The following is a 57072-nucleotide window of genomic DNA, read 5'->3' on the forward strand; positions in this document are numbered from 1 at the left end:
CTGGCAACGTATCGCTTGCTTTAAAACAATTAATAGTTGCTTGATCAAACGTCTGCAAGATGGACAATCATCCTTCCTGCAGGCGCCTTCACAAGATACCTGCGCATACTTTCAAAGATCCGGGGAAGTGGCCTCAGCGCCATTCCCGTGTGCTGCGAAGTTTCCTTCGTAGCGAAGCCGCCCATTATGCCAGACTTTTTCAGTCCGTCAACACCTTCGTTCGATCATCTCGTTCGGCGGTGGTGGGTGCCCTGTTGTCGCTGAAGCCCCTTGGTGGCGACCCCTGCGACGGGGGAGGAGAAGTATGTCCCCATTCCCATCATTTGTGAAGGGGGTGTGGCGATTTTTTTCACCGGATGTTGCATCTGTTCATGCGCCGCGCTGCGGCAGGAACCCGTGAAGAGCAGCCGAGCGTGGGCTTGGCCCTACAAGAGCAGAAGGAAGGGCCGGCTGGCGCCGGCCCTTCCTTCTTCTCAGCCAGCAACCAGGCGCACGCGGGCGAAGGTGCGCTTGCCGACCTGCAGCAGGCCTTCGAAGCCGGGCTGCAGCACCTGCTGGCCGTCTTCGACCACTTCACCGTCCACCTTGACCGCGCGCTCCTTGAGCTTGCGGTTGGCTTCGGAGTTGCTCGGGGTCAGGCCGGCCGCCGTCAGCAACGCGGCAATACGCAGGCCTTCGGCCGGGATCGCCACATCCTGCAGCGGCAGCTGGGTGATATCGCCCTGCCCGGTCACCGCCGCTTCCCAGCCGGCAATCGCCTGCTCTGCCACCACGGCGTCGTGGAAACGGGTCGCCAGCTCACGCGCCAGGCGCAGCTTGACCACGCGCGGGTTCAGGCCGCCATTGGCCACCTGCTCGCGCAGCTGCACGGCCTCGGCCTGGCTGATGTCGAAGGACAGCAGCTCGATCCAGCGCCACATCAGGGTGTCGTCCACCTTCATGGTCTTGGTGACGATGTCGATGGCCGGCTCGCTGATACCAATGTAGTTGCCCAGCGACTTGGACATCTTGTTGACGCCGTCCAGGCCCTCCAGCAGCGGCATGGTCAGCACCACCTGCGGCTTCTGGCCATGGTGTTCCTGCAGGCCACGGCCCATCAGCAGGTTGAACTTCTGGTCGGTACCGCCCAGCTCGACGTCGGCCTCCAGGGCCACCGAGTCGTAGCCCTGCACCAGCGGGTACAGGAACTCATGGATGGCGATGGACTGCTGGGCGGCATAACGCTTGGCGAAGTCGTCGCGCTCGAGCATGCGCGCCACGGTGTGCTGGCCGGCCAGACGGATCATGTCGGCCGCGCCCATCTTGCCGAACCACTCCGAGTTGAAGCGGACTTCGGTACGGCTGCGGTCCAGCACCTTGAACACCTGTTCCTCATAGGTACGGGCGTTGGCCAGCACGTCATCGCGGCTCAGCGGCTTGCGGGTCAGGCTCTTGCCCGAGGGATCGCCGATCATGCCGGTGAAGTCGCCGATCAGGAAGATGACCTGGTGGCCAAGGTCCTGGAACTGGCGCATCTTGTTCAGCAGCACCGTGTGGCCCAGATGCAGGTCGGGCGCGGTGGGGTCGAAGCCGGCCTTGATCCGCAGCGGGCGGCCCTCCTGCAGGCGCGCACGCAGATCCTCGAGCTTGAGGATCTCGTCGGCACCGCGGCCGATCAGGGCAAGGGCTTCTTCAATCGAGGACACGTGACTACTCCCGGCAACGCCGATTCTTGTGTGGGGTGTTAAAGCAAAGTTAACCCGATTGGCTTCACAAAAGCCAATGGGCACAAGGGTTTGACGCGGTTTTCTCAGGTGTCTATGGTAACCGCCGATCAGGCCCGCGCTCCCGGGCCGCCAGGAAAAGACCGCCGATGCACAATTCCGAACAAGGGCGCGCACGCAAGCAGCGCTTCCAGGAACGCCTTCACGTCCTGCACGACAACGCCCTGCATCGGAAGCTCAGGCAACACCTTCCCGCCGCCTTCAATGAGCGCTGGACCCGCCGCCATTGGATGCACGCCAGCCTGTTTGCGACCATCGGCGCCCTGGTGGCGACGATCGTCCCCGGTTTCTCGCACACCATTGATGCGCCTTACGCGGACAGCCACACCAGTCTGGCGCTGCCGCTGCCGCCGTTGACCATGGCCCGCCAGCAGCAGGTGCCGGGCGACAGCTGGCAGGTGCTGCGCATCCAGCGCGGCCAGACCCTGAGCGATCTGTTCGACAAGGCCGGCATTCCGGCCACCACCCTGCACCGGGTGCTGGAGCACCCCGGTGCGCGCGAGGCGCTGACCAAGCTGCGCCCGGGCGCCGAGATCGCCTTCGACATGCCACTGTCCGGCGACCTGCGCAGCATCCGCTTCGATCGCGACGCCGACAACCGGGTGGAACTGAGCCTGACCGGCGATGACATCAAGGAGAAGGTGACGCGGCGCGAGACTTCCACGCGTACCGTGGTCACCAGCGGCGAGATCACCAGTTCGCTGTATGCCGCGGCCCGCCGGGCCGGGCTGTCGCCGTCGGCGATCGCGACGATGACCGACGACATCTTCAAGTACGACATCGACTTCTCGAAGGACCTGCAGCCGGGCGACCGCTTCAGCGTGGTGATGGACGAGACCTGGCGCGAAGGCGAGAAGGTGGACACCAGCAAGATCCTGGCGGCGACCTTCACCACCGGGGGCAAGACCTATTCCGGCTTCCGCTTCGACCGCAACGGCAAGTCCGAGTACTACGACATCAACGGCCGTTCGTTGAAGAAGAGCTTCATCCGCATGCCGATCCCGTTCGCGCGGCTGAGCTCGACCTTCGGCGCACGCAAGCACCCGGTGCTGGGCAAGATGCGCATGCACAAGGGCGTGGACTACGCCGCGCGTACCGGCACGCCGATCATGGCCGCCGGCGATGCCCGCGTGCAGTTCGCCGGCGTGCAGCGCGGCTATGGCAACGTGGTGATCCTCGATCACGGCCGCGGCCACACCACCCTGTACGGGCACATGTCGCGCTTTGCGAACATCAAGACCGGCCAGCGCGTGGCCCAGGGCACGGTGATCGGCTACGTCGGCTCGACCGGCCTGGCCACAGGCCCGCACCTGCACTACGAATTCCGCGTCAACGGCGAGCACCGCAACCCGCTGACCGTGACCATGCCGCCGCCGGAGCCGCTGAAGGGCGCCGAGCTGGTCGCCTTCCGCGCGCAGACCGCGCCGGCGATGGCCCGCATCCAGGGCATGGAGAAGCTGATCTACGCCGATGCCAGCCCGGCACCGACCAGCCGCGACGAGGCCGCCACCGAGGTGGCCAGCGCCAAGGACAAGCAGTCGACCGGCCGCAAGCGCGGCTGAGCGCGCTGCGTTGACGAACGAGGACGCGGCAGCCCAAGCTTGCCGCGTCCTTTTTTTATGCCCGCCATGAACACCACTGCCGACGCTGACGCCCCCCTGTACCTTGGTCTGATGTCGGGCACCAGCGCCGACGGCATCGATGCCGCGCTGGTGCAGTTTCCCGCGGGCGGAGGCTGCCGCTTCGTGCATGGACTGACCGCCCGCTGGGAACCGGTGCTGCGCGCGCGGCTGGTGGCGCTGGGCGAAGGTGGCCCGTTGGATTCGCTGGAGGAGCTGGGCGAACTGGACGCGCGGATTGCGATCAACTTCGCCGAGGCTGCCAACCAGCTGCTGGCCGAAGCCGGCGTGGATCGCAGCCAGGTGCGCGCGATCGGCTCGCACGGCCAGACCGTGCGCCACCGCCCGCTGGCCGATCCGGCGTTCACCGTGCAGCTGGGCGACGGCAACCGCATCGCCGAACTGACCGGAATCACCACGGTGTCCGACTTCCGCCGTCGCGACGTAGCGGCCGGGGGGCATGGCGCGCCGCTGATGCCGGCTTTCCACCTGGGCATGCTGGGTGCCGCCGATGAAGACCGCGCGGTGCTCAACCTGGGCGGCATCGCCAACCTGACCCTGATCCCGCGCGAAGGCGCGGTGCGTGGCTTCGATACCGGCCCGGCCAACGCGCTGATGGATGCTTGGTGCCAGCGCCACACCGGCCGTACCTTCGATGCCGATGGCGCGTATGCCGCCAGTGGCGCGGTGGACGAGGGCCTGCTGGCCGGCTGGCGTTCGGACCCGTGGTTCGCGCTGCCGCCGCCGAAGAGCACCGGGCGCGAGCAGTTCCATCTGGCCTGGGCCGAGGCCCACATGGAGGAAGGCGAATATGCCGCTGCCGATGTGCAGGCCACCCTGCTGGAGCTGACCGTGGCAACCGTGGCCGATGCGCTGCTGGCGCAGCAGCCGCAGACCCGGCGCCTGCTGGTCTGTGGCGGCGGCGTACGCAACCGGCAGCTGATGAAGCGCCTGGCGGCGCGGCTGCCGGAGGTGCAGGTGGAGTCCAGCGCGGTGCACGGGCTGGACCCGGAGTACGTGGAGGCGATGGGCTTTGCCTGGCTGGCGCAGCGGACGATGGACGGGCTGGCCGGCAACCTGCCGAGCGTGACCGGAGCCAAGGGGCCGCGGATCCTGGGGGCAATCCACCTGGCGTGAGGTGGCGCCATCCACGCATGACGTGGATTCACCGGGCAGCCGAGCGTGGGCTCGGCTCTACAAAGCCGCTAATCGAAGCCCTGCCCTGCAGGCAAGGCCTGCAGGGCGGCGATCGCATCGGAGAGGGCGTCCACTTCGGGATCGCCGAAACCGGAGCGGACCTCCAGTTCACTGCTGAACAGGCCCTGCTCCAACAACGCGGCGCAGGTCTGTTCTTGGGTCCAGCCGCGGGCGACCGCGACACGTCGGATACGTTCCAGCAGCAGCGGGTCCAGGTCCCGCAGCACAACGTCGGCCATGCTCACTTCCCCGTTCGCAAGGCACCGCCCCCTCGGCGCGTGGGGGCGATGATCCCGCAGACTGGACGGGCAGGCAATCAGGTCGAGCTGGAGGCCTGGCGACGGCGCTGCTGCAGGATCAGCAGGGCGCAGAGGATCACCACCGGGATCGCCACCAGCGCGGTACCGACGAAGAACAGCGCGTAGCCTTCCAGCAGCGTCCGACCCTGTGCGAGCGTCTGTACCGACCACCCCGAGAGCCCCTTGAGCGCCTTGCCGGGCATCGCGTAGAACGAACTCAGCAGCGCGTACTGGGTTGCGGTGTATCCGATGCTGGTCAGGCTGGACATATAGGCGATCAGCGCCGTACCGGCGAAACCGCTGGCGAAGTTGTCGATGGCCATGGCCACAGCAAAATGGGTCGTGTCTGGGCCCGAATAGGCCAGCCAGGCAAATGCCAGGTTGGAGGCAGGCCCCAGCACGGCACCCACCATCAGCGCCGCCAGCACCCCCCAGCGAACCGAGACCAGGCCCGCCGCAGCAATGCCAACGAAGGTCGCGACCAGACCCACCGAGCCACGCACGGCGCCCACGGTGTCCTCGTCCAGGCCGAGATCGACATAGAAGGGGTTGGCCATCGGCCCCATGACGAAGTCGGCCATGCGATAGACGCTGATGGCCACCAGGATCAGGATCGCGCCGCTGCGATGCTCGCGGACGAAGGCGATGAACGGCCCCGCCACGGCGTCGAACAGGCCGCGCGGCGTCCACAGGGAGGTCGCCTGTGCCTGCACGGCAGCCACTTCCCGCGCGGGTTCACGGGCCATGACCACGGCTACCACGCCAAGCGCCATCAGCACGGCCATGATCTCGTAGGAGACCTGCCAGCCAACACGGGCCGCGATGATCAGGATCAGTGCATCGGTGACCAGCAAGGCAGTGCGGTAGCCCAATGCCGAGGATGAGGTCAGCAGGCCAAGCTGCTCGCTGTTGTCAGCACTTTCAATGCGCCAGGCATCGATGACGATGTCCTGGGTGGCCGAAGCAAACGCCACGATCACGGCCATTACGCCGAACACGACGATGTGCTGCCAGGCGATGCCCAGGAACTGGATCTGGCCGCCCTTGGGCTGGACCAGCGCCATGCCGACAAGGCCCACCACTACGACCAGCTGCGACAGCAGCATCCAGCCGCGGCGGCGGCCAAAACGACCGAACAGAGGCACGTCGGTCTTGTCGACGATCGGCGCCCACAGGAACTTCATGGTGTAGGCCAGCCCGACCCATGACAGGAAACCGATCGTGCTCAGCTCGATGCCTTCCTTGCGCATCCAGAAGCCGAGCGTGTTGCCCACCAGATAGATGGGCAGGCCCGAACTGAAACCGAGCAGCAGCATCGCCAGCACCTTGCGCTGGCTCAGGTTGGACAACACCTGCTGCCACGGTCGGCGCGGCTTGGCGGCCTCAGTCACAGGTCGTAGTCCACGGTGAACGGGGCGTGGTCGGAGAAGCGCTCGTCGCGGTAGATCGAACAGCTACGCAGTTTGTCGCGCAAGCCCGGCGTGATGAACTGGTAGTCGATGCGCCAACCGACGTTGTTGGCACGGGCGGCGCCGCGGTTGCTCCACCAGGTGTAGTCCTCGCCGGCGGGGTTGAGCAGGCGGTAGGCATCGGCCCAACCGCGGCCGGCGGCGACATCGGTGGCCTGGCCGTGGTCGGCGCAGAGGGCGTTGAGCCAGTCGCGCTCCTCCGGCAGGCAGCCGGAATTCTTCTGGTTGGACTTCCAGTTCTTGATGTCCAGCGCCGAACGCACGATGTTCCAGTCGCCGCACAGCACGTAGTCGCGGCCGCTGCGCGCCCACTCCTCCAGGATCGGGCGCAGCCATTCCATCACTTCGAACTTGAAGCCCTGGCGCAGGTCACCCGAGCTGCCGGAGGGAATATAGAAGGAGACCACGCTGAGATTGCCGTAGCGCGCCTCGATGTAGCGGCCTTCGTCGTCGAACGGGGCCCAGCCCAGCGAGGTGATGACCTGGTCCGGCTCGCGCCTGCTGTAGATCGCCACGCCGCTGTAGCCCTTCTTGGTGATGGCGTCGCGATAGAAGCAGTGGTGCCCGTCTGGACGGAACATCGGGTCGGTCAGCTGGTCTTCCTGGGCCTTGGTCTCCTGGATGCACAGGACGTCGGCGTCCTGGGCACGGAACCAGTCGAGGAAGCCCTTGGTCGCGGCGGAACGGATGCCATTGGCGTTGAAACTGATGATGCGCATGCGGGGACCTGCGGCGGGAAACCGGGCAAGCATACCGGTTGCCCGTGGGGCTGCGCAGTCCGCCAGGCAGCGCCGCGACACCGTTCACGCGGGGCCGGACGAGCGCGAAACGCCCAGCTGGATTAGGATTTGTGCTCCAAATGAAGATGAATCGAGTTTTGATGAGCGACCACCGCCACCGTTTCCTGCAGCTGGCCCTGACCGCCGACGCCCTGCGCTTCGGCCAGTTCACCCTCAAGTCCGGCCGGCTGAGCCCCTATTTCTTCAACGCCGGCCGTTTCGACTCCGGTTCGCTGCTGTCCCAGCTCGGCGCCTGCTATGCCGATGCCATCGATGCCAGCGGGATCAAGTACGACGTGGTGTTCGGCCCGGCCTACAAGGGCATCCCGCTGGCCACCGCGATGGCCTGCGAGCTCGCCCAGCGCGGCCGCGACCTGCCGCTGTCATTCAACCGCAAGGAAGCCAAGGACCACGGCGAAGGTGGCCAGCTGATCGGCGCCGACATGAATGGCAAGCGCGTGCTGATCGTCGACGACGTGATCACCGCCGGTACCGCGATCCGCGAAGCGCTGGGCATCATCCGCGCTGCCGGCGGCACCCCAGCCGGCATCGTGGTAGCCCTGGACCGCCAGGAGATCGCCTCGGAAACCGACCGCCGCTCGGCGGCGCAGTCGGTGGCCGAAGAGGCCGGGATTCCGGTGATCGCCGTGGCGTCGCTGGCCGATCTGCTTGATTTCGCCTCCGGCAACCCGGAACTTGTGGGTTACCGCCAGCCGCTGGAAGCCTACCGGGCCCAGTACGGCGTCCGTTCGATCCGCTGACCGACCCAGGGGAAAGGTCATGTCCCGAGTTCCTGCCGTTCTCTTTGCCGGCCTGCTGCTGGCCGTGCCGTCCACCGTGCCGGCGCAGTCGCGCGACGGCGGCAAAGTGGAAAAGAAGCTGTATTGCTGGAACGAGGGCAAGGAGCGGATCTGCAGCGATTCGCTGCCAGCCGATGCGGTCAATCACGCCCGCGAGGAGTTCAACGCGAAGAGCGGCCTGCGCAATGCGCAGGTCCAGCGCGCGTTGACCGACGAAGAGCGCGCCGCGGCCAGCACCCAGGCGCAGCAGCAGCAGCTGGACCTGATGGCCGAGCAGACCCGCCAGCGTACCGAGCAGGCGATGCTGTCCACCTATGGCAGCGAGGAGGACCTGCGCCGGGTGTTCGCCGAGCGCCAGGAAGTGCTGGACAACAACCTCAAGACCGCCGAGTACAACGTCACCAGCCTGCGCGAATCACTGGTGGCGCTGCTGTCGGCCGCCGGTGACCGAGAACTGGCCGGTGGCAAGGTCGCCGACAAGCAGGCCGAGGCGATCCGTCAGCGGCACGTGCAGTTGCAGGCGCAGCAGCGCCTGCAGGCCGGGTTCCTGCAGCAGCAGCAGGCGCTGAAGGCGGAAATTGAAAGCACCCTGCAGCGCTATCGCGAGCTGAAGGGCGTGGCACCGACGAGCCAGGCGCCGTGATTCGCTTGTAGAGCCGAGCCCATGCTCGGCTCCGCGTGACCTTGGGAAAGAGCAGCCCAGCATGGGCCCGGCTGTACAGTAGGCGGCGCCTGGTTACGGCTTGGCCCACGGAATTTATGCACTCTTTACGCGTCGGCACGGTCCGGCGCGTAGTGCGTTTATGGGCGGCAGGACGACGATGACGGCCTGAGGTGGAGGGGTTCCACCAGGACGCTATTGCAATGTCCCCCTGGCTGTCGTTGTTGTGTGGCGTGCTGGTGCTGGTCGCCGCCGCCTATCTCCTTTATGTCGTGCTGCGGCCCGAGTCATTCTGAGCGGAGCCTGCCATGACCGAGATGCTTGTGATTATTGCCGCCAGCCTGTTGCTGGCGTGGCCGCTGGGCCTGTACCTGGCGCGCGTGATGCGCGGCACGCCGATGAAGGCCGACGTGCTGTTCAACTGGATCGAAAAGCCGTTGTACAAGGTGTTCGGCGTCGATCCCTCGCGCGCGATGTCCTGGCGCGGCTATGTGCTGGCCTTCGTGCTGAGCAACGTGGTGGTCGCCGTACTGACCCAGGCGGTGTTCATGACCCAGGCCTGGTTGCCGTTGAATCCGGACCAGATCCCGAACATGCGCTGGGACACCGCGCTGCACACGATGATCTCGTTCCTGACCAACACCAACCAGCAGCACTATTCGGGCCAGGCGCAGCTGTCCTACCTCTCGCAGATGACCGGCATCACCGGCCTGCAGGTGGTGACACCGATGATGGGCCTGGCGCTGGCGGTGGCCACGCTGCGCGCGTTGTTCTCGCGTGCGCCGCAGGCTGCGGCGGCCACCAGTACCGGCGATGACCGCCAGGTGGCGGTGGGCAACTACTACGTGGACGTGGTGCGCCTGTGCGTGCGCTTCCTGTTGCCGCTGTGCCTGGTGTGGACCCTGCTGCTGACCAGCCAGGGCGTGCCGTCGACGATGGCCGGTGGCCCGCAGGCCACGCCGATCGATGCCAGCGCCGGCATGGCCGGACAGAAGCTGCCGCTGGGCCCGGTGGCGGCGATGGTCGCGGCCAAGCAGCTGGGCGCCAACGGTGGCGGCTGGTACGGCCCGAACAGCAGCTTCCCGCTGGAGAACCCGACCCCGCTGTCGAACGCGCTGGAGATCGTCGGCATCCTGCTGGTGCCGATGGCGGTGATCTTCATGATCGGTGCGTTCACCGGCCGGCGCCGGTTCGGCGCCCTGGTGTTCAGCTGCATGCTGGGCATGTCGCTGCTGTCCACCGGCGCGATGGTGTGGAGCGAAGGGCACAGTGCCAGCGCCGCCACGCCGCTGCTGATGGAAGGCAAGGAGGTGCGCTTCGGCGCCGACGGCACGGCGCTGTGGGCGGCGGTGACCACCCAGGTCTCCAACGGCTCGGTCAACGGCATGCATGACTCGCTGGCGCCGCTGAGTGGCGGCATCGCGATGGTCAACATGCTGGTCAGCGCGATCTGGGGCGGCATCGGCTGTGGCCTGCAGCAGTTCATCGTGTACCTGCTGCTGGGCGTGTTCCTGGCCGGGTTGATGACCGGACGTACGCCGGAACTGTTCGGCCGCAAGCTGGAGACGCCACAGGTACGCCTGCTGGCCCTGCTGGTGCTGCTGCAGCCGATCACCCTGCTGGTGTTCACCGCGATCACCCTGGCCGTGCCCGGGCTGGCCGCTACCTCCAACCCGGGCTTCCATGGCATCAGCCAGGTGTTCTACGAGTACGTCTCGGCCTACGCCAACAACGGCTCGGGCTTCGAGGGGCTGGGCGACGCCACGCTGTGGTGGAACCTGAGCTGCTCGCTGGTGCTGCTGCTGGGCCGCTTCCCGCTGCTGATCATCCCGCTGGTGGTGGCCGCGCAACTGGCCGCCAAGCGCCAGGCGCCGGAGTCTGCCGGCAGCCTGCAGATCGAAACCCCGACCTTCGCCCTGACCCTGGTCTCGGTGATCGTCATCCTGACCGTGCTGCAGTTCATGCCAGCGCTGGTACTCGGCCCGATCGCCGACCACCTCAGCCTGGGACTGCACTAAGGACACCCCGATGAGTACCCACGCAAGTTCCACCCGTAGTTCCCTTGCCCCGCGCCCTGCGCTGCTTGATGGCGCCGGCCTGCGCCGTGCGCTGGTCGACGCAGTACGCAAGCTATCGCCGATGCACCTGGTGCGCAGCCCGGTGATGGCGGTGGTGATGGCCGGCACGATCGTCGCCGCCATCGTCACACTGACCGGCAATGCGCCGCTGGGCTTCGGCCTGGCGGTGACCGCGATCCTGCTGGTGACCGTGTTGTTCGGCAATTTCGCCGAAGCAGTGGCCGAGGCGCGTGGCCGTGGCCAGGCCGCATCGCTGCGCCGCGCTCGCCAGGATCTGGTGGCGCGCCGCCTGGCCGCGCCGCAGCCGGGGGCTGCGGAAACCCAGGTACCTGCCGCCGAGCTGCGCCCGGGCGACCATGTGATCGTCAGTGCCGGTGAGCTGGTGCCGGCCGATGGCGAGATCGTGCAGGGCCTGGCCACCATCAACGAGGCGGCGGTGACCGGCGAATCCGCCCCGGTGCTGCGCGAGGCCGGTACCGACCGTTCCGGCGTGATCGGCGGCACCAAGGTGCTGTCCGACCAGATCATCGTGCGGGTGACCGCCGAGCCGGGGCACAGCTTCCTGGACCGGATGATCGCGCTGGTGGAAGGTGCCAACCGTCAGAAGACGCCGAACGAGATCGCGCTGACCCTGTTGCTGGCAGCGATGACGCTGACCTTCCTGGTGGTGGTGGCGACGCTGCCGGCGATCGGCGCGGCGGTAGGCGTGCAGGTCGATCCGCTGCTGCTGATCGCGCTGCTGGTATGCCTGATCCCGACCACCATCGGCGGCCTGCTGCCGGCCATCGGCATCGCCGGCATGAACCGTGCGCTGGCTGCCAACGTGCTGGCCAAGTCGGGCAAGGCGGTGGAAGTGGCCGGCGACGTCGACGTGCTGCTGCTGGACAAGACCGGCACCATCACCTACGGCGACCGCCAGGCCAGCCACTTCCATCCGTTGGCCGGCATCGACGCCAGCCAGCTGCGTGAAGCGGCGCTGCTGTCCTCGCTGGCCGACCCGACCCCGGAAGGCAAGTCGATCGTACGCCTGGCGCGCGAGCAGGGTTGCGCCACCGCCGAGCCGGACCATGCCGAGTACCTGGCGTTCAGTGCACAGACCCGCATGTCCGGCGTGGACCTGGAACATGGCCGGCAGATCCGCAAGGGTGCCGCCGATGCGATCCGCGCCCACGTACAGGCGCTGGGCGGCAACGCGCCGGCGGAACTGGCCGGTCGCGTCGAGCAGGTGGCGCGCGATGGCGCCACCCCGCTGGTGGTGGCCGAGGGTCGCCACGTGCTGGGCGTGATCGAGCTGTCGGACGTGGTCAAGCACGGCATGCGCGAGAAGTTCGCGCAGCTGCGCGCGATGGGCATCCGCACGGTGATGATCACCGGCGACAACCCGCTGACCGCCGCTGCCATCGCTGCCGAAGCCGGCGTCGATGACTACATCGCCGAGGCCCGCCCGGAGGACAAGCTGGCGCGCATCCGCCAGGAGCAGGCCGGTGGCCGGCTGGTGGCAATGGTCGGTGACGGCACCAACGACGCCCCGGCACTGGCCCAGGCCGACATCGGCCTGGCGATGAACTCCGGCACGCAGGCGGCGAAGGAGGCCGGCAACATGGTCGACCTCGATTCGGACCCGGCCAAGCTGCTGGCGGTGGTGGAAGTGGGCAAGCAGCAGCTGATCACCCGCGGCGCGCTGACCACCTTCTCGCTGGCCAACGACGTCTCCAAGTACTTCGCGATCCTGCCGGCGCTGTTCGCCGCGGCCGTGCCGACCATGGCCGCACTGAACGTGATGCAGCTGTCGAGCCCGCGCAACGCAGTGCTGGCGGCACTGATCTTCAACGCCCTGGTGATTCCCGCCCTGATTCCGCTCGCCCTGCGTGGCGTGCGCTTCCGCCCGGCCACCGCAACGGCGCTGCTGCGCCGGAACATGCTGGTGTACGGCCTCGGCGGCGTGCTGCTGCCGTTCGCGGCGATCAAGGCGATCGACCTCCTTCTTGTCCTGGTATTCGGCGCATGAACCGTACTGTTTCCACTTCGTCTTCCCTTCCCCGCGGACAGAAAGCCGAGGCCCGCGTGGCGAGCCTGCAGGATGGCGCAAGCTGGCGCCCGGCGATCGGCCTGGGCCTGGCCACCCTGCTGCTGGCCGGCGCGGTCTACGCCGGCATCGCCACCGGCTTCGCCGGCCTGGCCTACCCGACCCAGGCCGAGGGCAGCCTGCTGCGCGACGGCAACGGCCAGGTGCGCGGCTCGGCGTGGCTGGCGCAGCCGTTCACCGGTGATGGCTACTTCCAGGCGCGTCCGTCGGCGGCCAACTACGACCCGATGGCCGCGGCCGGTTCCAACATGGCGCGCAGCAATCCCGCGCTGGCCGAGCGCGTCGCTGCCAGCACCGCTGCGGTGGCTGCACGGGAAGGTGTCGCGCCAGCGCAGGTTCCGGCCGATCTGGTAACCCAGTCCGGCGGCGGTCTCGATCCGCAGTTGTCGCCGGCCGCCGCACAGCTGCAGGTGGCGCGCGTAGCGCGTGCCCGTGGCCTGCCGGTGGAGCGCGTGCAGGCACTGGTGCAGGCCCATACCGAAGGGCGCCAGTGGGGCCTGTTCGGCCAGCCACGGGTGAACGTGGTGACGCTGAACTTCGCGCTGGACCATGCAGCCAAGGCACCGTGATGCCGGTCTGCACCGGCTGCGCGCACAATGGCAGCCATGACAGCGGCCCCCATGACTGATGCACGTACCCGCCAGGCCGATGCCCTGGTTGAAGGCCTGCAACGCGAAGCCGGCGGCAAGCTGACCGTGTTCCTCGGTGCGGCGCCGGGCGTGGGCAAGACCTACACCATGCTGACCCGCGCGCAGGAACAGCTGCGCCGCGGCGTCGACCTGGTGGTGGGCCTGGTGGAAACCCATGGACGCACCGATACCCAGGCCCTGTTGGAGGGCCTGCCGCAGCTGCCGCTGAAGGACGTGGCCTATCACGGCCATGCCCTGCAGGAGATGGACCTGGACGCCGTGCTGGCACGGCATCCGGCGCTGGTGCTGGTGGATGAACTGGCCCATCGCAACGCGCCGGGCAGCCGCCATGAGCGGCGCTGGCAGGATGTGATGGAGCTGCTGGACGCCGGCATCGACGTCTGGACCACGGTCAACATCCAGCATCTGGAAAGCCTCAACGACGTGGTGATGCGGATCACCGGCGTGCGCGTCAGCGAGACCGTGCCCGACGGCGTGCTCGACCGCCTGCACGACATCGTGCTGGTCGATCTGCCGCCGCGCGAACTGATCGCTCGCCTGCAGCAGGGCAAGGTCTATGTGCCCGAACAGGCCGCTCAGGCACTGCAGGCGTTCTTCTCACCGGCCAACCTGACCGCGCTGCGCGAACTGGCGATGCAGGAAGCCGCCGACCGCGTCGACAGCAGTCTGCGCGAAACCCGCGCCGCGCGTGGCGAAGGCAATCTGCCCCTGCGTCGCGGCGTTCTGGTGGCCATCGACGGGGGCGGCCAGAGCGAATACCTGGTGCGCGTGGCGCGGCGCATCGCAGAGCGCCGCGACGCACCGTGGACGGTAGTGACCGTGCAGGGCCGGCGCCAGGACGAGGCGACCCGGCGCGAGATCGATGCGGCCTTCGCGCTGGCACGGCGGCTGGGCGGCGACGCCGAACTGCTGCATGGATCGAGCATCGCCGATGCCCTGCTCGATCATGCCGCACACAACGGCGTGTCGACCCTGGTGCTGGGCCGGACCCGCGAACGTCCACTGGCACGGATGTTCAACCGCACCCTGACCCAGCAGCTGATCCAGCGTGGCGCGCATTACGAGATCACCATCATCAGCACGCCGCAGGCACGCGCACGCTCGCGCCGCGAGAGCCTGCTGCCGCCAATGCGCGGTATCAGTCATGAACCGGCACAAGCCCTGATCGCTACCGCGCTGGCCTGTGCGGTGGCGTGGCTTGCCGAACACTGGGTGGGCATGGCCGACCTGTCGATGGTGTTCATCGTCGCGGTGGTGCTGGTGGCTGCACGCACGCGCGCCAGCGTGGCGGTGATGGCCGCGATCCTGTGCTTCCTGGCCTACAACTTCCTGTTCATCGCGCCGCGCTTCACCTTCGCCATCGGTGCACGCCAGGGCGTGATCACCGTGTTCCTGTTCCTGGCCGCCGCACTGGTGGCCGGGCGCCTGGCCTCGCGCCTGCGCATGCAGGTGATTGCGCTGCGTGCGGCCAACCGCCATGCGCGTGCGCGCCAGCAGCTGGGCCGTCAGCTGGCCAGCGCGGCCGGCAACGGCGAGGTGGCACAGGCAGGCCGGCATGCGCTGGAGCAGGCCCTGGACGTGCCGGCGTGGCTGCGGATCGGCACCGATACCGCCGCCGGTGGCCGCAACCAGCCTGGCGATACCGACCTGGCTGCCGCCGACTGGGCACTGCGCCACGGCCAGCCCAGTGGGCGCTTCACCGATACCCTGGCCGGTGCGCAATGGTGGTTCCTGCCGTTGCTGGACGGCGAAGACCGTGCGATCGGCGTGGCCGGCCTGTACCTGCCCGGCGCACAGGCGCGCCTGCTGCCCGAACAACGGCAGCTGGCCGAAGCGATGGTCGACGACATCGCACAGGCCGCGCTGCGTACCCGGCTGGTGGCGGAACTGGAGCAGGCACACGTCAGCAACGAGACCGAGCGGTTGCGCTCGGCGCTGCTCTCCTCGGTGTCGCACGACCTGCGCTCGCCATTGGCGGCGATGATCGGGTCGGCCGACAGCCTGGCCAGCTACGGTGCGGCCATGGATACAGCCGATCGCCGTGCTTTGCTGGACACCATCCTGGTCGAGGGCGAACGGCTGGACCGCTACATCCAGAATCTGCTGGACATGACCCGGCTGGGTCATGAAGGGCTGAAGATCAACCGCGACTGGATCGGCGTGGACGAGCTGATCGGCTCGGCGGCACGACGCCTGCAGCGCTACCAGCCAAAGGTGCGGCTGGAGCTGGACATCCCAGCCACGCTGGCACCGATCTGGGTGCACCCGGCGCTGGTCGAACAGGCCGTGTTCAACGTGATGGAGAACGCGGCCAAGTTCTCGCCGCCCGACGCCGCGGTGCAGGTACAGGCGCGCGAGCTGGACGGCCAGCTGCGCATCGACGTGATCGATGCCGGCCCCGGCATTCCCGATGACGAGCGCGCGCGCATCTTCGACATGTTCTACAGCGTCGAGCGTGGCGACCGAGGCCGCCACGGCACCGGCCTGGGCCTGACCATCTGCCAGGGCATGATCGGCGCACATGGCGGCAGCGTGCAGGCGCTGCCCGGACGCGACGGTCGCGGTACCCTGATCCGCATCACCCTGCCCCTGCTCAAGCCAGCCTCCCACGATGAGCCCGACCCCGATTGATGCCAGCGTGCCGGCCGCACGCGTGCTGGTGATCGACGATGAAACCCAGATCCGCCGGTTCCTGGACATCAGCCTGCGCGCGCAGGGCTACCAGGTGCGGCAGGCCGCCACCGGCCAGGAAGGCCTGCAGCTGGCCGCCAGCGAAGACATGGACCTGGTGATCCTGGACATTGGCCTGCCGGACATGGAAGGCCATGAGGTCCTGGAACAGCTGCGCCAGTGGAGCCAGGTGCCGGTGATCATGCTGACCGTGCGCGCCGGCGAAGCCGAGAAGGTGCGCGCACTGGATACCGGCGCCAACGACTATGTGACCAAGCCGTTCGGCACGCAGGAACTGATGGCGCGCGTGCGGGCGCTGCTGCGCACGCGCAGCGTGCCGACCGATGGCACGCCGCCGGTGTTCGACGATGGCCACCTGCACGTGGACCTGGTGCGTCGCGAAGTCGCCCTGCAGGGTGAACCGGTGGCGTTGACCCGCAAGGAATACGCGCTGCTGTCGCTGCTGCTGCGCAATGCCGGGCGGGTGGTGACCCAGCCGCAGATCCTGCAGGAGATCTGGGGGCCGACCCACCAGCACGACACCCACTACCTGCGCATCCTGGTCGGCAAGCTGCGGCACAAGCTGGGCGATTCGGCGCTGGATTCGCGCTACCTGTTCACCGAGCCGGGCGTGGGGTTGCGGTTCAAGGGGTGAGGGTGTGTCGACCAGGGTCGACACCTACCAAGAGCGGGCAAGGCGTGCCGACCAACGGTCGGCCCCCACCAGGATCGTTCAGAACCCCAGCGGGGTGTCGCCCAGCACTGGTTGCAGCTGGCTGCGGAACAGGGCCTGGATGCGTTCCAGTGCGGCCTCGTCGTTGCCTTCGAAGCGCAGCACCAGCACCGGCGTGGTATTGGAGGCACGCACCAGGCCCCAGCCATCGGCGAAGTCCACGCGCAGCCCATCGATGGTCGACAGGCGGCCACCCACATACGGGTTGTCCGGCGACTGCGCCGCCGCCACCAGCATCGCCACCAGGGCATGCGGCGTCCCGTCGGCCACCGGTACCTTCAGCTCCGGCGTGGCGACCATTTCCGGCAGTTCGCCCAGCACCTCGTCCGGGGTTTCCTCGCGCTGGGCCAGGATCTCCAGCAATCGCGCAGCGGCGTACAGACCGTCGTCGAAACCGAACCAGCGTTCCTTGAAGAAGAAGTGGCCGCTCATCTCGCCGGCCAGCTCGGCATCGGTCTCGCGCATCTTCGCCTTCATCAGCGAATGCCCGGTCTTCCACATCAGCGGGCTGCCACCGTTGCGCAGCACATGGTCGGACAGCTTGCCGGTGCACTTCACGTCGTAGATCACCATCGCGCCCGGATTGCGCATCAACACATCGGCAGCGAACAGCATCAGCAGGCGATCGGCGTAGATGATCCGGCCTTCGCCGGTCACCACGCCCAGCCGGTCGCCGTCGCCATCGAAGGCCACGCCGAGATCGGCGCCAAAGCGCTTGACCGTCTGCACCAGGTCTTCCAGGTTGGCCGGTTCGCTCGGGTCGGGATGATGGTTGGGGAAGGTGCCGTCGACATCGCAGTACAGCGGAATGACGTCGGCGCCGATCGCTTCCAGCAGCTGCGGCGCCAGTGCGCCGGCCACGCCATTGCCGGCATCGGCCACGACCTTCAGTGGGCGGTCCAGCTGCACGTCATCGGCGATGCGCTGGATGTAGTCGGCACTGACATCGCGCTGCTGGTAGTCACCGGGCTCGGCGGCCTGCACCAGGCGGCCCTCGACGATGCGCTGGTAGAGATCGGTGATGGCATCGCCGGACAGCGTCTCGCCGCCAATGACCACCTTGAAGCCGTTGTACTCGGGCGGATTGTGGCTGCCGGTGACTGCCACGCAGGTGCCGGTACGCAGATGGAAGGCGGCGTAGTACACCAGCGGTGTCGGCGCCAGGCCGATGTCGATCACCGCGCAGCCGGCACGGCGCAGGCCCTCGGCCAGCCCGGCCGTCAGCTCGGGTCCGGACAGGCGGCCATCGCGACCGATCACCACCTCGCGCAGGCCCTGCTCCAGTGCCACGGTGCCGATGGCCTGGCCGATCAGCGCCGCGGTCTTCGGTGTCAGTTCACTGCCCACCACGCCGCGGATGTCATAAGCGCGGAAGATGCCGGCGGCCAGCTCCTCGGCCGGCACCGGCGGTGGCGGCGGTGGTGTGACATCGCCACTGCCGGTCACAGCGGCCACGGGTGGCGGCGCCTGCTGCAGGCTCTCGCTCAGGGTCGGGCCATGGTCGGCCTCGGACGCTGCGGCGCGGCGCGGCAAGGGCAGCGACTTCGGCAGTCGGTCACGTCCCACCACCAGCAACACGGCAATGAACGCCAGCAGCAACGCCACAATGGCGCTGGCCAGCGCGCCCAGGCCCAGCGGACCGGCGTCGACATTCGGTACCGACGCGACTAGTCGCAGCGGCGTGCCAGCAACCGGGCGCGCCAGCGCTTCGGCGCTTTCGGACAGGCCCGCGTTGCCCTGGGTGACCAGATCGAAGCCACCCTGGCGCAGGCCAAGGAAGCCTGCGGACGGCGCACGCACCTGGTCCAGCGGCGAGGTCAGCCGCAGCAGCGGCTGGCGGACATAGATCACGGCCGGCCCCAGGCTGCCCAGCTGCACTGGCGCAGCCAGGCCCAGGCGATTGCCGCCACCATCGCGGACGACGCGCAGGCTGGGTTTGCCCTCAGCCACCGCCGCTTCCAGCAGGGCCAGGCGTGCATACCCGAAGGTGGCCGGATCGGCATAGGCGTTGGCCAGATCGGCCGTCAGCACCTCGACCTGCTCAACCCCGGTCCAGCTCTCGCGCACGGCCAGCGCCGCTGCAGCGGCATCGCCGGCCTGCAGCGCCTGCTGCACGCGATCGTTCTTCAACTGCTGCTGCAGCTGCTGCAACTGGCCTGCAGCGGCCTGCTGCAGGCCCTGCACGGCCTGGTCGCGCGCTTCTTCCAGCGCCTGGCCGTTGGCCTCCTGCCGCCATTGCTGCACCGCGCTCCATCCGAACCAGCCGGCCAGCAGGATCAGCAGCACCCCCAGTAGTGGTGCACTGCGACCCAACGACCGTCCCCGCTGTCCTTCCCCGATGCCGCTCATCGATGTCCCCTGTCAACGCACCCCGGTATGGCCGAATCCACCCGTGCCCCGCACGCTGTCGGTGAAAGTATCCACCACCTGCAGGCTGACGCGGGCAATCGGAACCACCACCAGCTGCGCGATGCGATCGCCGGGCTCGATGGTGAAGGCCTCGCGGCCACGGTTCCAGACGCTGATCAGCAGCGGCCCCTGGTAGTCGGCATCGATCAGGCCGGTGCCATTGCCCAGCACGATGCCGTGCCGATGGCCCAGCCCCGAACGCGGCAGGATCACCGCGCACAGGTTCGGGTCGGCAATGTGGATGGCCAGGCCGCTGGGCACCAGCGCGGTGTCGCCCGGCTGCAGGGTCAGTGCGGTATCCAGCGCCGCGCGCAGGTCCATGCCGGCGCTGGCTTCGGTGGCGTAGGCCGGCAGCGGCCAGCTGTCGCCGAAGCGCGGATCGAGCAGCTTGACCTGCAGCGGTCGGGAAAGGGATGCCTGGGTCATGCCTGGAGTCTCCGCGCGATCAGCGCCAGCAGTTGTTCGGCCAGTTCGCGCTTGGAGGTGGCCGGGAATACCTGTTCACCGTCCTGCCAGAAGGCCGTGGCGGCATTGTTGTCGCTCTCGAAACCACCGCCACTGATGCCGACCTGGTTGGCGATCACCAGGTCCAGGCGCTTGTCGATCAGCTTGCCGCGTGCATATTTCTCCACGTCGTGGGTCTCGGCGGCAAAGCCGACCACCAGCTTCAGCGACTGCGTCTGCGCGGCGACTTCGGCCAGGATGTCCGGCGTGCGCACCAGCTCGATCACCAGCGACTGGCTGTCGGCGGTCTTCTTCAGCTTCTGCGCGGCGACCTGGCGCGGGGTGTAGTCGGACACTGCGGCGGCACCGATATAGATGTCGGCGGGCAGCGACTTCAGTACGGCATCGCGCATCTGCGCGGCCGAGCGCACGTCGATGCGCTGCACGCCCGGTGGCGTCGGCAGCTGGACCGGGCCGCTGACCAGCACCACGTGCGCACCCAGCGCGGCGGCGGCAGCGGCCAGGGCAAAGCCCATCTTGCCGCTGCTGCGGTTGCCGACGTAGCGCACCGGATCGATGTCTTCGTAGGTCGGGCCGGCACTGATCAGCAGGCGCAAGCCCTGCAGGGCACGGGTTTCCGGCGCGGCAACCGTGGCAGCGGTACCGCCATTGGCCACCAGCGCGGCCACGATGTCGCCCGGTTCAGCCAGCCGGCCGGGACCGGATTCACCTTCGGCCAGCGGGCCATCGACCGGGCCGATCACCTGCGCACCGCGCTGGCGCAGCAGGGCGATGTTGGCCTGGGTAGCCGGATGCAGCCACATCCGGTGGTTCATTGCCGGGCAGATCGTCAGCGGTGCGGTGCTGGCCAGGCACAGGGTGCTGACCAGGTCATCGGCATGGCCCTGGGCCAGCCGCGCCAGCAGATCGGCGGTACCCGGCGCGACCACGATGCGGTCGGCCCAGCGGGCCAGCTCGATGTGGCCCATGGCCTGCTCGGCGGCGCTGTCCCACAGCGTGGTGCGGGTCGGCTGCCCGGACAGGGCCTGGAAGCTGAGCGGAGTGACGAACTGCTGGGCACCGGCGGTCATCGCCACCTGCACCTGGGCACCGGCATCGCGCAGGCGCCGCACCAGCTCCAGGGCCTTGTAGGCCGCGATCCCGCCTCCGACGCACAACAGCAGTTTCTGGCCTTCCAGCGCGCGGGCCGGCGCGGGGGAAGCGTTGGGGGAGTCAGCCACCTGGAATTCCTGTGCAAACGAGGGCATTAGCTTACCCGATGGTCGGTAATGTCCCGGTACACGGCACACATAGCGGGCGGCTATCAGCAGATGGGACTTGCGCCACAACGCTTCCGGGGTTCAGGACACTGCGATTCGGAACTTTCCTATACCTGTTGGCCGGCCACGTTTGCAGAATCGTCAGTGGCCACCGCAGGTGTGCCGCTTCGCTTTTCGAGGATTCCGCGTGCACCCGCGCATCATCATCGCCGACGACCATCCCGTCGTCCTGCACGGCATCCGCATCGTGCTGCAGACCCATCTGATGGAGGTCGTCGGCAGCGCGCGTGACGGCGCCCAGCTGCTGCAGCTGGTCGAGCACCACGGCTGCGACGCGGTGCTGACCGACCTCTCCATGCCGGGCACCGGCCCGGATGGCCCGGAACTGATCGCTGAGCTGCGCGCACGCCACCCGGGCATGCCCGTGGTGGTGCTTACCGGCGCCCGTCACCCCGGCCTGCTCGATGGCCTGCTGCGTGAAGGTGTCAGTGGCCTGGTCGACAAGTGCGCCGATTTCGGGGAGTTGCCGCAGGCCCTGAACGCGGCTATGGCCGGGCAGGTGTTCGTCTCGCAGCAGCTGCGCGACCACCTGCAGGCGCGCGACCTGATGTTCGCGCGTGAGCCGGCGGCGCTGTCGGCCCGCGAACAGGAAGTGCTGGACCTGTTGGCCGCCGGGCTGAAAGTGAACGCCATCGCCGTCCACTGCGGCCGCAGCCCGAAAACGATCAGCCGGCAGAAGGCCGAAGCCAAGCGCAAGCTGGGGCTGCAGAACAACCAGGAGCTGTTCGCCTATCTGCAGTCGCGACGCGACTGAGGCAACAGCCTACCCGGGCGTGCGCCCTGCCCTGATGGGACGCATCACCCGCGCTGGCGATGATGCAGGCATGCCCATCCATGACTGGCCCGAGCAGGAACGTCCCCGCGAGAAGCTGATCGCCCGCGGCCCCGCCACGTTGTCCGACGCAGAGCTGCTGGCGCTGTTTCTCGGCTCCGGCTTCGGTGGACGCGACGCGGTGCAGACCGCCCGCGACCTGCTGCAGGCGCATGGCCCCCTGCGCGTGCTGCTGGACCGCCCGGCCCGCGAGCTGGCCCGGTTGCCGGGGCTGGGGCCGGCACGAAGCTGTGCACTGGCCGCCGGCCTGGAACTGGCCCATCGCTACCTGGCCGCCGAGCTTCAGCAGGGCGAGGCGGTCGGCAACAACCCGGCCGCGGTCGACCGCTACCTGCAGCACCGCCTGCGCGGCCAGGCCCGCGAGATCTTCATGGCGCTGTTCCTGGACAACCGCCACCGGCTGATCGCCTGCGAGGAACTGTTCCAGGGTACACCTTACTTCCATGCGATGGACGGCTTGAATCCAATGCAGTAGTGTCGGGCAATGCAGTACAGGCAGAATTCAGGATCGGCCAATGGCAACGCTCGAGCTGTTTCAGTTTCAGCGATTCGACCATGGAGAGGCTGACGGCCAGCATCTTTGGTCAGTCTCCATGTCCATCAATGACGTCCCTGAACCCAAGCGGCAGTTGCCATACATTCGCCTGGCTTCCGGGCTACCTTGGACGGAAGCGAATACTTGGCTCGCCAGTCGCGCTTGCGATCCTGCCGAAGATCTAAGCGCAAAGACAATCATTAGAGATGCTCGCGGCCTAGTCAGCTACGCCAACTTTCTGGAAGCCAATGGATTGGCGTGGAACGACTTGGATAAGCCGGATTCAGAAAAGCCTACCTACCTGTACAAGTCGCACAGGAACCTCAATGTAAAAGAGGGTACGGGTGCATACTCGACCGCTCAAACAGAATTACGAGCAGTCGCCAACTTCTACATCTGGTGCACCTCTACCGGCCAACTTGCAGACGAATGCAAGCCGTTCTTGACTCGAACGACCCAGGTCCAAGTCTTTACAAGGTTCGGATCAAAGACAGTCGAGAAAACAGTCTCGAGCATGCCCCTGAAACGACGAAGGACCGCGCCTAGATCGACCTTGGAAGGTGGACTGAAGCCAGTTCCGGCAGAACTTCAGAAGCGAATCCTGACGCTATCCGAGGCACATGCGGGCACAGAAGTGGCATTGATGCTCGCCATTGGCTTTTCTTCTGGAATTCGCTTGGGCAGCATCACAGACCTCAAATGCGAAACCATCGAAAGGGCTGCGTCGACGAACCTGAAAGGCCACAAGTCCATCAAGATCGGTCCCGCGCACGGGGTGATGACGAAGTTCTCAACGAACTACTCCCCCGTCATACCAGACGCGCTCATCCAACGCCTTACTAGCTACATAACTTCGGTCCGGCGCCTAAAACGCGCCATCAAGCATGAAGGTCGGTACTCTCAGTACCTCTTCCTAACCCCGCAGGGTCGTCCCTATCATGATGACGACGGCATTCCGAGCAGCGCCATTGGCGTAGCCATTCATAGGATAAGGACGATCGCACAAGCCGGCGACGTCCCGATCGAAGATTTTCGATTTCACGACTCCCGAGCGACATTCGCATGCAACCTGCTAGATGCCGCGATGGCCATAGGGATCCCTGTGACATCCGCGCTTTCAATCATTACGGAGTTCCTGGGCCAATCAGATGAGCGGACCGCTCTCCGCTATGTCCAGCACGCGCAGAAGAGACGAATCGTCGGCAAGTACAACGACGTCTATGGGCAATGGCTCCTTGAGCTCACTCATGAGACTCCCTGAGCCTCTCATTATTCCCCGCCCCAAGACTGGTAGATCCTTGCCATGGGATCTCTCCAGGCTAGCCTTCATCGGTGCCGCCAAGCGCCCGACCATGACGGTTGATACAGAGATACGCTCGGGGAAGTTTGGGAAATACGATCTACTGCGATACGAACTTCTCAAATCCATTCACAAACACATAGTAGAGAGGCACGTCCTCGGCGAACTGGCTGACTCGACTCGCGAAACAATATTTAACACGCTCAGGACGTTCTTTAACTACTGCGACCGAGAGTCAGTCCAAGTCTCTCCGAAAACATTCTTCATCGCGGTCCAAGGTTGGACCAGATCGTTCAAAACAGCTTCCCCGCACGATCTCGCACAGCAGCAGTACGTCGTTAGAATTCTAGCCGGCGTAACTGGGCAAGACTCAACACTGCTGTTGAAGTCATTTGGGATCTCCAAGCGCGGAGCACCATTGGCGCTGAAGACTAACGATGCGAGAAGCGAAGTCGTTCAGCAGTACGTCGCGGACCTCATCTCGCTTATCGACTGCCTCCAACCAGATAAGCTCTACGCGCCCCTGCCATTGCCAATCCAGGTCAGGAAGAGCGGCCCGATCTACTACCACTACTCTGGGACGTGGAAGTCGACGTCGACCAAGTACGGCTACGATGTCGCAAGACGGCAAAATACCCTTAAGGGCACAAGCCTACATCGCAGGTTCCCTCTGCTTAACCTTAGGGTAACTGCAGAGGCATTCCTATTCATAGCAATGACCGGAATGAATCTTGCCGAAGTTCAAAAGATGAAGGTCGAACAGTACAGCAGACGGTCCGCAGGAGATCACTACGAATTTAGGGAATTCAAGGCTCGCGCCGGGCATGACGTGTTGTTCACCATCCCCAAGCCCTACCTGCCCATCTTCTCTGCATATCTGAAATTTCGCGAAACCCATTTGAGCGAATTCAAGTCAAGCCTGCTCTTCCCAATCTATCAGCGAGGCGGTCCAGCAAGTCGAAAATTTCACAGTGGCAACCTAAGAAATATCTTCAATGAGCTTGGCGTTCCGTTCATTACGACCGTCGAACTCAGAAAGATCAAGTCCAATAGCATCATGGAGGTAAGCGGAGATCCGGGAACAGAGTCCTTGATTCTCCAACATAGCCGTGAAACGTTCGCCAAGAACTATGTGCGTAGAAGCCCACAACGAGCGGCGAGTGAATTCACTGCGTTCTTCAAGTCAGAAGTAGCCGCGCTTCGGGTGTCGCGTGCAGTCGATGGTGCGCCATGCACTCAGAAGGACAACCCCAAGCCATTGACGATAGCTTCACCCGATGCACCCACTCCCAACTGCGACACGATGGCGGGATGCCTCTTCTGTGAAAACTACAAGGGAGTGTCGAGCCTAGACTACATTTGGAGATTGAGGAGCTACCTTCAGCTGAAGCGACTCGAACTCAAAAGTCACCTCTACCCAAACAGAGAACATTCGCGGCCGATACTTGAAACCATGCGCCGCATCCGATCAATCATCCGCGCCTTCTCGCAGAAGAACAAGCAACACGAGGCATGGGCACAGATCGCAGATCGCAAGGTGAATGACGGACAGTTCCATCCATCCTGGGACCTCCTCATTAGATTCGCGCAGGGAGATGCTTGATGCTCACCTCCCGACTTAAATCGAAACACCGTGACGTCCCTCTTCCTAGCGGCCTTGCCAGCATCCACGACGTACCCCCAGATTTCGTAGTCTCCTACAAATCAGATGGATCACCTTGCAGCCGATACGGAGACAACTGTTGGATATTCTCCGCATACCACACGTCATCGATCTCCATGCGGTTCGCCAATGATGAGAACACGGATGATCTAGAGCAGAGCAACGCAGCTGCGGCGAAAGTCGTAGTACTGGCACTACTCTACATTGGCCACCACCCCCTCGGGGCCGGCAGCTTCCACACCAAACTCTGCCGCCTAAAGGACATCCTCAAGGCCTGCAACTCCACACAAACTCTGATCTCGGAGTTCGGAAGTTCCAAAAAATGCCAGGCAGAACTTCGAAAGCGAATCCGCCCAAGTTCACTTGGATCCGCACCACTGCTTATGCATGAACTGGCCCTGCTGAGTGAAGAAATAGGCTTTACGCTTTGCCCACCGGCACTTATCCCAAGCTTCTACCCAACAGGATATTCAGCCAATCAAACACTATACGTCCCTAATCGGATCCATTCTTACGTCTTGAATCAATGCGATGCGATTGTATCGCTCGCAACCACTCATATCGACCTACTTAAGAATGCGATACGTAGCCAACTGCACGAGGCGTTCAACCTTGTCCCGGCACCGGACAGCCAACTTGCTACGGAAGACCTTTCCGCGTTACCTGCGAGACTAGTGGGCATCTTCGACACCGCATACGGCACGCTGGAGCACCGCCACCCATTCCTGACTTACATCACGGCGATACGAGATGCCGCCCTGATTTTGCTGTGCGCGCATAGCGGCATGCGCATCTCAGAGGCTCGCGAGCTCAAGCGAGGGTGCCTCCGTCAGCATCAAGACGCCGCCATCGGACCGGCAAATTTGATAGTCGGAGTGCCCGCAAAGATACAGCCTATAACGGAATCGACTTGGATATGTAGCGACTTGGCTGCAAAGGCAATCCATGTGCTGGAAGCCATTTCCTCGGTACATCATGAGATGCGCGACACCAAACTGGTCTCAGGGAGCTTCAGCAACTGGCTCTTTACGTCCGTACTAGGCTGGAAGAAGAAGCGGCACAGTATCGATCCACCGCGGGTTTCAATGATCGAAAGGATTAACTATCCGTGGCTATTTGATCCTGAGACTCTGAAGGTCACTGAAGACGACCTTAGAGTATCCGAACTCATCAACGGTAGCTCTGGGGGGCGTGTTGTACTCGGAAAGGTTTGGCCGTTTTCCTTCCATCAGCTGAGGCGGACATTGGTAGTGAATGCCGTGCGCTCTGGCCGAGTCGCGCTCGGCTCGATCCAGCTTCAGCTGAAACATCTTCACCTTGGAATGACCGAGTACTATGTGCGCGGATACCACAGCCTCTCGCTCAACGAGTCGATGCGCATTGAGCTTGCGGAGGAGCTTGCCAATGAGGCGGCCCGAGTCGCGAAGGGGCTTGCTGACTCGAAGCACTTCTCTCCCCATGGCTCAGCCCACAAGGATCGCCTTCTGGAGTTGATCAGCACCTCAGATCTAAAGGGGCTTGCGAAGCTCGCTAGCCAGGGCACACTTTCCGTGAGACCTACCCTGCTGGGTGTCTGCCTAAAGAAGGGTAACTGTGAGCATGGTGGCTATGACACGCTGTCCCATTGCGTAACGTGTCCCGAAGCACTGCTGGACAAAGGAAATGTAGTACGTGCGGAGAAGTTGATTGCCCACAGCGAGCCTCTATTGGAAGCATTGCGCCCTTCTGGAGATAGCCCGAGGATGCGTGCGCTTGAGGGCCAAGTTTCAGCGCTTAAGGACTTCGTCATCAGAGTGAGATCTAATGAGCAATGAACCTCCCCTGCTCGACAGATTGATAGCCGCATTCGATAGGCTGAAATCGGGTCAGCCAGAAGTATTGCCACCTGGAGCGCTCGTCAGTCAGAACAACGTTGCGAGAGAAGCGGGCATCCCTCCTGCCCACTTTAAGAAGTCTCGCTTCGGGCCCTTGATTGCGGAAGTTCAAGCCTATGTTGCCCAAAGAGACGGAGCACTACTCAGCGAGCGAGCCAAGTCTAGTTCGCTCGAGCTCAAGCTGGCGGACGCTGTTGCGCGAATCAGCGAGCTGAAGTCGGAGCGTGACCACCTGCGCTCGCTTCTACTTAGCGCTGAGATGAAGCTCGCCGAGCTGGCTCGTCGTTGAGCCTACTTAGCGAGCCCGAAACCCCCCTTCATTCTCGACCAACGGTAGCTGGGTCGTGGGATCACTTCCCACCTCTATCCAAGAGAGACCGCAGCCCCCAAAGTGCCGTACGAACCCTGATGGGTCACGTTGTAACGAGGCCACCTGGACAACCAGTCGGAGCTGCAACTCCAATGTGACTTGTGTCACAGGCCCACAGATGGCTATAGTCGGCATTGGGGATATTGGGGCCACGGACGGACAGAAGCCATGCCAAATTGCGTTCGGGAGAGACAAAATTCCGAGGATGCGCTTCGGCTCTTGCGAGCAAGATTGCGCATACACACTGGCGTAAAGCGAGCTCAGCGCTACTACTTTATATTCGTTTTTTTCCTACCCATAGTCTCTATCGTTACCGCATCTACGCCGTGCCTTTCGGGCGGCACAAAGTGGGTCAGCCTGGTCGCTCTTCTGGTGGGTGCATCAGACGCTTTGTGGATAGATCGCTGGCGCCGAGGCAGAATCAAGCTGTCGGCTAGACTGCAAGAGCAATTCGACACGACAGTCCTCGACCTGCCCTGGAATGCCTTCGTGGCCGGCCAGAGGGTCGATGCAGAGGAAATCGAGCGCTATGGAAGCAAGCCACTGAAGCCGGCACGGGAACTGGGACTCCGTAACTGGTATCCGCAATCGGTGGACCCGCTGCCTATGAGTAGCGCGCGCTTGGTTTGCCAGCGCACGAATCTTTGGTACGACTGGAACCTACGGGGGGACTATCAGCGCTACCTGAAGATACTTGGCTGGATGTACCTAACAGTACTAATAGTGATCTCACTCCAGAAGCCATTAGTCGACGTTATCCTGACGATGCTCGTTCCCTTCGGTCCATTTGCCCTGTGGACTATCAGAGAGTCTCAGCGTCAGGGTGACACTATTGCCTTGGTCACTCGTCTCAAAGGCGAGGTTGACGGTTCGCTGGATAAGTTCCAACCCGACGATGAGCCCGACAAGCTCGAAGCAAGAGCACGGCAGCTACAGGACGCCATCTTCTCCCACCGTGCGTCTAGCCCGTTGGTGAGTGACCTCGTCTACTTCTTCAAGCGTACAGGGCTTGAGCAGGAAATGGAGGCGGGCGCTAGGGACTTCATTAGGAGACTCAATGCAGGGGACGTTGCGAAATGAAGCACCTCAACCACTTCAGCGCATTTCTTGAGAATGTCGTCAATCTCAACAGCACTCGACTCGATCAGCTGGACAACTCCTTCGTAGCAATCGAGGGGTTCCTTAAAGATTCGAACTACCTTCCGAAGATCATTCGACTTTACAAGCACGGCTCATGGGCCCACCAGACCATCATTCGCCCTTTGGATGGTCGGCCATTTGACGCGGACGCCATTCTGTTCGTCAGGCCCGTACAGGGATGGGCTGCGGCAGACTATGTGGATCAGCTTGCTCGCACATTCGAAGCGAGCCCCAGGTACGCGGACAAGGTTAAGCGCTATCCCTACTGTGTGACCCTTGAGTACGCTGGCGACCGCAAAATGGACATTGCTCCCTGCGTCGTTGATCGCCTGTATGCCGGGTCGAATGAGGTGTGCAACCGGCGCAACAACACATTCCAGGACTCGAGGCCGGAAGAGTACACCTCCTGGTTGCGCGGCAAGAACTCAATCAGCGGCAACAATTCATTCCGCAAGGTCACTCGGCTCGCCAAGTATCTTCGGGACTACAAGGGAACCTTCACTTGTCCGTCTTTCCTTTTCACCACCCTACTCGGTGAGCGCATTCACGAGGGCGATCGACACGGAAATGACTTCAGCGATGTACCAACGTCCCTGAGGACTCTCTTTCGCCGCTTGGATGACTGGCTACAAGGCCATCATTACCCGCCCCATGTCCCAAATCCTGTGCTCCCTGCTGAGGATCAAGCCTCCGAGTGGACCGAGGAACAGTATCGGAACTTCCGCAACGCCATCCATCGATATCGTCAGTGGATTGATGCAGCGTTCGATGAACAGGACTCTACCCAGAGCATTGAGCTTTGGCGGCGAATCCTCGGCGACTCATTTGCCGTGCTTCGGAAACCGACGGTCGCCATGGAGGCAGGGCTGGCCGGTGCAGATGTCCAACTGGATGATGTCGATGTGCTCAAGACTGGCGGGTTGCAGATGGTGCCGCTGGAGATTCTCGAGCCGGGTCATCGCAAGCAACCCCAGTGGCCCCTAGCCAACTTCCGCTTGCCAGCGACTATCTCGGGCTACTTGGTCGATGCGGCTGGCGCCCCTTCGCGCGTAGTGAGAAGCGGCGAACCAATGCAGCCCAACCAGGATATTCGCTTTGAGGCGAAGCTTGGCGGACTTGCACCAAATCACACCTACAGGACCATGTGGCGCGTGACTAACACCGGGGCAGTCGCTAGACGAGCCGGCAAGCTTCGAGGGGACTTCGTGGGTTCGGACCAACCACATAGCCGACGCGAGACGCTGAGCTATCGCGGGGTCCACCAAGTCGAGGCCTTCGTTCTGAGTACCACCGACAATCAGATTGTCGGATTCAGCCAGCCCTTCTACGTCGTAGTGGAGTGAACTGTTTGGGTTCAACGACGCCCCTCACCGACCCGGAGCATCGATGAGGGCGGCTTGCTTAACCCATCTCTTGCTTAACCCATCTTCAGCGCCGTCCAAACCGAGGGCGGCCATCTCCGCCAATTGTTCAAGATCGTTCCGCTGATGTCCGGCTGAAGCATATAGGTTTTGCATGCCAAGCCGGACTTTCACGTCGGCAGGAGCTAGCGGCCCGACCTGAGCGCTAGTGCACTGATCGCGCCCCAAGGCATAGCGCAGCCCTCCCTTCCAGCTCCCCCTCCAGGCTCGCCTTCGCGACAATGCCGTATCCATTGTCTCCGAAGAAGATGGCGGCCCTCACTATTCAAAGGCCTCTTCCTGATGGTGCTCTGTCTCTATGGCGTTAGCGATCCATCGCTCGATGAGTGGGAGTCCGCAATGAACCCAATCTGCCACTTCGCCAGGCATCTCGGCAGCTAGTCGTGTCAGCTCTGAGCGGCGATTACGGAGCATATCCTTGATCGAGCCATTCCAGCGCAGCGGATACACCTGCCGATCGAACTTACCCAAGAACATGACTCTATCGGGCGCCCCTCTCAGCAAGCCCTCGAAGATCGGGTCGATCTTCGTGCCCTCCTCGAAGTCGCCTCTGCTGAACAACCACATCACGGCTCCCAACAGAGGGTATCGGTGCACAGCGTTGATCGATGCCCAGGACTGAATCGCTTGCAGCCCCATGGACCTGTACGCCAAGCCTTTGCTTCCTCCCGTGTCCCATCTTCGACCCAGCGAGTCTTCAGATGCACGAAGGAGGAATGTGTCCAGCATGACATGCGGATGTGCCTCGCAAAGTGCGTTGATGATCTCCCTGACTTCGTGGAAGTGGATGTCGCCAGCCTCCAAACTGAGGCAGAGCGACTCGGCCACGCTACGGGCAGGCTCTGGATCGCTCGTTGAGCAACAGATCTTGGCGACCTCTCCCGCGCTATGTACACGTTGTACTGATGCACTCTTGAACTTGAGACTAGCGAGAATACCCTGACCGACCTCAACCAAAGCCCTCGGTGCTGTGCTCGACGTGCTCTTGTTCGAGAAGAAGTACATGTGAAGAATTTCCAAGGCCACCCACTCTCCACTTGCGAGACGCGCAATATCTGCAAGTAGCGCGGCCAACAACGCGGGCGGTGAGTGCTCTACCAGTCCATTGGCAATGTGCACGAATGCAGGTGCCTCAAGCAGACCTGCGGCTAGGGCTCTGCGCATTCGGCTAATTCCAACCTGGTCTAGGCCAACGCGTGCCTGCAGGTAGGGCTGAATAGGAATCAGGCTACCCCGGCTTAGGGAGCTCTCGAGTGCGCCCTCTGTAAATTCAGCATCGAGTTCCTTGGCCTGGCGCAGGAATCCGCCGAGAACTGTCGCGTCACGTCGCGCTGCGTCCGCACGTTCGTAATCTGAGAGGAGCAGCTCCCACGTTTCAAGCAGAGTGGGTGCACCCTCCGCAAGTCCCATCCCACATTCGTAGGCGCGCTGGACGTCAGTTGCAACCATTAGCTCGCTCATGAACACCTCTCTGACTGAAGGGGCAAGTGCCAACTCACGGCCGACACCTTGCGCCATCAGAGATGCTCTCTTCCAGGCGTGCATGCCACTCTCATCGTCAGCCTCAGCGCTGCTGGCTTCCAACCCATCGACACCGCGACCAAGCACCGCCGCTCGTGCGCGGTCGAGAAGATCAACGGGCTGCAGGCGGTCGATCAGTGCTTCTAGACGAGTTCTGTACTCCCTCGGCATCTTCTTTCCATCGAAGCGTAGGGTGGCGCGCAGCGAGATCCAGCCATCTATCCAATGGGCGCGCTTCAAGAGCGCCTCAGCTGCATCCTCCAGCGCCCCATGGCAGGCTTCGTAGCGCCACAAGCCTCTAACGCTCTGGGCGAGAATCTGGCGAGGCTCATCGATCCTGTCAGAAAGGTGCACGCATAGGCGAATGGCGCGAACGTACCAGTCACACACATCGCTACTGGACTGAGGGTGCCACCCCCAGCTACGTGATCTGGCGCCAAAATCAAAGCTCGTACTCGATGAAAAATACGATGTCTTTAGTAGAGCTTGGAGAGCCAACAGCCCGCACGCCCGTGAGTCCTCTTCGTCAGATCCAAGAAGGTTCGCAACCAGTGCACGGCGAGTCTCGGGGCTCGCTTGCGTTCCGGAAAGATACAATTGGAACATCTCTGAGAATGCTTCGCGGGCTGAGTCGACCTGGTTCCCCGTCGGCTCAGTGGCTATGAATTGCATCAGAAGCTGCGCAGCGGAGTTGAAGTGCTCCGTCTCGTAGCTCAACGCCTTTATCAGGCGAATCCATTCCCAGCGTTTTCGTGATCCGCAATCGGCGATCTCAGGATAGATCTGCACAGCTTCGCTGATGCGACCCATGGCATCACCTGGAGCCAAGGGAGCAAGATTGGTGATGATCCTGAGATCCTGCGTCGCCGGGTTGAACAGATCTCCAAATGCGCCATCACTTCTAAGCCAGCGAGCAGCCGCTGCGCGTGCCTCTGGCACGTCGTGCAGATATCCAAGTCTTCTCGAGATTGAGGCCCGCAGCCGCGGCGTAGCCAAGCGAATGAGGTTGTCGAGGGTATCCTGGTGAGTCCTCGCAACAGCGGTGCTAGCAAGTCCATTCGCAATTGCCTGCGGTAGGATCGCCCTCCAGCGACCTCGGGCCTGCACAACGTTTCGTTGCCGCAACTCGACAATGACTTGATAGAGCGAGCGTGCGTCAACTCCGCGCATCTCAGCAATCTGCGCCAGCTCACTCTCAGCAGAGATGTCCTCGCCGTCCACAGAGTATGCCAAGGACAGGTCTTCTGCCGCCATCTGAAGTGATCCATCTTCAACGTTCCGTTGGCGGAATATACGTTGGATAAGGTCCCGACTCTTTACCTTGCCCAAAGTCTCTCCACGCCCGAGGGTCTCGGCAAGCGCGTTCGCAATACGAAAATTCCCGTCACTAAACGCCGCGATTGTGCGTCGATCAACCTCCGATATGTGACCGAAGTTCTGCTCAATCCACTTTTCAATCAAGTCGCTGGATGCTCCCTTGAGCCTGAAGACATCAGTTCGCTCCGGCTCGTCCTCGCGAACGTCATACTCGACGGTCAGGAGACTGATTGGGGCGCCTGATTCTGAGCAGATCTTCGCAAGCTCCGAATGGGTCTCCGGATTGCAGTTGTCGACGATCAGTATCGCGGGCTCTCCGCGGTTGATCAGGTCGCAAGCCATATCTCGTGCCGACGGACGTGTCTCGGTTGAGTAGTCGGTATAGACGGCAATACTAGGATCTAGGGGCTCAGTGCCGACACTGTCTTCGAACAGAGCTTGCACAAGTCTCGTCTTGCCCACTCCCGATAGGCCGATGAGGCGAACACATCGGCCGTGTCGACGCAACTCGTCCCTGAGCCGCTCCACACCGCTTAGGATCTCAAGTGCCTGCCCAGGCTTGCGGCTCTCATCCAGTAGGCAGGTAGAGCCATCAGCGAGGAATGCTGTCGTTGTCTTGTTGCTGCTCAAGCGATAAATGGAGGTCCAACCATTGAGCGCTCTGCCGGCGACTGAGCGGACCCATGCGGCCACGCCCGGGTACTCATTGACCCAAGCAGCGATGCGATCACGATCGTAAAAGTCCACATACAGGTCAGTTGGAGATGCGAGACTGGTGAGTTGTGCACGCATGGCCTCTCGACGCTCTTGAAGAGGCTTGTCGGCGACTGAACCCTGAGCACTGACAATTATGTATGCACCCTGCAGCTGTGCCAGCTCCGCTATTGCTGGCCTTAGCGCGCCCTTTGGGCACATCTCCTTGCGGATGGCACCTGCCGCCATATCGGGCTTCTTTACTTGGAAGCCAGTGTTCGCCCGCGGGACAAAGTCAGCCCGGGCCATTGCAACTGAACACGCAACTCGTACGTCCAAACCGCCATCAGGTGCATCTTGATGCCCGCCGGCAGTGACCGCGGAGATTGGCAATCCTTGCTTGCGCAGCTCACTGCTCGCCAAGCGCAGTACAAGGGAGCGAAGTTCTGCATCAGAAAGACGCTCGATATCCGAGCCAACGACCTCAAACATCCGATAACCTCGACTTTCCCAGGATCTAAGTCCGCGGGCGGGGCTTAGGAACTGCCCCTCTCCCCTTTCATGCAACCTCTGACGTCCGGCTTGGACGGCCGAGCGCCTATACGAATGGAACTCCAATTGGATTCTCTTCGATTACTTCGTGCACGCGCTTGATCGTCTCGCAGAACATCAGTCCCGTGTTCGCTTTCACGTATGCGCCGATCGGTTCTTCTCCCGCAAATACATCCTCGGGCTCGAATCGGTAGCCGGAAACGACGCCAGCAATGCGAAGTCCACTTCCAGGTTGCCACTTGTCTTCAAAGACCACCGGACCTCCCGAGAAGCCGGGGTTATTGTGCCCGTCAAGTATCAGCATCTCCCGCTCTCCGGCAACGGCAGGGCACACTGCCGACACGATCGCCCGCTTAATGAATGGTAGTGGAAACTCGCGATTGACGTGTGCGGGAACGTGGGCAGACCACCCGAAGGGGAAGCCAAGGAAGAATACTTCCTGAGATATCGCGAAGTTCTTCATGGATGCCTCGGCTTCGTACACCTTGACGGCGAAGTTCGCCGCCAACACCGCCACGTCGGCAGACTGGTGCTCACCAACCAGTCGCAACCTGATCTGCCACCACCCATCTGATCGCATGACATCTAAAGGCTGTTCTCGGTCCCAGTCCGAGATGACATGTTTGGCCGTAACCCAATACTGTCGATCTTCATGCTCCATGACAAAGATCGTGCCTGTAGAGTGGCCCACCTTCAACTGGAACACCCTGGAGTACACATTGTTGGTAATCACCGCCGATCCCTCGGTTCAGGCCAGAGCTGCAGAATAGCCGTTCCCAACGAAGGTGAGTATTACTCGACGGAAGGCGTCGCAGTGCTGGCCGGTATCGCGGCGTGAAGCTCTTCCCGTTTCTTATGACAGGCTGCTCTCTACCTCAATGCGAGGAAAATTTAAGGAAATCTCTAGTTGAAACTGGTGTCGGAATTCAGTCTGGTACAGCAGTGGCCTACCTTCTTTGGTATCGCTGTGTCGGTCATGTTCTTAGCATCAGCGAACCTCTTCGGTATGCTCTGGGGGTGGGTGATGCGGAAGCGTCGGGTGCTTCGCGAATACACAGGGAGCTGATGGTGTGAAGACGAGCGACGGCCGGCCGATCGTGCCCCTGTACGTCGCCACACCGCTTAGGTGAGATACGCAAGGATCAGAGCGCATGGTATTCAAAGGAATGGCGCTGCTTGACCATCGCTTCGAAGCAGCCAGCCCACCAGTTAGTTGTGGCCCGCGCGGGCACAGGTTGACCACTTCACGACAAAGTCCTCCTGCTCCATTGTTTCCACCGCCCCAGGACGAACCTGTCGCACTCTAGCAATCGCTTGCTCCGCACTCGATGCTGAGCCAGTCTGCAGAAGCAACATCGCTGCCACAGTCCCGGCCCTGCCAAGGCCCCCTTTGCAATGAACAACGGCTTTTCGCCCCTGCAGGAGCTCATTGGAAAGAAGCGATCCAGTACTCTCCCATGCCGACATGAAGCGAGAGTCTGGTGCAGCGCCGTCGATAATTGGAAGGCCATGCCAGTTGAGGCCGAGGGCCTTGGCCCGCTGCGGCAACTCTTGTATATGGAGTTCCTCGAACTCCCAGGGTTCCAGGAGGCTAAGTAGGTACTCTGCTCCCCAAACCACGATTGAGCGAAGATCTATGTCTAGATCTCTGTCCCATGAACCGGTCATTGCCATCTGCTGGCACTTTCCCGGCGCGAACGTCACTCCAATTGCTCCTCCAGCGGTTCCAACGGATAGTTCCGCTATCTGCAGTGGATGAGACAGGCTGGTCCTCTGCACGGCTAGATATCCTTGTTTGGCGCATCGTGGGTAAGTTGATCAACCGGGCTTACAAGCTGCAGGACTCTCGCTTCTATTCGGCTCAACGCTATCTCTAGCCCAGCGTCGCTGGGTGAATATGGGGGCTCAAACGCTGGGACCTCTATCCAGAAGGCCCGTTGATCCGCTCGCACGTAGGAGATGTAGTCATCCAGCAGAAGTGTTTCGCCGAGAATTGGGGACACGAAACGAAGATCCTTGGTACTACCCGTCCAATCGATATAGGGAATATCTCTGAACCAAAGGGGCGCAAAGCCTTCATCGGAAAGGAGTGCAGCGACCCTTCTGGCAACGGGGCGGGCCACGGCCGTGAACATCACAAGTTGCTGGAAGCTTGCTTGTGCTCGTTCAAGGAAGCTCCACAGCCCTGGCCTAGGAATTTGGCTGACGGCGTTGGAGATCAGGGTTCCTTCTAGATCAAGTGCCAGGATGGTCGGACGCATTCAATATGCCTCGCTGTTCTTTAGCTATACAGGCTGGTGACGAAGGTGGATCCAACCAGTAGGTATCCCCGATCCTGAGGATGGTCTCCAGCGCCACCTCAACGATTAGTGGCCTTCGCCAAGCGCTACTCGGAAGAAAGCAGTAGTCAGTTCTGCTCAGAGCGCCTGTAGATTCCCTCTGCTCAAGCCAGCGGGCTCTGCTCTGAACTTCTCGAGACAGCACTTGAATAGCAGCGGCTTCGTTGCCTCCCGAGCGCAGAAGCTTACTTGCCGCTCCTCGAACGGATGACCAGATCACATACCTTCTACGCCCCAAGCTAAGGCGGCTCCAATCCTGACCCAGGGCATTCAACACTTCATCGACGAGTTGAGTTCCGATTCGGTGTCGGCGTAGCTGAGAGCACAGATATGCTCTTGCTTCATGGGCAGATAGCTGCCGCCATACCCATAGCAGGTCTTGGGAATCGAGATTGGAACGCCAAGCATGAAGCGTTTGCGTGAGAGTGCTCTCGAGGTTGGCGGGTCGCCTCCAGCTCTCGCTGTAAGTCCAACCCACAGGATCATAGAGAGAACGGTTTACAGCCGAGTCCGCTGACTTTTCAGAAATCACCCCTGCGCTTTTTAGAAAGAGCAACAGCTGGTGAGCTACCTCTGGGTCCGCTGCGACCGGGGCACAAGCCGTCGTGGATCGTTCAAGCGCGCACCAGGCGCAGGTATAGAAAGGACCGAGCGAAACGACAAGACTGTCGAGCTCAGGCCACAAGGGAAGGAGGGTCTGTTGGCTACGGCCATAGATCACTCGATCCCCGGCATATGAACCAGCCGGAATGCTAGCAAGGCGGGGAACCGCCGTCTACATGATTTTCATGTAGATCGAGTGTCGGACATAGATTGCCTTCCGCTTCCTGAGGCGGACTGGATGGCTACGAAGACGATCTATCAAAGCCCGTACCTTCGCTTGGTCGGTAAGCTTCGTGAGCGACGCGAGTTGATGGGGATCAGTCAGACCGCTCTCGCTGCGCATCTGAGTTGGCCACAGCAACGGATTTCCTCAATTGAGTCCGGCTCTCGCCGCTTGGATATCCTCGAGTTCTGCCTTATCGCGTCAGCGCTAGGGATCACCTCTGCAGAAGCTGCAGAACTGGTCCGTAAGACTGTGAAGGCAGTGAAGATCCCACCGGTTCGATAGAGTCCCTCAGACATGGGAACATCCTATTTGAATGGCAACTATGTTCACAGATGAGCCCCCTACAGGTGCCTCTTTGCGCGACAGGGGCTCCAAGCGCGCGCTAGCGACCATTCTGGGCTGACTGCGAAGGACAAGGATGGACGAGATCAAAAAGAATAAATTTCCATATAAATCAATTACATACTAAACGTCCATACCTCTCGTTCTAATGTGTGCGCCGGCACCATCAATGCCGCCCCGGTCTACCCCCGCGAGGTGGTGCGGCGAGCCCTGCTGCACAACGCGGCAGCAGTGATCCTCAGCCACAACCACCCCTCCGGCGACCCGGAACCCTCCGGCGCCGATACCCGGATCACCGATGAACTGCAGCAGGCGCTGGCACTGGTGGACGTACGCCTGCTGGACCACTTCGTGGTCGGCGAAGGCCGCCCCGTTTCGTTTGCTGAACGAGGCCTGCTGTCCCCGCCCCAGCCACGCCTGTTCGGCTGAGCGGGCCTGACCAGGGCCGGGCAGGAACCCCCGCAGGCATGCTCTGGTCAGCGTGGGCGCGGGCATCTGCGCTAAAATGGGCGATTCCGCCGCTCATTCTCACAGCAGGCCTCGTGAAAAATCTCCTCCGCGCCCTGATCAGCCAAGGCATCGAAGCCTTGCGCGCCAATGGCACCCTGCCCGCCGACTCCCTGCCGCCGGACTTCGTGGTCGAGCGCCCGAAGACCCGTGACCATGGCGACTTCGCCACCAACGCCGCGATGCTGCTGGCCAAGGCCGCGCGCAGCAATCCGCGCGCACTGGCTCAGGCGCTGGTCGAGGCGCTGCCGCGCAGCGAGGACGTCAGCAAGGTCGAGATCGCCGGCCCCGGCTTCATCAACTTCCACCTGGCTCCGGCTGCGTACCAGCGCGAAGCCGCGTCGGTCATCAAGGAAGCCCACGACTACGGCCGCAACCTGTCCGGCAACGGCCGCACGGTGGGCGTGGAGTACGTGTCGGCCAACCCGACCGGCCCGCTGCATGTCGGCCATGGCCGCGCGGCGGCGATCGGCGACTGCGTGGCCCGCGTGCTCGATGCCAACGGCTGGAACGCCAAGCGCGAGTTCTACTACAACGACGCCGGCGTGCAGATCGAGAACCTGGCGCTGTCCACCCAGGCGCGGATCAAGGGCATCGCGCCGGACCAGGACGGCTGGCCGGAAGGCGGCTACCGCGGCGAATACATCGCCGACGTCGCCCGCGCCTACATGGCCGGCGCCAGCGTCGACCTGGAAGGCAGCACCGTGGTCGGCGCCAAGGACCCGGACGACATGCAGGCGATCCGTCGCTTCGCCGTGGCCTACCTGCGCAACGAGCAGAACCTGGACCTGGCCGCCTTCGGCGTCGACTTCGACATCTACTTCCTGGAAAGCTCGCTGTACGCCGATGGCAAGGTCGCCGAGGCCGTGGCCAAGCTGCAGGCCTCCGGGCACACCTACGAGGAAGGCGGCGCGCTGTGGCTGCGCAGCACCGATTTCGGTGACGACAAGGACCGCGTGATGCGCAAGTCCGACGGCACCTTCACCTACTTCGTACCGGACGTGGCCTACCACCTGTCCAAGTGGCAGCGCGGCTACGAACGCGCGATCACCGAACTGGGCGCCGACCACCACGGCTCGCTGGCGCGCGTGCGCGCCGGCCTGCAGGCGCTGGAAGTGGGCATCCCGCAGGGCTGGCCGGAATACGTGCTGCACCAGATGGTCACCGTCATGCGCGGCGGCGAGGAAGTGAAGCTGTCCAAGCGTGCCGGCAGCTATTTCACCCTGCGCGACCTGATCGACGAGGCCGGCCGCGATGCGACCCGCTGGTTCCTGATCGCGCGTAAGCCCGATTCGCAACTGACCTTCGACATCGACCTGGCCCGCCAGCAGAGCAACGACAATCCGGTGTTCTACGTGCAGTACGCGCACGCCCGCGTCTGCAGCCTGCTGCGCCAGGCCCAGGAAAAGGGCCTGGTGTACGAGCAGGGCAATGGCCTGGCCAATCTGGGCCGCCTGGCCGACGATGCCTCGCTGGGGCTGATGAACGAGATCTCGCGGTATCCGGAAGTGGTGGAAGCGGCCGGCGTGGCGCTGGAGCCGCACCTGGTGGCGCAGTACCTGCGTGAATTGGCGCATGCCTTCCACACGTGGTATCACGGGACGCCGGTGCTGGTGGACGACGCCACCGATCGCAACGCCAAGCTGACCCTGGCCTGCGCGGCGCGCCAGGTGCTGGCCAACGGCCTCGAACTCCTGGGCGTGAGTGCCCCGGAAAAAATGTAAGCATCAGGAGACGCAGTACACATGGCAGCACGACGCGGCAAAACCCAGGCACGACGCAACAGCAGCAGCCAGGGCACCCCCGGATGGGTGTGGCTGGTGGCCGGTGTGGCGATCGCCGCCGTGGTGTTCCTGGCGGCGCCGAACCTGTTCAAGGGCGAAGGCGATGGCTTCCTGCGTGCCGGTCCGCAGCCGAACCCGAATGCGCAGCCGGCCCCGGTCGCTGATGCCGACAGCGATGTCGGCAGCCAGCCGGCCGCGCAGCCGGCCACGCCGAAGCCGGCCGAACCGGAGAAGCCCGCCGCGACGCAGTACGACTTCTACACCCTGCTGCCAGGCAAGGAAGTGGAAATGTCCGACGCCGAACTGGCCGCCAGCGCGCGTGCCGAAGACCAGCGCCGGGCCAAGGCCGAAGCGTCGCGCGCGCAGGCCGCGCTGGAGGGCAAGCCGGTACCTCCGGCGAGCACGGCCACGCCGGCACCGACCGCAACGGCCAGCGTCGCAAGCACTGCGCCGGTAACCGCGACCAACCGTCCGCTGCCGGCACCGCTGAACGAGCGCCCGGCCGCGGCAACCCCGTCGGCCAGCACGGCGGCCTCCACTCCAGCGCCGCGCGCGGAAAGCGCGCCCGCCGCGTCGGCACCGCCGGCATCCGCTGCTGCACCGGCGGCCGCCGACAACGCCCGCTACATCCTGCAGGCAGGAGCCTTCGGTGCTTCCGGTGACGCCGAAGCCACCAAGGCCAAGCTGGCCATGATGGGCCTGGCGGCACGCGTGGAGTCGGCGCAGATCAACGGCAAGACCGTGTACCGCGTGCGCATGGGCCCGTATGGCAGTGCCGGCGAGTTGTCCGAAGCCAAGCAGAAGCTGGATGGCACCGGCCTGCAGGCGATGGCGATCAAGGCGCAGTAAGCCTGCCGATGTGAATGAAAAAGCCGGGCAGTGCCCGGCTTTCTTGTTTCTGTAGAGTCGAGCCATGCTCGGCTGAATCCAGACGAAGCCGAGCATAGGCTCGGCTCTACAGGACCCGCGAAGCAGGTCAGCCCTCGCGGGCCACCTGGAAGCCGGCAAACGACTGGCTGACCGGCATCAGTTCAAGGCGATTGATGTTCAGGTGCGGCGGCAGGCTGGCTACCCAGAAGATCTGCTCGGCGATGTCTTCGGCGGTCATCGGGTTGGCGCCGCTGTACAGCTTGTCCGAGGCATTCTGGTCGCCATGGGTGCGTACCACGGTGAATTCGGTTTCGGCCATTCCCGGCTCGATCGTGGTCACGCGCACGCCGGTGCCGTGCAGGTCCGAACGCAGGCCCAGCGAGAACTGGCTGACGAAAGCCTTGGTGCCACCGTAGGCGTTGCCACCCGGGTACGGGTAGACGCCGGCCACCGACGAGATGTTGATGATCGCGCCCTTGCGCTCCACCAGCTGCGGCAGCAGGCGATGGGTCAGGGTCACCAGCGCGGTGATGTTGGTGTCGATCATCGTGGTCCAGTCCGACAGCGTGGCGCTCTGTGCCGGCGCGGTGCCCTGCGCCAGGCCGGCGTTGTTGACCAGCAGGTCGATCTCGCCAAAGGCCGGCGGCAGCGCCAGCAGGGCCGCCTCCATCGCCACCGCATCGCGGATGTCGAAGGCGGCGGCGTGCACCACGTCCTTGCCGTAGCGCTCGACCAGCGGCTGCAGGCGTTCGCTGCGGCGGCCCGTGGCGATCACTTTCCAGCCGGCCTGGGCGAAGCGGTGGACGGCGGCGGCGCCGAAGCCGGACGTGGCGCCGGTAATCAGGACAGTGCGGGTCATCAGGCAACTCCAGGGGGGAAAAACCGGACGCCCATTCTGGCATTCCCGGCCCGTCCTGAGTTGCCCGCCGTCCAGTCGTCCCCCCGGCTCAACGCACGCGAAACACTCTGGCCTTGGGCAGGTCTTCGTCGACCTGCAGGAACCAGCGCCCGGCAATTCCTGGAACAACGGCGATCTGCGGCGACTGCAACACCGTGCGCAGCTTCATCTGTCCCTTCATCACCTGCCATTGCTGGCCGTTATCAAGGGTGAACAGCGTGCCGGGCTGCCAGCCTGCGACCTCTCCGACCACACGGGCACTGACCGGTTCGTCATCCAGGCCCAGATGCATTGCTGCCGGTGCCGGCACATTGGCAGGCAGCGGCGCAGCGACCGGGGCCACCGCTGCCGTCGACGCGGCGGCCGTGCTCTCTGCCTCGCGCAGTACCCGGTTCAACGCCTGCAACTGCGCTGGACTGAGCCCGACCTCGGCCAGTTGGGATGCACTGAGGCGCCGCTCGACGGGTACGAAGCGGTCCTGGGCGAAGGCAGCGAAGCTGCCGGCGAGCAGTAGTGCGGAAAACAGATACCGGCGCATGCAAGGGTCCCAGCGAACGAGTGCTCACGATGCTGCAGTTCGATGACAGTCCGGTGACACGCCAGGGGCCGGTACAATGGGCCATGATCAACAATGATGTCCTGCGCAGCGTGCGCTATTCCCTGGACCTGGGTGACCAGCACGTGGTCGCCCTGTGCCAGACGGCCGACCCGGCCTTTGCCGTGGATACCGGGCAGGTGAAGGCCTGGCTGCGCCGTGAGGACGAACCCGGTTTCGAGGCGATGAACGACAGCGCGCTGGCGCACTTCCTCGATGGCCTGATCGTGCACCTGCGTGGCCGCGACGAGAGCCAGCCGCAGCGCGCAGTGGAAACCCGCATCGACAACAACCTGGTGCTGAAGAAGCTGCGCGTGGCGTTCCAGCTGCGCGACGTGGACCTGATGGAGATCTTTGCCAGCGCAGGTTTCAATGTGTCCAAGTCGGAAGTGGGCGCGCTGTTCCGTCAACCCGGGCACGCCAATTACCGGCGTTGCCTGGACCAGATGCTGCGCAACTTCCTCAAGGGCCTGAGCCTGCGCCTGCGCGGCTGAGCACGGCGTCGACGAACGCCCGCGCCGCTGGTGTCGGCAGGCGCTGCCAGACCAGGTGCACGCGCCGGGTCGGGGTCGGCTGCAGCGGAATCTGCACCACACCCTGGAACCCATCGGCGATCAATGCCGGCACGATGCCGACCGCCAACCCATGGCGGACGAAGCGCTCGACCAGTTCCATCAGGTTGACCTCGAAACGGACCGTGTGCGGCAGTCCGGCTGCGGCAAAAGCATCATCGGTCTGCCGGCGTGCGCCGGTGCCGCGCGGGAAGTCGACCAGTGCTTCATCCTGCAGTGCGGCCAATGGCAGCCGCTTGCGTCCGGCCAGCCGGTGCGATGGCGCCAGTACCGCTACCAGATCCTCCTCCCGCAGCACCTGATGGCAGACACCGTCCAGCGCTGCCGAAGGCGCCAGGCCGACCAGTGCCACATCCAGCGCGCGCGACTGTACCTGCGCGATCAGGTCCTCGCTCTTGTCCACGCGCAACTGGAACTCCACCTGCGGGTGCACGCGCTGGAAGGCCGCCAGCATCGCCACAACGTCGATTCCGGTCAGCGAGGAAATCTGCCCGATGGCCAGCAACCCACGCACTTCGCCACTGACGGCGGCCACGTCGGCGCGCAGGTGGCGCAGGCTGGCCAGCACCTGGCGTGCGTGCACCAGCAACGCCTCGCCGGCGGCGGTGGCCCGCACCTGGCGCGGCAGGCGCTCGAACAGCGTGGCACCCAGTTCCTGTTCCAGGTGGGCGATCTGGTGGCTGAGCGCAGACTGCACCACGTGGCAGCGCTCGGCGGCACGGGTGAAATTGCTTTCTTCGGCCAGCGCCACGGCGAACTCGAGCTGCTTGAGGTTCATACAACTATCTTGTTTTCAGATGGCATGGATGATGATGATTCATTTCCATCATGCTCGCAGCAGGCGGACACTGTGCCCCCCGCTTCCTGGAACATCGCGTGAGCCCGTCCCTTCCCCCTCTGCACCGTTGGCAGGTGCTGCTGATGTCGGTCGCCACCGGCGTGGCCGTGGCCAGCAACTACTATGCGCAACCGCTGCTGCACACCATCGCCGACGCCTTCGGCGTGCCGTTCGGCCAGGTCGGCATGGTGGTTACCGCCGCGCAGCTGAGCTATGCCGCCGGCTTGATCCTGCTGGTGCCGCTGGGTGACCTGTTCGAACGCCGCCGCCTGATCGTGGTGATGAGCCTGCTGTCGGCGGGCGGACTGGTGATCAGTGCCTGCGCACCGTCGCTGACCTGGTTGCTGGTGGGCACTGCGATCACCGGCCTGTTTTCGGTGGTGGCCCAGGTACTGGTGCCGTTCGCCGCCACGCTGGCCGCGCCGGAACACCGCGGCCGCGTGGTCGGAACATTGATGAGTGGCCTGCTGCTGGGCATCCTGCTGGCGCGTACCGTGGCCGGCCTGCTTTCCAGCCTGGGCGACTGGCGCCTGGTGTATGCGATCGCCGCTGCCACCCTGGTGCTGACCGCACTGGCATTGCAGCGCGGCCTGCCGCGATTCCACCACAGCGCCGGCCTTGGCTATTTCGCATTGCTGCGCTCGATCGGCGTGCTGTTCGTGCAGGAACCGGTGCTGCGCCAGCGCACGCTGCTGGGCGCCTGCAGCTTCGCCATGTTCGCGATCTTCTGGACCCCGCTCGCGTTCCTGCTGGCACAGCCGCCGTATGCCTACAGCGACGCCACCATCGGCCTGTTCGGGCTGGTCGGCGCGGCCGGCACACTGGCGGCCGGCCTGGCTGGCCGCATGTCCGACCGTGGCCAGACCGGGCGTGCCACCGCCATTGCACTGCTGCTGTTGCTGCTGTCGTGGCTGCCGCTGGGGCTGTCCGCACACTCGCTGCTGGCATTGCTGATAGGCGTGGTGGTGCTGGACCTGGCCGCGCAGCTGTTGCACGTCAGCAACCAGAACCTGATCTACGCGCTGCAACCGGCGGCACGCAACCGCCTCAATGCCGGCTACATGACCGGCTATTTCATCGGCGGTTCGCTGGGTTCGCTGCTGTCTGCGCAGGTCTACCAGCGCTTCGGCTGGACCGGCGTCTGCGTGGCCGGCGCTGCCGTGGCTGCGCTGGCCCTGCTGCTGTGGCTGCCCGGCGCGCTGCGCGCGCGCCAGGCGTCGCTGGCCGACTAGAAGCTGCCCTGCAGCGCCAGCTCCCATCGCCCACCGGCGTTGCCGGGGAACAGGCGCTTGGCTGCGTTGTCCGTGTCATGCACGGTGGCGCGCAGTTCCCATGCCGGGGTAAGCGAGGCGATGGCACTGAGCTGCCCATGCAGGTAGTCCGGGCCCTGCGCGGTGGCCAGCCAGTACTGGCCCACCGCTGCTTCCAGGCGGAGGCGTTCGTGCAACGGCACACGCACACCCAGCTGGGCATAGGTACCGCGATGGCCACCGGCCAACGCATCGTTGGAATGGGCGACCTGCAGCCAGGCGCGCTGCTTCCAGGTCAACGTGGTGTTGAGCTCGGTCCAGTCCAGCGCGCGGCCGGTGCCCGGGTACACGTAACGGGTCAGGTTGGCATCCAGGCTCCAGTCCGGTGCCAGTGCGCCGGACCAGCCCGCCACCAGGTCGAACTCGCTGCGCGCGCCATTGTCCGGCTTGAACGAAACGTTGGACCCCCACACGCTGGCGTACCATCCCGACGGGATCGAGACCTTCGCGCCGGCCTGCACCGCCGGGTCGCCATCGCTCTGCGAGCTGCCACGCCACACGTAGTCGCTGGTCAATGCGGCACTGCCACTGGCCTGCACCTGTGCCTGCGCGCTGCCGATCCCGAGCAGCCCTGCCAGGGCGGCCACCAGCGCCGCCATCATCCCCTTGCTGTTCACTGCACTGTGTTCCTCGTCGAAGGCGGTCGCGCCGCCGGGACGGCAGTGTCGGGTGCGCCGCCGTAACGGATCGAGGGTGCTGCCCGGCCTGCGGCGCAAATTCGGCGTAAATCCCGTGGATGGAGGCTACGCGCCAGCCGCGCGGTATCATGGCGCCTCGTTTCCAGGAACCAACCACGTGGACGCCATCCTGACCCCGGTATCGATCGGCGAGCTGATCGACAAGATCACCATTCTCGAGATCAAGGCCGAGCGCATCGATGATGCTGCCAAGCTGGCCAACGTGCGCACCGAACTGGATGGCCTGTTGCCCTTGCTGCAGCAGCAGCTGCAGGCGCAGCCGGCATTGGACGCGCTGAAGCAGCAGCTGAAGGCGATCAACGAGCGCATGTGGGACATCCAGGACCAGCTGCGCGACAAGGAAGCGGCCCAAGTGTTCGACGATGCATTCATCCAGCTGGCACGCGGTGTCTATGGCACCAATGGCGAGCGCGTGCAGGTGAAGAACGAGATCAACCGCGTGGCCGGTTCGGCCCTGGTGGAAGAAAAGCAGTACCAGGGCGAATAAGCCGGCTTATCCGCATTCGAGCAGGTGCCGGATGCGGAACAGCTCACCATCGCTGTGGATGCCCAGCTTCTGGTAGGCCGTCCGCTTCTGCGTGCTGACCGTGCTGGCTGTGCGCCCGAAGTGCCGCGCCACCTCCCCGGTGGTGCAGCCCTGCAGGACCAGCCGGAGCACCTCGCGCTCGCGTCGGCTCAAGGGCGTGAGCACCGGCGCCTGTGTGCGCCGCATGCGCGATCGGCTCAACTGCGTGCGCAACTCCGGGGGCACGAAGCGGCCGCCACGCGCCAGTACGTCAACTGCGCGCCGCAGCATCTCCGGCGTGGTCCCCTTGGACAGAAAGCCGCGCGCGCCAGCCTGCATCGCCATGGTTACCGTGCTGACATTGCAGTGCGCAGACAGCACCAGCACCGGCAGCAGCGGCCAGCGCCGCGACAACAGCCGCAACAGGGCCAGGCCCTGTTCGGGTCCGCACGGCGCCAGCAGGTCGATCAGCAACAGGTCGATGCCATCCGGCTGGCGCTGCAGCAGATCGAGCAGATCACCTTCGCGGGTGAAGCTGCCACAGACCTGCACGCCACCGTGCTGGCAAAGCACCACCTCCACCCCCAGGCGCAGCACGGGATGCGGCGCCAGCATTGCCAGGCGGCGGGGCCGATCGAGGGGCAGAGCGGGAACGGCAGGCGGCATCACATGGATCCGACGGTACGAAGTGCCCACCGTAGGCCCGCGCGGGGAGCAGCGGAATCCAATTTATTGCAACGCAGCAGCGGCCCCGGAACATGCTCAGCTGCGGTTTCGGGTCGTCACAACGCAACAGGCCCGGCATGCGCCGGGCCTGTCGAGGCATCTTCAGCGCGCAGGCGCGCCGAGGAAGCTATTACCAGCTGAAACGCGGGCCGACGGTGTATTCCTTGTCGCCGTCGCGGTTCATCTTCAGCTCGCCATTGATGCCCCAGTTCTGGTTCAGCTTGACCTGGCCACCCAGGCGACCGTACCACTGGCCTTCCGGATTGACGCCGTGCTTCTTCGAGAAATCTTCGTAGCCGACCATGCCGTAGACTTCGGCGTGGGCACCGAAGGCGGTGCGGATACCCGCTTCAGCGCTGTAGCCGTTGAAGTCCAGGCCGTGCTTCTGGTCGCGCTTCTGGTAAGCAACGCGGGCAACGAAGTCGGTGGTCGGGGCGATTTCAACGTTGTAGCCGGCGCCGATCTTCCACTGGTCCAGCTTGATGTTGGTGTGGTCGATTTCCTGGCGGCTGTACTCACCGAAAGCGTGGAAGTTCGGCAGGAAGCCGTACGAACCCTTCACGCCCCAGCCGTCGGCCTTGAACGCGTCGATGTCGGTCTTGGCGTAGTCGGCTTCGGCGTAGTTGTACGACAGGTTCTCAGCAGCCGAGGCGGTGAACGGCAGGGCAGCGGCCAGGGCCAGAGCAATCAGCGAATTCTTCATGGGGGTACACCTTTTACTTTCTTATGGTGTGCAGCAGCGCCAAGGCGCCATCGCATCGGGAATGTAAATTCTCCGTTATTCGCCACAACGCTCCCTGAAAACAGCGTTCTTCGCATTGCTGAATTTTTTGGCTTGATTCAGGCTGTCTCTGGCATACGCGCGCGGCGCGCGTGCATTTTCAGGTTTCCTCACGATCCACCGCTGTCGATCCCCGATCCCCTGGTTCGTCGTGTAATTGAAGGCCGTGCATGCGGCACGGTCCATCCGGAGGCTGGCAATGAGCTACATCGATGGTTTCGTCCTGGCGGTGCCCACCGCCAACAAGGAGAAGTTCCTCGCCCATGCACGCACAGGAAATCCGGTCTTCATCGAGTACGGGGCACTGCGCGTGGTCGAGTGCTGGGGCGATGACGTGCCGCACGGCAAGACCACCGACTTCTTCGGCGCAGTGAAAGCCACGCCGGACGAGACGGTGGTGTTTTCCTGGATCGAATGGCCGGACAAGCCGACCCGCGACGCCGGCATGAAGAAGATGATGGAAGACCCGCGGTTTGATCCTGCGAAGAATCCGATGCCGTTCGACGGCGCGCGGATGATCTACGGCGGCTTCGTGCCGCTCTACGAGCTGACGCGCTGAACCGGGCGGACGTGCTCAGCGCGCGTCCGTTTCATCGCTGGCAGACGCATGGCCGGCGCCCAGAGCGGCGCCGGCGCCGAGGCCGACACCCCCCATGCCAGCGCCCATTCCGCTACCGCCACCTCCTCCACCCGCACGACCGCCCTTGGCATCGCCCTCGTTGCGGCCCTTGCCGCCGCCACTGGCGGCACCCGGCCGGGTCGGCCCCTGCGGCGGTATCTGCAGGTCGGCCGGAATCGGCGCCAGATCCAGCGCTTCGCGCACGAAGTCGCGCAGCGAGACCACCAGTTCGTGGGTATGTACCGGCCGCCCCTGTGCCAGTTCATTGGCGGCACGCGCGGCCAGCCGCACCTGTTCGTCGGTGCCCAGCAACAGGATGTCCGAGAGCGCGGCCTCGACCGCATCGCGGATACGGCGCGTTCGATCCGAACGCGGTTCGGCGATGCCTTCGGCCGCTTCGCGCTGGCGCAGATCGCGGCGATGGCTGGGATCCACGCCCAGTTCACCAGTGAATGAACCGCCCAGGGTCTTGTAGGCCGCCATCAGCGTGCGCAGCCGTTCGTTGATCTGCCGGTTCTCGCGCTCGCGACGCTGCTGCAGGGTCTGCATCACCAGCAAGCGGATGCCCACGCCCAGCAGGGTGATCAGGACCAGGCCGGCCAACGTGGACAGCACGCCCTGCCAGGAACTGAAATCGATACCGCGCATGCTGGGGCTCCGGCGGGAAGAACCTGCATCTTGCCCCAGACCGCGTCCCAGAAACGCGAAAGGCCCCACCACCCCGGGGGTGGCAGGGCCTTCGGTCACGGCGCGATTACTTGCGCTTGGCGACCTTGCGCACGGCCTTCTTGGCCGGAGCCTTCTTGGCCGGAGCCTTCTTGGCGGCGACCTTCTTCAGCGGCGCAGCCTTCTTGGCGACGACCTTCTTGGTCGCAGCGACCTTCTTGCCGACAGTCTTCTTGGCAGCAGTGGTCTTCCTGGCAACGGCCTTCTTGGCGACGGCAGCCTTCTTGCCCACAACCTTCTTGGCGGCAGCGGTCTTCCTGGTGGCGACCTTCCTGGTGGCGGCAGCCTTCTTGCCGACAACCTTCTTCGCAGCCACAGCCTTCTTGCCAGCGACCTTCTTGGCGGCGACGGTCTTCTTGGCCACAGCCTTCTTGGTGGTGGCGACCTTCTTACCAACCACCTTCTTGGCGGCCGCGGTCTTCTTGGCAACGGTCTTCTTCGCGACAGCAGCCTTCTTGGTGGCGGCCTTCTTCACGGTGGCGACCTTCTTGCCGGCAGCCTTGGTGGCGGCCTTGGTGGTCTTCTTGGCAGCGGCGGCCTTCTTGGTCACGGCCTTGCCCGCAGCCGCCTTCTTCTTCGCCACTTCCTTCTTCAGGGCAGCAGCTTCGGCCTTGGCGTTCTTCTTGGCGGCTTCCAGCTTCTTCCTGGCGTTGGCAACCGTCTTGCCGACCGACTTGGCAGCCTTCTCGGCCTTCTTGGCAACGGTCTTCTCGACCTTGGCCACGGCCTTCTTGGCCTTGGCAACGCGGGTACCGGCAGCCTTGCTGGCGCGCTTGACGGTCTTCTTGACCGACTTCACTGCGTCTTCGGCAGCGTGGGCGATGGTCTCGCCGACGTTGGTGGCGGTTTCTTTCACGTTCTCGACAGCGTCGGTCACGACCGACACACCATTACCGTTGCTCATGTTGCCCTCCTGCGGGCCTTAAGTATCAAAACGGGGCGATGCTATACCGACATTGACGATCGTGGAACGGGGCATGTGCCAGCAATCGCATCTGTTGCGACGCCGATGGTGTACGCAGCAGCCCCTGTTGCCACCTTCGGTTCGCAGCAAACCCCTTTTTTTCAGTGCTGCGCTACGCGAACCCAGCATTGTCTGACCGTCGTCGCGCGCACGTGCACGGAGGCAGCGTCCGGCATCCGTCGTGGCGCATTGCGGCGCCCGCCTGCGCGGAACTGCGCACGTATCCGCCTGTGCCAGTGCGGCGCGCGTTGGCCTTGAGTGCCGCACCCATCACCTGCCCGGGTGTCGCCACAACCGCGTTTTGGCCCCTGCGCCCCCCCTTCGAGGCACCCGTTTTCATGGCGCATTTATCCAGATCGCGACACACTCATTCAGCTTGTTCTACCGTAGGGCCGTACCGCCCCCACCCACGCCAGCGAACCGACTCCCATGCGACCGCTTCCTACCCTGCTCACGCTCGCAATCGCCGCCGCCTTCGGTGGCTTCGTTGCCACCGGCATCAATGCCCACATGGACAACCGTGCCGACGCCGCGCCGCTGCCGGCGGTGTTGCCGACCACGGCGGCCTTGCCGGCTTCGGTGGCCGGTCAGGCGGTACCGTCGCTGGCACCGATGCTGGAAAAGGCAATGCCGGCGGTGGTCAGTGTCAATACCAAGCAAGTGGTGCGCGTGCGCAACCCCTTCTTCAACGACCCGTTCTTCCGCCGCCTGTTCCCGGACATCCCGCAGGAACGCATCAACGAATCGCTGGGCTCGGGCGTGATCATCGACGCCAAGGAAGGCCTGGTACTGACCAATCACCATGTCATCGACAACGCCGATGACGTACAGGTGACACTGGCCGACGGGCGCACGGTCAAGGCCGAATTCCTCGGTTCGGACCGCGATACCGACATCGCGCTGATCCGCATTCCGGCGCAGAACCTGACCGACATCAAGCTCGGCAACAGCGACCAGCTGCGCGTAGGCGACTTCGTGGTGGCCATCGGCAACCCGTTCGGCTTCAGCCAGACGGTCACGTCCGGCATCGTCTCGGCGGTGGGCCGCAGCGGCATCCGCGGGCTGGGCTACCAGAACTTCATCCAGACCGATGCGTCGATCAATCCGGGCAACTCCGGTGGCGCGCTGGTCGACCTGCAAGGCCAGCTGGTCGGCATCAATACCGCCAGCTTCAACCCGCAGGGCAGCATGGCCGGCAACATCGGCCTGGGCCTGGCGATTCCTTCCAACCTGGCGCGCAGCGTGGTCGATCAGCTGGTCAAGCACGGCGTTGTGGTGCGCGGCACGCTGGGCGTGGAAAGCCAGAACCTGACCGCGCAGATCGCGCAGGGCCTGGGCCTGGGCGAAACCCGCGGTGCGCTGATCACCCGCGTGCTGGCCGGTTCGGCCGCCGCCGCAGCCGGGCTGAAACCGGGCGACGTGGTGGTGTCGGCCAACGGCCAGCGCGTGGACAGCGCCGAGGCCCTGCACAACGTGGAAGGCCTGGCGGCCGTCGGCAGCGCGATGACGCTGGACGTACGCCGCGAAGGCAAGCCACTGCAGATCAAGGCGACGCTGAAGGAACAGGCGCGCGCGGTCACCGGTGAGAGCCTGGACCCGCGCCTGACCGGTGCGACCTTCGTCGACCTGCCCGAGTCACTGCGGCAGTCGGGGGTCGGCGGCGTGCTGGTCAGCGAGGTCAAGCGCGGCAGCCGCGCCGCCAGCAACGGCCTGCAGCAGGGCGACATCATCACCGACGCCACCGTGGGCGAATTCGCCGACCTGGCCAGCTGGCGTGCCAATTTCCAGCAGCGCCCGCCGACCCTGGTGGTGCGCGTGCTGCGCAACAATGGCCAGCAGCAGGGCCAGCTCGTGATGCGCTGATCGCCCTGCCGTAACACCCCCTATACCCCGGCAATGCTATTGCTGTCCGTCCAGGTCGGCACCGCCGACACCCGTTCCCCCATCGCAACAGGAGTGATTCGATGAGCCCCACCAATACCGAGAACCTGAAGGAACACCTGGGTGAAGCCGGTTCCCACCTGAAGCAGGCCGCCAGCGCCGCCGGCGGTGCGATCAAGGGCGCCACCGGTGCCGCCACCGACGAACTGCGCATCGGCAAGGCCAACGTCAAGGCTGAACTGTCCGATAGCGCGCTGTCCGGCCTGGCCGCTGCCGAGTTTGGTGGTGCCGCCGCCAAGGAACAGGTCGATGCACTGATGGACAAGGGCAAGGACCTGATCGACAGCGCCGCCGAGTTGATCCGTGAGCGTCCGCTGGCCTCGTTCGGCGTGGCCTTCGCTGCCGGCTGGATCATCGCCAAGCTGGCCCGCGGCAGCAGCGACAAGTAAGCCGCGGCGTGAGCGAAGACAACGCGCAAGCCCCTGATCCGGCGGCTACCCCGCCGCTGGATGAGAGCATCCGCCAGGTCGGCGCGGCCGGTCGTGCCGCTGCCGACTCGGCCAAGCACTCGCTGCGTTCGCTGCGCCGGTTGGCCTCGGCCGACTTCGCGCTGGCTCGCAGCGCATTCGGCCGTGCACTGGCCTGGGCCGGGGTAGCGATCGTATTTGGTGCGTCGGCCTGGCTGCTGATGGCCGCCACCCTCATCGCCCTGCTGCAAAGCTGGGGCCTGAGCTGGCTACAGGCCCTGCTGATCACCTCGCTGCTGAGCCTGGCCGTCACCGGTTATGCGATCTGGCGGGTGTCCTACTTCTTCCACCACACCGGCATGCACGCCACCCGGCGCCAGCTGTCCCGCCTGGGCCTGTTCGACGAGCCCAGCGAAGACGACCCCGATGCCGATGTGCAGCTGCCAGAGGGCAAGCCATGAAGTTCGGTGCGCTGCAGCGGCGGGTGAAGCGCTGCGAACAGGTGGTGACCGTGCGTCTGGTCGAGACCCAGGACCACTGGTCCACGCTCAGCCAGGTCTGGCGCCAGGGCTGGTCGCCACTGCGCATCGTGGTGGTGGGCCTTGCCGGTGGCTTCATTGCCGGCAAGCTGGAAATGCCGGGCAAGGTCAACGGTGCGCGCTGGCTGCAGATGGTCGGTTCGGTCTCGAACCTGTTCGCCAGTGCGCAGGCGGCGTTCGCCACGGCGATGGCGGCGCAGGCGGCGGCCACCGCCGACGATGCGGCCGAAGAAGCCGACAACGCCAGCGAACAGGCACAGGCAGCGGCCTCCGCCGCTGAAGCACGGCCCGCACCGGCAGCGCGAGCTGTGCCGGAGCCGGAACCGGACCTGCGCGAACCGCGCCCGGCCGAGGCGGCCACGGAACTGTCCGAACGTTGATCCATGGAATCCGCCGCGCCGATGGCGGCCGGCGGATAATGCGCTCCCCCTTCCGGCTGATGCGTCGATGAGCGAGTCCTCCCTGTCCCTGTCACCAGCCGATCCGCAGGACCCGGAGGCACCGCTGCCGCCTCCGTCTCGCCCACGCGGGCCGATGTCGCTGGTGGTGCTGGCGACCCTGGCGGTGGGCTACACGCTGTGGGCGGCGCAGGACATCATCCTGCCGGTGCTGCTGGCGATGTTCTTCGCGCTGGTCGGCAACCCGATCCTGCGCCTGCTGCAGAAACTGTGGATTCCGCGCGCGCTGGGCGCGCTGCTGGTCCTCGGCGCCGGCCTGGGCGTGACCGGTTCGCTGGCGGTGCAATTGATCGGCCCGGCGATGGAATGGGCGCAGGAAGCCCCGCAGCAGCTGCGCAAGGTGGCCCGCCAGGTGCAGGACCTGACCAAGCCGGTGCAGCAGGCCAACCAGGCGGCGGAGAACTTCGCGCGCGTCGCCGGCGGCGACAGCAACCACAAGGTGCAGGTGATCCGCACCCAGCTCGACGACCCGTACCGCATGCTGACCCGCGCGCCACGGCTTGCCGCCTCGGTGCTGGCCGTGGTGCTGCTGACCCTGTTCTTCATGATCTACGGGCAGAGCCTGCAGCGCGCGGCGATCGCGCTGTTCCCGAACCGCCAGCAGCAGCGCTTCACCGCCGACATCCTGCGGTCGATCGAGCGCGAGGTCTCGCGCTATGTGCTGACCATCAGCGTGATCAACACCCTGGTCGGGCTGGTGTTCGCTGGCGTGCTGATGCTGCTCGGCATCGGCCTGCAGGAGGCGCTGCTGTGGGGCACGGTGGCCGCGCTGCTGAATTTTGCCCCGTACGTCGGCCCGCTGATCGGGGTGGCACTGATGCTGCTGATGGGCTTCGTGGAATTCCGCGACCCGCTGCAGGCGCTGCTGCCGGCGGCCGCGTACCTGGCCCTGCACACTCTGGAAGGGCAGATGGTGACCCCGATCGTGCTGGGCCGGCGCATGAAGCTGTCGCCGCTGGTGCTGATCCTGGCGCTGATGGTGTTCGGCTGGGCCTGGGGCATGATCGGCCTGCTGCTGGCGGTGCCGCTGCTGGTCTGCATCAAGCTGGTACTGGCACGGCTGGACGGCATGCAGGGCTGGGCACGGCTGCTGGAATGAAAGCCCGCGCGGGCAGGCGTAGAATGGAGGGGTGAATTTCCCCGTCCAAGCCATCACTCTCGACCTTGACGACACGCTGTGGCCGTTCGCTCCGATTGGCGCCCGCATCGACCTGGTCCTGCACGAGTGGATGCGTGAACACAGCCCCGCCACCGCCGCGATGTATCCGGTGGCGGCGATGCGCGAACTGCGCGAGCGCCTGTACCACGCCCATCCGCACCTCCACCACGACCTGAGCGCGCTGCGTCGGCTGACCCTGCACGAAGCGCTGCACGCCAGTGGTGCCAGCCTCGATCTGCTGGAGCCAGCGTACGAAGCGTTCTACGCCGCGCGCAACCAGGTCGAGTGCTATCCCGATGCGATCGATGCGCTGGCGAGGATTGCGGCGCGGGTGCCGGTGGCAGCACTGAGCAACGGCAATGCCGATCTGGAGCGGATCGGCCTGGCCCATCATTTCGCCTTCCAGCTGGGCGCGCGCGAACACGGCGCGGCCAAGCCGGAGGCAAGCATCTTCCATGCCGCCTGCACCCGCCTGGGTGTGGCGCCGGCACAGGTGCTGCATGTCGGCGACCACGCCGAAATGGACGTGGCCGGGGCGATCGCCGCCGGCCTGCGCGGGTGCTGGATCAACCGCGAAGCAGCCACCTGGACCCATCCGAAACTGCAGCCGGACCTGCAGTTCGACACCCTCACCGGCCTGGCCGACTGGTTGGACGCCAACCTCGACGCCGCCGCATCCCGGAGTACCTGACGCATGAGCGAGATCACTGGTTTCACCGCCGACACCGCCGCAGCGCTGCCGCTGTACGTGCTGGACCGCGAGCAGTTCGCCGCCTGGAAGCAAGGCCAACCGGCCGCCACCCAGGCCTGGCTGGCCTCGCAGGGTTTCACTGCCGGTGCGCACAGCGTGGCTTTGCTGCCCGGCAGTGAGGGCCTGGCCGGCGCGGTGATGGGTGTGGGTGATCGCGCCGATGCCTACAGCTATGCGCATGCGCCGCACGCGCTGCCGGAAGGCAGTGTCTGGCAGCTGGCCAATGAACTGCCTGCTGCCGAACAGGCGCTGCTGCAGCTGGGCTGGGGTTTGGGCAGCTACCGCTTCGACCGTTACCGCAAGCGCAACCGCGCCCCGGCGCAGCTGGTGGCCGCACCGTCCGGCGAAGTGGCCGACCTGATCGCCGCCAGCCTGCGCGTGCGCGACTGGGTCAACACCCCGACCGAAGACATGGGGCCGCAGCAGCTGGAAGACGCCGCGCGTGCACTGGCCGATGCACATGGTGCGCAGGTCGAGGCGATCACCGGCGATGAACTGCTGAAGCAGAACTTCCCGGCCATCCACGCCGTGGGCCGCGCGTCGCACCGCGCGCCGCGTCTGGTGGTGCTGCGCTGGGGCAAGGAAACCGACCCGGCACTGGTGCTGGTCGGCAAGGGCGTGTGCTTCGATACCGGCGGCCTGGACATCAAGCCGGCCGACGGCATGCGCAACATGAAGAAGGACATGGGCGGCGCCGCGCATGCGCTGGCCCTGGCCGGCCTGGTGATGGCGCGCGGACTGCCGGTGCGGCTGACCCTGCTGGTGCCGGCGGTGGAAAACGCGATAGGTCCGGATGCGTTCCGCCCGGGCGAAGTGATCGCCACCCGCAAGGGCCTGAGCGTGGAGATCGACAACACCGATGCCGAAGGCCGCGTGATCCTGTGCGACGCGCTGACCTTCGCTGGTGAGCAGAAGCCGGACCTGGTGCTGGATTTCGCCACGCTCACCGGTGCCGCACGCATCGCGCTGGGTCCGGATCTGCCGGCGCTCTTCAGCAACGACGACACGGTGGCGCAGCAGTGGCTGCAGGCCGGCGACGCAACCCGTGACCCGGTCTGGCGCATGCCGCTGTGGCGCCCCTACCTGCGCTATCTGAGCAGCGGCATCGCCGACCTGGCCAATGCCGGTTCGCGCATGGCCGGCTCGGTGACCGCCGCGCTGTACCTGGAGCGCTTCCTGGAAGACAGCCAGCGCTGGGCGCACCTGGACGTGTACGCCTGGAACGACGGCGAACGCCCGGGCCGTCCGGCCGGTGGCGAAGCGCTGGCGCTGCGCTCGGCCTGGGCGATGCTGAAGGCGCGTTACAGCTGATCGGGTGGATGCCGACCTTGGTCGGCACGCCGTCCCCGGCAAATCTGACGAAAAATTGAATTTCGGCCTCGGCCGGGTTCTGCGAGGATGTGTGGGTCGACCACCCACACGCTCCGTGAAGGCAGGACTCCGACCATGTCGCTCTTCGGCTACACCCGTTCCGGCCAGACGCCGGGCGCACCGCGCAAGCATTCCCCCCTGCTCTGGATCGCGCTGATCGCGCTCATCCTGGGAACCGTGGTGCTGGCCTTCGCCTGGCTGGCCGGCTGGATGGGCGACCGCCTCACCGCGCAGCGCTTCACCGACACCATCGAGGCCACCGGCCCGGCCCATCCGGGCTTCCGCCGTGCACACAGCAAGGGCATCTGCGTAAGCGGCTGGTTCGAAC

Annotated in this window: 51 protein-coding genes and 2 pseudogenes (1 of these 53 only partly in view); 34 read left to right on the forward strand and 19 right to left on the reverse strand. The window is 64.5% G+C overall.

Features of this window, described 5'->3' with window-relative positions:
- Positions 1 to 473: 473 nt before the first annotated feature.
- Entirely contained in the window at positions 474 to 1685 is a 1212-nt protein-coding gene (tyrS, locus tag RCF13_RS18460) for a tyrosine--tRNA ligase (RefSeq protein WP_134968640.1), read from the reverse strand.
- Between the two features lie 167 nt (positions 1686 to 1852).
- On the opposite strand from tyrS, the gene RCF13_RS18465 reads away from it, so the two are divergent.
- Together RCF13_RS18465 and RCF13_RS18470 are read left to right on the forward strand one after the other, a co-directional pair.
- Positions 1853 to 3325, forward strand: a complete 1473-nt coding sequence (locus RCF13_RS18465; protein ID WP_134968641.1) for a peptidoglycan DD-metalloendopeptidase family protein — start codon at positions 1853 to 1855, stop codon at positions 3323 to 3325.
- A gap of 66 nt (positions 3326 to 3391) precedes the next feature.
- Positions 3392 to 4519 carry an anhydro-N-acetylmuramic acid kinase gene (locus RCF13_RS18470; protein ID WP_081280424.1) on the forward strand — a complete coding sequence of 376 codons (1128 nt, stop codon included), beginning with the start codon at positions 3392 to 3394 and terminating at the stop codon, positions 4517 to 4519.
- 68 nt (positions 4520 to 4587) lie between these two features.
- Here RCF13_RS18470 and RCF13_RS18475 read toward each other — a convergent pair whose 3' ends face one another.
- The 3 genes from RCF13_RS18475 to RCF13_RS18485 form a co-directional block, all read right to left on the reverse strand.
- On the reverse strand, positions 4588 to 4818 hold the full coding sequence (locus tag RCF13_RS18475; RefSeq protein ID WP_065196060.1) for a hypothetical protein: 231 nt from the start codon (positions 4816 to 4818) through the stop codon (positions 4588 to 4590).
- Positions 4819 to 4895: 77 nt separating this feature from the next.
- A complete protein-coding gene (locus RCF13_RS18480; RefSeq protein ID WP_049455489.1) occupies positions 4896 to 6269 on the reverse strand; it encodes a muropeptide MFS transporter in 1374 nt (457 codons plus the stop codon).
- On the reverse strand, positions 6266 to 7066 hold the full coding sequence (locus tag RCF13_RS18485) for an exodeoxyribonuclease III (protein ID WP_061478738.1): 801 nt from the start codon (positions 7064 to 7066) through the stop codon (positions 6266 to 6268). The genes RCF13_RS18480 and RCF13_RS18485 overlap by 4 nt, the downstream gene beginning before the upstream one ends.
- A gap of 161 nt (positions 7067 to 7227) precedes the next feature.
- Between RCF13_RS18485 and pyrE the strand changes: the two genes are divergently transcribed.
- From pyrE to RCF13_RS18525, 8 genes are all read left to right on the forward strand, one after another.
- Entirely contained in the window at positions 7228 to 7887 is a 660-nt protein-coding gene (pyrE, locus tag RCF13_RS18490) for an orotate phosphoribosyltransferase (RefSeq protein WP_005420471.1), read from the forward strand.
- A 19-nt stretch (positions 7888 to 7906) separates the two neighbouring features.
- Positions 7907 to 8569 carry a hypothetical protein gene (locus tag RCF13_RS18495; protein WP_061478739.1) on the forward strand — a complete coding sequence of 221 codons (663 nt, stop codon included), beginning with the start codon at positions 7907 to 7909 and terminating at the stop codon, positions 8567 to 8569.
- A gap of 221 nt (positions 8570 to 8790) precedes the next feature.
- Positions 8791 to 8883: a potassium-transporting ATPase subunit F gene (locus RCF13_RS18500; RefSeq protein ID WP_005407770.1), complete on the forward strand. Its 93-nt coding sequence runs from the start codon at positions 8791 to 8793 to the stop codon at positions 8881 to 8883.
- 12 nt (positions 8884 to 8895) lie between these two features.
- Entirely contained in the window at positions 8896 to 10605 is a 1710-nt protein-coding gene (gene kdpA / locus RCF13_RS18505) for a potassium-transporting ATPase subunit KdpA (RefSeq protein WP_061478740.1), read from the forward strand.
- Positions 10606 to 10615: 10 nt separating this feature from the next.
- Positions 10616 to 12673 (forward strand): potassium-transporting ATPase subunit KdpB, encoded by a 2058-nt coding sequence (kdpB, locus tag RCF13_RS18510; protein WP_134968642.1) that lies wholly within the window; start codon positions 10616 to 10618, stop codon positions 12671 to 12673.
- Entirely contained in the window at positions 12670 to 13320 is a 651-nt protein-coding gene (gene kdpC, locus RCF13_RS18515; RefSeq protein WP_154350094.1) for a potassium-transporting ATPase subunit KdpC, read from the forward strand. Before kdpB ends, kdpC begins: the two co-directional genes overlap by 4 nt.
- Before the next feature lie 51 nt (positions 13321 to 13371).
- Complete coding sequence (locus RCF13_RS18520; protein ID WP_072168700.1) at positions 13372 to 16032, forward strand: sensor histidine kinase KdpD; 2661 nt, start codon at positions 13372 to 13374, stop codon at positions 16030 to 16032.
- A complete protein-coding gene (locus RCF13_RS18525) occupies positions 16013 to 16726 on the forward strand; it encodes a response regulator transcription factor (RefSeq protein ID WP_005420506.1) in 714 nt (237 codons plus the stop codon). Before RCF13_RS18520 ends, RCF13_RS18525 begins: the two co-directional genes overlap by 20 nt.
- A gap of 78 nt (positions 16727 to 16804) precedes the next feature.
- On the opposite strand, the gene RCF13_RS18530 is transcribed toward RCF13_RS18525, so the two are convergent.
- Genes RCF13_RS18530 through coaBC form a run of 3 tightly spaced genes read right to left on the reverse strand, consistent with a single transcriptional unit; the run spans position 16805 to position 20925 of the window.
- Positions 16805 to 19153 (reverse strand): phosphomannomutase/phosphoglucomutase, encoded by a 2349-nt coding sequence (locus tag RCF13_RS18530; protein WP_134968643.1) that lies wholly within the window; start codon positions 19151 to 19153, stop codon positions 16805 to 16807.
- A 12-nt stretch (positions 19154 to 19165) separates the two neighbouring features.
- Entirely contained in the window at positions 19166 to 19639 is a 474-nt protein-coding gene (gene dut / locus RCF13_RS18535; RefSeq protein ID WP_061478745.1) for a dUTP diphosphatase, read from the reverse strand.
- Positions 19636 to 20925: a bifunctional phosphopantothenoylcysteine decarboxylase/phosphopantothenate--cysteine ligase CoaBC gene (gene coaBC, locus RCF13_RS18540; protein ID WP_061478746.1), complete on the reverse strand. Its 1290-nt coding sequence runs from the start codon at positions 20923 to 20925 to the stop codon at positions 19636 to 19638. The genes dut and coaBC overlap by 4 nt, the downstream gene beginning before the upstream one ends.
- Before the next feature lie 199 nt (positions 20926 to 21124).
- Between coaBC and RCF13_RS18545 the strand changes: the two genes are divergently transcribed.
- From RCF13_RS18545 to RCF13_RS18580, 8 genes and pseudogenes are all read left to right on the forward strand, one after another.
- The gene (locus RCF13_RS18545) at positions 21125 to 21751 is read left to right on the forward strand and encodes a response regulator transcription factor (RefSeq protein WP_061478747.1); all 627 of its coding nucleotides are present in this window, start codon (positions 21125 to 21127) and stop codon (positions 21749 to 21751) included.
- Between the two features lie 70 nt (positions 21752 to 21821).
- Positions 21822 to 22262, forward strand: a pseudogene (locus RCF13_RS18550) (UPF0758 domain-containing protein); the annotation flags it as partial.
- A gap of 82 nt (positions 22263 to 22344) precedes the next feature.
- Positions 22345 to 23625 (forward strand): hypothetical protein, encoded by a 1281-nt coding sequence (locus RCF13_RS18555; protein ID WP_308141445.1) that lies wholly within the window; start codon positions 22345 to 22347, stop codon positions 23623 to 23625.
- Positions 23612 to 25267, forward strand: a complete 1656-nt coding sequence (locus tag RCF13_RS18560) for a hypothetical protein (protein ID WP_134968632.1) — start codon at positions 23612 to 23614, stop codon at positions 25265 to 25267. Before RCF13_RS18555 ends, RCF13_RS18560 begins: the two co-directional genes overlap by 14 nt.
- A 176-nt stretch (positions 25268 to 25443) precedes the next feature.
- Positions 25444 to 27141, forward strand: coding sequence for a site-specific integrase (locus RCF13_RS18565; RefSeq protein ID WP_231352486.1), 1698 nt, complete (start codon positions 25444 to 25446; stop codon positions 27139 to 27141).
- Entirely contained in the window at positions 27131 to 27490 is a 360-nt protein-coding gene (locus tag RCF13_RS18570; RefSeq protein ID WP_134968634.1) for a hypothetical protein, read from the forward strand. Before RCF13_RS18565 ends, RCF13_RS18570 begins: the two co-directional genes overlap by 11 nt.
- A 249-nt stretch (positions 27491 to 27739) precedes the next feature.
- Entirely contained in the window at positions 27740 to 28651 is a 912-nt protein-coding gene (locus tag RCF13_RS18575; RefSeq protein WP_181357885.1) for an S-4TM family putative pore-forming effector, read from the forward strand.
- Entirely contained in the window at positions 28648 to 30054 is a 1407-nt protein-coding gene (locus RCF13_RS18580) for a nucleotidyltransferase (RefSeq protein ID WP_134968636.1), read from the forward strand. Before RCF13_RS18575 ends, RCF13_RS18580 begins: the two co-directional genes overlap by 4 nt.
- A gap of 339 nt (positions 30055 to 30393) precedes the next feature.
- On the opposite strand, the gene RCF13_RS18585 is transcribed toward RCF13_RS18580, so the two are convergent.
- From RCF13_RS18585 to RCF13_RS18600, 4 genes are all read right to left on the reverse strand, one after another.
- Positions 30394 to 33762, reverse strand: coding sequence for an ATP-binding protein (locus RCF13_RS18585; protein WP_231352485.1), 3369 nt, complete (start codon positions 33760 to 33762; stop codon positions 30394 to 30396).
- Between the two features lie 499 nt (positions 33763 to 34261).
- Positions 34262 to 34948 (reverse strand): serine protease, encoded by a 687-nt coding sequence (locus RCF13_RS18590; protein ID WP_049455500.1) that lies wholly within the window; start codon positions 34946 to 34948, stop codon positions 34262 to 34264.
- Positions 34949 to 35424: 476 nt separating this feature from the next.
- Positions 35425 to 35889 (reverse strand): protein-tyrosine phosphatase family protein, encoded by a 465-nt coding sequence (locus RCF13_RS18595; RefSeq protein ID WP_308141450.1) that lies wholly within the window; start codon positions 35887 to 35889, stop codon positions 35425 to 35427.
- A 107-nt stretch (positions 35890 to 35996) separates the two neighbouring features.
- Positions 35997 to 36476 carry an NIF family HAD-type phosphatase gene (locus RCF13_RS18600; RefSeq protein ID WP_049455502.1) on the reverse strand — a complete coding sequence of 160 codons (480 nt, stop codon included), beginning with the start codon at positions 36474 to 36476 and terminating at the stop codon, positions 35997 to 35999.
- A gap of 919 nt (positions 36477 to 37395) precedes the next feature.
- Between RCF13_RS18600 and RCF13_RS18605 the strand changes: the two genes are divergently transcribed.
- The 4 genes and pseudogenes from RCF13_RS18605 to RCF13_RS18620 all read left to right on the forward strand — a co-directional run bounded on the left by RCF13_RS18605 (position 37396) and on the right by RCF13_RS18620 (position 40865).
- Positions 37396 to 37665, forward strand: a complete 270-nt coding sequence (locus RCF13_RS18605) for a helix-turn-helix transcriptional regulator (RefSeq protein ID WP_100051430.1) — start codon at positions 37396 to 37398, stop codon at positions 37663 to 37665.
- Between the two features lie 210 nt (positions 37666 to 37875).
- Positions 37876 to 38154 (forward strand): annotated as a pseudogene (locus RCF13_RS18610) (JAB domain-containing protein); the annotation flags it as partial.
- Positions 38155 to 38267: 113 nt separating this feature from the next.
- Positions 38268 to 39956: an arginine--tRNA ligase gene (gene argS, locus RCF13_RS18615; protein ID WP_134968639.1), complete on the forward strand. Its 1689-nt coding sequence runs from the start codon at positions 38268 to 38270 to the stop codon at positions 39954 to 39956.
- Between the two features lie 21 nt (positions 39957 to 39977).
- Complete coding sequence (locus RCF13_RS18620) at positions 39978 to 40865, forward strand: SPOR domain-containing protein (protein ID WP_180868067.1); 888 nt, start codon at positions 39978 to 39980, stop codon at positions 40863 to 40865.
- A gap of 127 nt (positions 40866 to 40992) precedes the next feature.
- On the opposite strand, the gene RCF13_RS18625 is transcribed toward RCF13_RS18620, so the two are convergent.
- Together RCF13_RS18625 and RCF13_RS18630 are read right to left on the reverse strand one after the other, a co-directional pair.
- On the reverse strand, positions 40993 to 41745 hold the full coding sequence (locus RCF13_RS18625; RefSeq protein WP_005420523.1) for an SDR family NAD(P)-dependent oxidoreductase: 753 nt from the start codon (positions 41743 to 41745) through the stop codon (positions 40993 to 40995).
- An 88-nt stretch (positions 41746 to 41833) separates the two neighbouring features.
- Positions 41834 to 42322 carry a hypothetical protein gene (locus RCF13_RS18630; protein ID WP_061478751.1) on the reverse strand — a complete coding sequence of 163 codons (489 nt, stop codon included), beginning with the start codon at positions 42320 to 42322 and terminating at the stop codon, positions 41834 to 41836.
- Positions 42323 to 42405: 83 nt separating this feature from the next.
- Here RCF13_RS18630 and RCF13_RS18635 point away from each other — a divergent pair, with 83 nt between their 5' ends.
- On the forward strand, positions 42406 to 42873 hold the full coding sequence (locus RCF13_RS18635; protein WP_134968593.1) for a DUF1456 family protein: 468 nt from the start codon (positions 42406 to 42408) through the stop codon (positions 42871 to 42873).
- On the opposite strand, the gene RCF13_RS18640 is transcribed toward RCF13_RS18635, so the two are convergent.
- Positions 42842 to 43729 (reverse strand): LysR substrate-binding domain-containing protein, encoded by an 888-nt coding sequence (locus tag RCF13_RS18640; protein WP_134968594.1) that lies wholly within the window; start codon positions 43727 to 43729, stop codon positions 42842 to 42844. The two genes, RCF13_RS18635 and RCF13_RS18640, sit on opposite strands and share 32 nt — an antisense overlap.
- A 50-nt stretch (positions 43730 to 43779) precedes the next feature.
- Here RCF13_RS18640 and RCF13_RS18645 point away from each other — a divergent pair, with 50 nt between their 5' ends.
- Entirely contained in the window at positions 43780 to 45021 is a 1242-nt protein-coding gene (locus tag RCF13_RS18645) for an MFS transporter (RefSeq protein WP_134968595.1), read from the forward strand.
- Here RCF13_RS18645 and RCF13_RS18650 read toward each other — a convergent pair.
- Complete coding sequence (locus tag RCF13_RS18650; RefSeq protein ID WP_072168709.1) at positions 45018 to 45716, reverse strand: TorF family putative porin; 699 nt, start codon at positions 45714 to 45716, stop codon at positions 45018 to 45020. The genes RCF13_RS18645 and RCF13_RS18650 overlap by 4 nt on opposite strands.
- A 178-nt stretch (positions 45717 to 45894) precedes the next feature.
- On the opposite strand from RCF13_RS18650, the gene RCF13_RS18655 reads away from it, so the two are divergent.
- Positions 45895 to 46284 carry a DUF6165 family protein gene (locus RCF13_RS18655; protein WP_049414316.1) on the forward strand — a complete coding sequence of 130 codons (390 nt, stop codon included), beginning with the start codon at positions 45895 to 45897 and terminating at the stop codon, positions 46282 to 46284.
- Between the two features lie 6 nt (positions 46285 to 46290).
- Here RCF13_RS18655 and RCF13_RS18660 read toward each other — a convergent pair whose 3' ends face one another.
- A complete protein-coding gene (locus RCF13_RS18660; protein WP_134968596.1) occupies positions 46291 to 46968 on the reverse strand; it encodes a response regulator transcription factor in 678 nt (225 codons plus the stop codon).
- Positions 46969 to 47158: 190 nt separating this feature from the next.
- Positions 47159 to 47731 (reverse strand): Ax21 family protein, encoded by a 573-nt coding sequence (locus RCF13_RS18665; RefSeq protein ID WP_134968597.1) that lies wholly within the window; start codon positions 47729 to 47731, stop codon positions 47159 to 47161.
- Between the two features lie 277 nt (positions 47732 to 48008).
- On the opposite strand from RCF13_RS18665, the gene RCF13_RS18670 reads away from it, so the two are divergent.
- Positions 48009 to 48368 (forward strand): DUF1428 domain-containing protein, encoded by a 360-nt coding sequence (locus RCF13_RS18670; protein ID WP_134968598.1) that lies wholly within the window; start codon positions 48009 to 48011, stop codon positions 48366 to 48368.
- Between the two features lie 15 nt (positions 48369 to 48383).
- Here RCF13_RS18670 and RCF13_RS18675 read toward each other — a convergent pair whose 3' ends face one another.
- Positions 48384 to 49076 carry a hypothetical protein gene (locus tag RCF13_RS18675; protein WP_231352483.1) on the reverse strand — a complete coding sequence of 231 codons (693 nt, stop codon included), beginning with the start codon at positions 49074 to 49076 and terminating at the stop codon, positions 48384 to 48386.
- Positions 49077 to 49182: 106 nt separating this feature from the next.
- Positions 49183 to 50058 (reverse strand): histone, encoded by an 876-nt coding sequence (locus RCF13_RS18680; RefSeq protein WP_134968599.1) that lies wholly within the window; start codon positions 50056 to 50058, stop codon positions 49183 to 49185.
- 489 nt (positions 50059 to 50547) lie between these two features.
- Here RCF13_RS18680 and RCF13_RS18685 point away from each other — a divergent pair, with 489 nt between their 5' ends.
- From RCF13_RS18685 to RCF13_RS18720, 8 genes are all read left to right on the forward strand, one after another.
- Positions 50548 to 51981, forward strand: coding sequence for a Do family serine endopeptidase (locus RCF13_RS18685; protein ID WP_019661805.1), 1434 nt, complete (start codon positions 50548 to 50550; stop codon positions 51979 to 51981).
- A 101-nt stretch (positions 51982 to 52082) separates the two neighbouring features.
- Positions 52083 to 52448 carry a hypothetical protein gene (locus RCF13_RS18690; RefSeq protein ID WP_010486932.1) on the forward strand — a complete coding sequence of 122 codons (366 nt, stop codon included), beginning with the start codon at positions 52083 to 52085 and terminating at the stop codon, positions 52446 to 52448.
- Between the two features lie 8 nt (positions 52449 to 52456).
- Positions 52457 to 52927 carry a phage holin family protein gene (locus RCF13_RS18695; protein ID WP_004153834.1) on the forward strand — a complete coding sequence of 157 codons (471 nt, stop codon included), beginning with the start codon at positions 52457 to 52459 and terminating at the stop codon, positions 52925 to 52927.
- Positions 52924 to 53385, forward strand: coding sequence for a hypothetical protein (locus RCF13_RS18700; RefSeq protein WP_061478759.1), 462 nt, complete (start codon positions 52924 to 52926; stop codon positions 53383 to 53385). Before RCF13_RS18695 ends, RCF13_RS18700 begins: the two co-directional genes overlap by 4 nt.
- A gap of 67 nt (positions 53386 to 53452) precedes the next feature.
- Complete coding sequence (locus RCF13_RS18705; RefSeq protein WP_061478760.1) at positions 53453 to 54562, forward strand: AI-2E family transporter; 1110 nt, start codon at positions 53453 to 53455, stop codon at positions 54560 to 54562.
- A 31-nt stretch (positions 54563 to 54593) separates the two neighbouring features.
- Positions 54594 to 55313 (forward strand): HAD-IA family hydrolase, encoded by a 720-nt coding sequence (locus RCF13_RS18710; protein WP_053499497.1) that lies wholly within the window; start codon positions 54594 to 54596, stop codon positions 55311 to 55313.
- A 3-nt stretch (positions 55314 to 55316) separates the two neighbouring features.
- The gene (locus RCF13_RS18715; protein ID WP_134968600.1) at positions 55317 to 56684 is read left to right on the forward strand and encodes a leucyl aminopeptidase family protein; all 1368 of its coding nucleotides are present in this window, start codon (positions 55317 to 55319) and stop codon (positions 56682 to 56684) included.
- 135 nt (positions 56685 to 56819) lie between these two features.
- Positions 56820 to 57072 carry the 5' portion of a catalase family peroxidase gene (locus tag RCF13_RS18720; protein ID WP_134968601.1) on the forward strand. Its footprint extends 851 nt past the window's final position, so 253 of the gene's 1104 nt are visible here — the first part of the coding sequence; the start codon lies at positions 56820 to 56822; its stop codon lies off the right edge, out of view.

This window comes from Stenotrophomonas maltophilia group sp. RNC7 (genome assembly GCF_030910085.1).
Classification (GTDB): domain Bacteria; phylum Pseudomonadota; class Gammaproteobacteria; order Xanthomonadales; family Xanthomonadaceae; genus Stenotrophomonas; species Stenotrophomonas sepilia.

What these genes read in the sequence shown, in the direction of transcription:
- pyrE (WP_005420471.1), top strand. Translation starts at nt 7,228, where the DNA reads ATGAGCGACCACCGCCACCGTTTCCTGCAGCTGGCCCTGACCGCCGAC.
- RCF13_RS18645 (WP_134968595.1), top strand. Translation starts at nt 43,780, where the DNA reads ATGCTCGCAGCAGGCGGACACTGTGCCCCCCGCTTCCTGGAACATCGC.
- RCF13_RS18675 (WP_231352483.1), bottom strand. Translation starts at nt 49,076, where the DNA reads ATGCGCGGTATCGATTTCAGTTCCTGGCAGGGCGTGCTGTCCACGTTG.
- kdpB (WP_134968642.1), top strand. Translation starts at nt 10,616, where the DNA reads ATGAGTACCCACGCAAGTTCCACCCGTAGTTCCCTTGCCCCGCGCCCT.
- RCF13_RS18465 (WP_134968641.1), top strand. Translation starts at nt 1,853, where the DNA reads ATGCACAATTCCGAACAAGGGCGCGCACGCAAGCAGCGCTTCCAGGAA.
- RCF13_RS18705 (WP_061478760.1), top strand. Translation starts at nt 53,453, where the DNA reads ATGAGCGAGTCCTCCCTGTCCCTGTCACCAGCCGATCCGCAGGACCCG.
- RCF13_RS18680 (WP_134968599.1), bottom strand. Translation starts at nt 50,058, where the DNA reads ATGAGCAACGGTAATGGTGTGTCGGTCGTGACCGACGCTGTCGAGAAC.
- RCF13_RS18585 (WP_231352485.1), bottom strand. Translation starts at nt 33,762, where the DNA reads ATGCGTGCACAACTCACCAGTCTCGCATCTCCAACTGACCTGTATGTG.
- RCF13_RS18600 (WP_049455502.1), bottom strand. Translation starts at nt 36,476, where the DNA reads ATGCGTCCGACCATCCTGGCACTTGATCTAGAAGGAACCCTGATCTCC.
- RCF13_RS18690 (WP_010486932.1), top strand. Translation starts at nt 52,083, where the DNA reads ATGAGCCCCACCAATACCGAGAACCTGAAGGAACACCTGGGTGAAGCC.
- RCF13_RS18560 (WP_134968632.1), top strand. Translation starts at nt 23,612, where the DNA reads ATGAGACTCCCTGAGCCTCTCATTATTCCCCGCCCCAAGACTGGTAGA.
- RCF13_RS18580 (WP_134968636.1), top strand. Translation starts at nt 28,648, where the DNA reads ATGAAGCACCTCAACCACTTCAGCGCATTTCTTGAGAATGTCGTCAAT.
- RCF13_RS18635 (WP_134968593.1), top strand. Translation starts at nt 42,406, where the DNA reads ATGATCAACAATGATGTCCTGCGCAGCGTGCGCTATTCCCTGGACCTG.
- RCF13_RS18565 (WP_231352486.1), top strand. Translation starts at nt 25,444, where the DNA reads ATGCGGTTCGCCAATGATGAGAACACGGATGATCTAGAGCAGAGCAAC.
- RCF13_RS18525 (WP_005420506.1), top strand. Translation starts at nt 16,013, where the DNA reads ATGAGCCCGACCCCGATTGATGCCAGCGTGCCGGCCGCACGCGTGCTG.
- RCF13_RS18575 (WP_181357885.1), top strand. Translation starts at nt 27,740, where the DNA reads ATGCCAAATTGCGTTCGGGAGAGACAAAATTCCGAGGATGCGCTTCGG.
- RCF13_RS18595 (WP_308141450.1), bottom strand. Translation starts at nt 35,889, where the DNA reads ATGGCAATGACCGGTTCATGGGACAGAGATCTAGACATAGATCTTCGC.
- RCF13_RS18625 (WP_005420523.1), bottom strand. Translation starts at nt 41,745, where the DNA reads ATGACCCGCACTGTCCTGATTACCGGCGCCACGTCCGGCTTCGGCGCC.
- RCF13_RS18485 (WP_061478738.1), bottom strand. Translation starts at nt 7,066, where the DNA reads ATGCGCATCATCAGTTTCAACGCCAATGGCATCCGTTCCGCCGCGACC.
- coaBC (WP_061478746.1), bottom strand. Translation starts at nt 20,925, where the DNA reads ATGCCCTCGTTTGCACAGGAATTCCAGGTGGCTGACTCCCCCAACGCT.
- RCF13_RS18555 (WP_308141445.1), top strand. Translation starts at nt 22,345, where the DNA reads ATGGCAACGCTCGAGCTGTTTCAGTTTCAGCGATTCGACCATGGAGAG.
- RCF13_RS18700 (WP_061478759.1), top strand. Translation starts at nt 52,924, where the DNA reads ATGAAGTTCGGTGCGCTGCAGCGGCGGGTGAAGCGCTGCGAACAGGTG.
- RCF13_RS18630 (WP_061478751.1), bottom strand. Translation starts at nt 42,322, where the DNA reads ATGCGCCGGTATCTGTTTTCCGCACTACTGCTCGCCGGCAGCTTCGCT.
- RCF13_RS18715 (WP_134968600.1), top strand. Translation starts at nt 55,317, where the DNA reads ATGAGCGAGATCACTGGTTTCACCGCCGACACCGCCGCAGCGCTGCCG.
- RCF13_RS18620 (WP_180868067.1), top strand. Translation starts at nt 39,978, where the DNA reads ATGGCAGCACGACGCGGCAAAACCCAGGCACGACGCAACAGCAGCAGC.
- RCF13_RS18640 (WP_134968594.1), bottom strand. Translation starts at nt 43,729, where the DNA reads ATGAACCTCAAGCAGCTCGAGTTCGCCGTGGCGCTGGCCGAAGAAAGC.
- RCF13_RS18520 (WP_072168700.1), top strand. Translation starts at nt 13,372, where the DNA reads ATGACTGATGCACGTACCCGCCAGGCCGATGCCCTGGTTGAAGGCCTG.
- kdpC (WP_154350094.1), top strand. Translation starts at nt 12,670, where the DNA reads ATGAACCGTACTGTTTCCACTTCGTCTTCCCTTCCCCGCGGACAGAAA.
- RCF13_RS18660 (WP_134968596.1), bottom strand. Translation starts at nt 46,968, where the DNA reads ATGCCGCCTGCCGTTCCCGCTCTGCCCCTCGATCGGCCCCGCCGCCTG.
- RCF13_RS18570 (WP_134968634.1), top strand. Translation starts at nt 27,131, where the DNA reads ATGAGCAATGAACCTCCCCTGCTCGACAGATTGATAGCCGCATTCGAT.
- RCF13_RS18475 (WP_065196060.1), bottom strand. Translation starts at nt 4,818, where the DNA reads ATGGCCGACGTTGTGCTGCGGGACCTGGACCCGCTGCTGCTGGAACGT.
- RCF13_RS18685 (WP_019661805.1), top strand. Translation starts at nt 50,548, where the DNA reads ATGCGACCGCTTCCTACCCTGCTCACGCTCGCAATCGCCGCCGCCTTC.
- dut (WP_061478745.1), bottom strand. Translation starts at nt 19,639, where the DNA reads ATGACCCAGGCATCCCTTTCCCGACCGCTGCAGGTCAAGCTGCTCGAT.
- RCF13_RS18495 (WP_061478739.1), top strand. Translation starts at nt 7,907, where the DNA reads ATGTCCCGAGTTCCTGCCGTTCTCTTTGCCGGCCTGCTGCTGGCCGTG.
- RCF13_RS18470 (WP_081280424.1), top strand. Translation starts at nt 3,392, where the DNA reads ATGAACACCACTGCCGACGCTGACGCCCCCCTGTACCTTGGTCTGATG.
- RCF13_RS18670 (WP_134968598.1), top strand. Translation starts at nt 48,009, where the DNA reads ATGAGCTACATCGATGGTTTCGTCCTGGCGGTGCCCACCGCCAACAAG.
- RCF13_RS18500 (WP_005407770.1), top strand. Translation starts at nt 8,791, where the DNA reads ATGTCCCCCTGGCTGTCGTTGTTGTGTGGCGTGCTGGTGCTGGTCGCC.
- kdpA (WP_061478740.1), top strand. Translation starts at nt 8,896, where the DNA reads ATGACCGAGATGCTTGTGATTATTGCCGCCAGCCTGTTGCTGGCGTGG.
- RCF13_RS18530 (WP_134968643.1), bottom strand. Translation starts at nt 19,153, where the DNA reads ATGAGCGGCATCGGGGAAGGACAGCGGGGACGGTCGTTGGGTCGCAGT.
- RCF13_RS18605 (WP_100051430.1), top strand. Translation starts at nt 37,396, where the DNA reads ATGGCTACGAAGACGATCTATCAAAGCCCGTACCTTCGCTTGGTCGGT.
- RCF13_RS18665 (WP_134968597.1), bottom strand. Translation starts at nt 47,731, where the DNA reads ATGAAGAATTCGCTGATTGCTCTGGCCCTGGCCGCTGCCCTGCCGTTC.